A 55,411-nucleotide genomic window follows, 5' to 3' on the forward strand; every position below is an offset into this window, starting at 1 on the left:
GTGAACCGCTTCGACGCCAAAACAGAAGCGGACAGATCATGTGCTACCAAACCGGACAACTTGATTAGCTACCGACACTGGATTCGATGGAGGCTCAATCTTCCAGTGTGCCGGACCTTGCGTCGGCGCTCTTCCTGTCGCCCACCAGTTTCAACAGATCCTCGCCGGCGCGGATGATACGGCGCGAGCGCCGGGTCAGGACGATGCCGGCCTGCGGCGCGAACACCTCGGTGCGGCCATCGGCTTCGCCCGGTGCGTGGACGATGACGGCAAGCCGCGTGTCCTTGGCGACGCGGTCGCCGGGCTCCACGTCATAGAGCACGGCACCCGCCCGGGGCGCCGGCATCATGTCGATGTTTTCGAGCGGCGCGACAACCCCGGTGAAGGCACCGGGTGAGGGCAGGGCCGGGTCGGCGACCACGCCGCGCGCCACCAGCAGCCGGTAGAGCCCCGCGGCGTCCGACGCCGCGAACGCGCCATCGACATCGAGGATGCCGCGATATTCGACCGTCGTGACGACGCGCCGGCCGAGCTTCGCCACATCGGCGGGAACGTTCTGATAGGGCATGATCGAGGCGCCCTCGAAAGTGCCGTCCGTGTCTTCACTCCACAGCACCACCGCCTCGACGCCCATGGCGGCGGCGCAGTCGGCCATTGCCGGCCACAGGCTTGTGTGGACATACAGGTAGGAGAGACCCTCGTCGTCGCAATGCAGGTCGAGCACGATGTCGTGGCCGAGCGAAAGCTGCACCAGTCTCGTCTTCAGCCGCTGGTCGGGCGTGCCATGCGCGGTGTCGGGCAGGAGTGCCGTGTCGGGCGCGGCGAGCAGCGGGAAACCGCGGTTGAAGTTGGTGCGCGTGCCCAGATGAAAACGGCCCTGATGTTCGCCGAAATGATACTGGGCGCGGCCGATCGGATTGGCCCAGGGCACGATGGTGATGTCGCCCTTGATGCGCCCCTCCGCCTCGGCCCTGGCCAGCATCGGCATCAGTGCGTCAATGGCGACGACTCCGGGCAGTTCGCCGGCATGAAGTGCTGCCTGCAGGTAGGCCGAAGGCGCGGATTCGTCGGTTCCAGCGAAGCGAAACAGCGGGAATTCGTAGGAAACCCCTTCGCTGTCGCCGGCTATGCGTTCGATCGATTTCTGCATGGGGTCTTTCTCCGTCGAGAGGCGAGAAGACATGCCTCTTCGACTGTGCGCTTGTCGATTGGTCCAGGCTGTCGCGCTATGGGCGCAAGCAGCTACTGCGCGGCAGGTTGAAGAGTGACGACCGGAGCGCGCTGGTCCAGTGCCCGCGAGGCAACGGCTACGGCGACCGCCAGCAGAGCGAGTGCCGCGCCCACCAGCGGCAGGTTGGCATAGGAAACGCCCCAGGAGAGCGCCACGCCGCCGATCCAGGCGCCGCTGGCGTTGCCGACATTGAAGGCGCCCTGGTTCAGCGTGGCGGCAAGGTTCGGTCCCTCGGAAGCGGCTTCCACGACACGGATCTGCAACGGCGGCACGACGACGAAGACGAGCATGCCCCACAGGAAGACGATGCCTATGGCGACACTGGCGATAGCGCCGAACTGCATGAAGCCGACAAACAGGACCGCCAGCAGCAGCAGCGTGCCGATGACCGTCGGCATCAGCTTCCAGTCGGCCAGCCGGCCGCCGATGATGTTGCCGATGGTCATGCCGGCGCCGAACAGCAAGAGCACCCAGGTGACCGCTGAAGTCGAGAGGCCGGACACGTCGGTGAGATAGGGTTTGATGTAGGTGAAGACGGCAAACAGGCTAGCTGAGGCGAGCGCCGCGATCAGCATGGCCAGCCACACCTGCAGCTTGCCGAGCACGCGCAATTCGCCGCGCAAGCCGTCGCCGCTTGGTTCAGTGACATCCGGCGGCACTAGCCAAGCGATCGCCGCGACCGAGATCAGCCCGATGCCGACCACCGCCAGGAAGGTGGCGCGCCAGCCGAAGGCTTCGCCAAGCGCCGTTCCGGCGGGAACGCCGAGGATGTTAGCCAGCGTCAGGCCGGCGAACATCAGCGCGATGGCGCTGGCACGCTTGTTGCGGGGCACCAGGCTGGCGGCGACGACCGAACCGATGCCGAAGAAGGCGCCGTGGCCGAAGGCGGTGAAGACGCGCGCGCCCATCAGCATCCAGTAATTGGGCGCGATGGCGCAGAGCAGGTTGCCGACGACGAACAGTGCGGCCAGTCCGACCAGCACCGGCTTGCGCGGCAGATGCGCGGTGGCCATCGCCACGATTGGCGCGCCGAAGACCACGCCCAGCGCATAGCCCGTGACCAGCAGCCCGGCCGCGGGAATGGTCACGCTAAGGTCGGCGGCGACCTCCGGCAGCAGACCCATGATGACGAATTCGGTGGTGCCGATGCAGAAGGACGCAATGGCAAGCGCAAGGATCGGCAAAGGCATGGGAGGTCCAGACTGAATCGGTTCAAATGGAAACTGCGCGAGCGCCCCATGGCGCACAAGCGCCATTGCCGCAATGCAGCAATGCAGAAAGCGGAGAGCAAAGAGGCACTGGCAGCGGTGCTTATGCCGTGCTGCCTAAACGACCCTGACCGAACCCGGCCGAGCGGCCGAACCGACCGCTGAAGCCGGAGTTCAGACCAGCGGCTTCAACTCCTGGGCGATGGTTGGCAGCAGTTCCGAGACATTGGGGTGGATGTGCATGGCGCGCGCCAGCGTGTCCACAGGCGCCTTGGCATACATCAGGTCAAGCACGCAATGCACGGCTTCATCGCCGCCGGGGCCAAGCACGCAGCAGCCGAGGATTTCCCTTGTGTCAGCGTCGACGAGGATCTTCATGAAGCCTTGCGTCTCGCCTTTCTCGACGGCGCGGCCGACACGGCTCATCGGCCGCTGGCCGACCAGCGCGCGGCGTCCCGACTTCTTCACTGACGCCTCGGTCATGCCGCAGCGGCCGAGCGGCGGGTCAATGTACAGAGCGTAGGCCTCGATGCGGTCGGTGACCTTGCGCGGATCATTGTCGAGCAAATTGGCCGCAACGATCTCGTAATCGTTGTAGGACGTGTGGGTGAAGGCGCCCTTGCCATTGCAGTCGCCCATCGCCCAGATGCCGGGCACGCTGGTGCGCAACTGGTCGTCGACGGTGATGAAGCCGCGTTTGTCGACCTCGATGCCGGCCTGGTCGAGGCCGAGATCGTCGGTATTGGGCGTTCGCCCCAGAGCCAGGAGCACATGCGAGCCGACGGCCGGCGGCTTGCCGGCGGAGAAGGCAACAGCAATATCCTCGCCCTGCCTGGCGAAGCTTATGGCGTCGGCGCCGAGATGGACCGCGATGCCTTCGTTTTCGAGGATCAACAGGATGGCGTCGGACACATCCTCGTCTTCGCGGCCGATCAGCCGCGAGCCCTTTTCGATAATCGTGACCTCCGCGCCGAAGCGGCGGAACATCTGCGCGAATTCGAGCGAGATGTAGCTGCCGCCGACCACCACGAGGTGGCGCGGCAACACGTCGAGGTCCATCATCGAAGAGTTGGTGAGAAAGTCGATGTCGTGAATGCCGGGCAGATCCGGTAACGATGCGCGGCCGCCGGTGTTGAGAAAGATCTTGCCGGCGGTTAGGAGATCATCGCCGACGCGCACCGTGTTGGCGGATTCGAAACGCGCATGGCCGCGATAGAGCGTGCATTTATCCATGTCGGCGATCCAGGTTTCCAGATTGCCGCGGGCGTCGTTCGACACCTTGTCCTTGCGCGCCTTGACCCTGGCATAGTCGACGCCGACCGGGCCGGAGAGGGTCACGCCATAGTCCGCGGCGCGCCGCGCCAGATGCGCGGCATAGGCGCTGGCGACCATGGCCTTGGTCGGCATGCAGCCGGTGTTGACGCAGGTGCCGCCGACCAGCTTGCGCTCGATCAGCGCCACGCTCATGCCGGCCGCGGTCAGCCGGCCGGCCAGCGGAGGGCCGGCCTGGCCGGCACCGATGACGATGGCATCGAAGGTTTTCGCCGTCATGCCACCGCCGCCACGATCAAGAGGCCGCCGACGATCGCGACCGCGTCCTCGATGAAGGCCGCGGGCTGGTCCTTGCCGAAGGCGGCCGCCAACCGGCCGCGCGCCTCCGCGCCGCCGAGCGTGCCGATGACGGCCCCTATGGCGCCGGCGATCAGGCAGGCGATGGTGGCGCCGCCAGTGGCGCCGATCACGGCGCCGCTGAAGGCACCGAGCAGGATACGGGCGCCGAATTGCTGCGGCACCTTGCGGCTCGGCGTCGACGGCAACTGGTCGGTGACCAGCTCGACGATAGCCAGAATAGTGAAAATGCCGACAGCGGCCCAGTGGCTCATGAAGCTTGCCCAGGTGCCGGCAACCGGCAGCCAGCCGAGCCAGGCGCCCCAGGCGACGGCGGCCGGCGCGGTCATGGCGCGCAGGCCGGCAATGACCCCGATCAGAAGTGCAAGAATGTAAAGCATGTTCATCCCCCTCGATCCCGGGCCGGGACAGCCCTGAAAAGGCAGGCTACCATAGGTCCGGTATTTGGCCAGTACTTGCATAGGCGCTCTCTTACGCCGCAACGGTGCGTGGCAATGATGACGGAGGCACCGCATGGCTGAGAGCGAACGCGCAAAAATGGCGGCGGGCGAGTGGTATACGTGCATGGATGACGAACTGGAGGCGCTGCGCGGCGTGGCTGCGGGCGCCGTATTCGAGCACAATTCGCTTGCGCCCCGTCAGCGCGGCAACATCGGGCCTGCCTTGCGGGATCTGCTCGGCGGCGCGGGCGAGGGCGCCCGCATCGAGGCGCCGGTCCACTGTGCCTATGGCTTCAACATCTTTCTCGGGGACGGCGTCTTTCTCAATGCCGGCTGCATCATTCTCGACACGGCAAGCGTGCGCATCGGCAAGGGAACGCTGCTCGGCCCCAATGTGCAGATCTATTGCGCCGAGCATCACAGGGAGGCCGCGGGGCGACAAGCCGGGCTGGAAATCGCCAGGCCGGTCGAGATCGGTGCCGATGCCTGGATCGGCGGCAGTGCCGTCATCCTCGGCGGCGTCAGCATCGGCGAGGGCGCCATCGTCGGCGCCGGCGCCGTGGTGACGCGCGACGTGCCCGCGAACATGACGGTGGTCGGCAATCCGGCGCGGGCGGTCAAACGCGGTTGAGTGCCCGGCGGTCGCTCAGTGCGAAAGCGCGTGCGGCGACCGGTCGCCCTGGTCGGCCCGCCTGGAAAATTCACGCCGGTATTGCGCCGGTGAGGTCCTGAGACGCGCCGAAAAATGCTGGCGTAGCGAAGCGGCGCTGCCGAAGCCGGCCTCGAAGGCCACGACGTCCATCGATTTTTCCGTCGACTCGAGCAGACGCTGCGCCAGTTCAAGCCGTTGCTCGATCAGCCAATCGCCGAAACTGGTGCCGATCGATTTCTGGAAGCGGCGGGTGAAGGTGCGCCGGGTCAGGCCGGCGGCTTCGGCGACGCGGTCCAGGCTGTGCGCTTCGCCGAGCGTCGCGCGCACGGTGTCGAGTGCTTGTGTGAACCTGTCGGTATCGGCGCTCCTCGCCAGCGGACGCTCGATGAACTGCGCCTGTCCGCCTTGCCGGTGCGGGGAGAGCACGATCTGCCGTGCGAGCCGCAGTGCTGCCTCGGCGCCGTAGCGGGCGCGAACGATATGGAGGCAGCAGTCGAGCCCGGCCGCGACGCCGGCCGACGTCACCACGTCGCCATTGTCGACATAGAGCACCTCGGCGTCCACCGCGATGTCGGGATGAAGCTTCTGAAGCCGCTCGGCATAGGCCCAATGCGTGGCCGCACGCCGACCGCCAAGCAGTCCGGCAGCAGCGACTGCGAATGTTCCCAGGCAAAGGCCGACGATCAGGGCACCACTGCGGTGGGCCCGCCGCAATGCCTGGGTCAGCGGTTCCGGCAGCGGGTCTTCGAGATCCCGCCAACTCGGCACGATGACGATGTCGGCGCCGTCGAGCCCCTCAAGCCCATGCGGCGCGGCGACGCTCAGCCCGGCCTCGGTGTGGACGGGCCCGGCCCCGATCGCGCAGATGCGGAAGTCGAAGCGCGGCAGGCCGAACGATGTGCGATCCTCGCCGAACACCAGGCAAGGGACGGAGAGATGGAACGGGCTGATGCCGTCGAAGGCGAGGACGGCGACGATCGGGTGGGTCATGTCTGTGCCAGGGATTTCTGCGCGGGTTATGGCGGATTGTCCCAATTCTTTCGAATGATGTCAATCGGGCCACTTTCGCCCGATGGTGGCGGACCTATGCTCGGGCATCACATCAAGCCTGAAAGGAATGCATCATATCCGAACCAGCCAGCAAGACGCCGCGCCGCGCGCTCGTCGTCGTGGACGTCCAGAATGACTATGACGGCGGCAATCTCGCCATCCAGTATCCGCCGTTCCGCGACAGCGTCGTCAACGTGGCGCGCGCCATGGACATGGCAGCAGCGGCCGGTATCAAGGTGGTGGTCGTCAAGCAGATGGCGCCGGAGACGTCGCCAATCTTCGCCAAGGGCAGCCATGGCGCGGAATTGCATCCCGAGATATCGAGGCGGCCACGCGACCACTATGTCGAGAAGACGCTGCCTTCCGCCTTCACCGGCACCGATCTCGAAGAGTGGCTGCGCGCCAACGCCATCGATACGATCGTGGTGGTCGGCTACATGACGCATAATTGCGACCTGTCGACCATCATCCACGCCGTGCATATGGGCTTTGCCGTCGAGTTCCTGTCCGATGCGACCGGCTCGGTGCCTTACGCCAACAGCGCCGGCTATGCCTCGGCCGAGGAGATCCACCGCGTGGTGACAATCATCCTGCAGTCGCGCTTCGCCGCGGTGCTCAAGACCGCCGAATGGATCGAATGCCTGAAGACCGGCACCTTGCCGGAACGCGACACGATCTTCGGCTCCAACCAGCGGGCACTGTCGCGCAACGCTGCGTAGGAATTTCCGGAAACAGAAAGGGCGCCGCATCGCTGCGGCGCCCTTAGCACTTTTTGGAATTGAGGATTTCTAGAACAGGCCTTCGATCTGGCCGGCTTCGTTGAGGAAGATCTTTTCCGACGACGGCGCCCTGGGCAGGCCGGGCATGGTCATGACCTCGCCGCAGATGATGACGACGAAACCCGCGCCCGCCGAAAGCCTGACCTCACGCACCGGTACGGTGTGGCCGGTCGGCGCGCCGCGCAGGTTCGGGTCGGTCGAGAAGGAATACTGCGTCTTGGCCATGCAGACCGGCAAGTGGCCGTAGCCGGCCTGCTCCCAGGCGTGCAACTGGTCGCGCACCGACTTGTCGGCGATCGCTTCCGAGCCGCGATAGATGCGCTGGACGATGGTGTTGATCTTCTCGAACAGCGGCATGGCGTCGTGATAGAGCGGCGCGAACTGCGAGGCACCGGATTCGGCCAGCGCCACCACTTTCTTGGCGAGATCCTCGATGCCGGCCGAGCCGTTGGCCCAGTGCTTGCACAGGATCGCCTCTTCGCCCATCGAGGCGACATAATCCTTCATCGCCTGGATTTCGCCATCTGTGTCGGAGTAGAAGTGGTTGATGGCGACTACCGCCGGCACGCCGAACTGCCTGATGTTCTCGATGTGGCGGCCGAGATTGGCGCAGCCCTTCTTCACCGCCTCGATGTTTTCCTTGCCGAGGTCTTCCTTCTTGACGCCGCCATTCATTTTCATGGCGCGTACGGTGGCGACGATGACCGCCGCCGCCGGCTTCAGCCCGGCCTTGCGGCACTTGATGTCGAAGAATTTTTCCGCGCCGAGGTCGGCGCCGAAGCCGGCTTCCGTGACGACGTAGTCGGCAAGCTTGAGCGCCGTCGTGGTGGCGACCACCGAGTTGCAGCCATGCGCGATGTTGGCGAACGGGCCGCCATGCACGAAGGCCGGATTGTTCTCCAGCGTCTGCACCAGATTCGGCTGCATGGCGTCCTTGAGCAGCACGGCCATGGCGCCGTCGGCCTTGAGGTCGCGGGCATAGACCGGCGACTTGTCGCGGCGATAGGCGACGATGATGTCGCCCAGGCGCTTCTCCAGGTCCTTCAGGTCGGTGGCGAGGCACAGGATGGCCATGACCTCCGAAGCGACGGTGATGTCGAACCCGGCCTCGCGCGGATAGCCGTTGGCGACGCCGCCGAGCGAGCAGATGATCTCGCGCAGCGCCCGGTCGTTCATGTCCATGACGCGGCGCCAGGCGACGCGGCGGGTGTCGATGCCGAGCTCATTGCCCCAGTAGATGTGGTTGTCGATCAACGCCGACAGGAGGTTGTGCGCGGTGGTGATGGCATGGAAGTCACCGGTGAAATGGAGATTCATGTCCTCCATCGGCACGACCTGCGCGTAGCCGCCGCCGGCCGCGCCGCCCTTGACGCCGAAATTCGGACCGAGCGAGGCTTCGCGGATGCAGATGATCGCTTTCTTGCCGATGCGGTTCAGGCCGTCGCCGAGGCCGACGGTGGTGGTCGTCTTGCCTTCGCCGGCCGGGGTCGGGTTGATGGCGGTGACCAGGATCAGCTTGCCGTCCTTGTTGCCCTTCACCGATTTGATGAATTCGGCGGAGACCTTCGCCTTGTCATGGCCATAGGGCAAAAGGTGTTCGGTCGGGATGCCGATCTTGGCGCCGATCTCCTGGATCTGTTTTTTCTTCGCACCGCGGGCGATCTCGATGTCGGACTTCACTTCTGCCATGACGGCTTTCCTCTGGATTGGACGGTGGAGGGGACGGGTTGATCACTGGTGCATGTTCGATACGCCGCGCGGGCAAGGGCATGTTCTAGCCCTCTCGCTGCCGTGGCGTCAACTTTCATGCAACTATGTTTCCTATGAAGAAAATTCCTCTGCGGCGGGCCGACCTGCCTCCGGTTCTTTCTGGCTCCGCTTGCCGCGCCGTATAGAAGCCAGAGCGGGGACGCGTCCGCCGTCTCAAAACAGCCGCGCAATGCACGGAATGCGACAGACACGGCGGCGCAAATCCGCCATCGCCGGCCTAAAGCGCATCGCGCTTCAGGCATTTGTTTCCATGCATATCGTTCTTCCCAGGCCGGACCACTTTTGGGTGACATGCATTGGGCCGACCGGCCCTACTGCGTCAGCACGTTGCTGATTTCGACCATGTTGGAACGCACCCTGAGCACATAGAAACCCATGGTCGTCAGATGCGTGGGCAGCAGCCAGCCGTCCTCGCGGCCATTGGCGATGATGAAGGGCTGGATGCGCAGCGCTGAGACGAACTGCGCGTCCATCGTATCCCACAGGCTCTGCAGGTGCTTTTCCTTGATGACGTCCTCGAAGTCGGCCTGCGCGCCCTTCATCAGTCCGTAATAGGCGTAGAGCTGGCCATAGGCGAACCAGTAGCGGTCGTCGGCGCGGAAATCGAACCAGCCATTGTTGTGGTTTTCGGCACGTTCCTTGAGGATGGCCGAGGTTGAGCCGATATCGCTGGCGATACGGTCGATATATTGCTTCAGATTGTCGGCGCGGGCATCGAAGGTGGCCTGGCAGGTGGCGAGGCGGGCGTTGAAGGAGCGCAGCTTGCGCACGGCGTCGCGATAATAGCTCGGGGTCGGCGTCTTCGGGCCGAACGGGCTTACACCGAAATACCAGGTGTACTCGTCGAACTGCAGATTGCCGCGCGCATCCTGCAGGTCGGCGTCGATCTGCGATGTCGTGCGCACACGGCCGAGATTGTCGGCGAGCTCGGTCGCGGTGCGGCGCACCGCCTGGTTGATGCCGCGCTGGAACGAGGCCTTGTTGTCCATCCACGGCGTGTTGTCCCAGCTGATGCCGAACAGGCCGAGCTTGTAGAGGATCATCGACGAGATCCAGGCATTCTGGTTGACGTTGAAGTCGGTCAAATCGGCGGCAATCTGGGCGATGCCGGAGTTGCCGCAGGTCCTGGCAGTGTCGGCACCGGCACCGGCGGCTACCTGTTCGCCCGCCGAGATGTTGCGCTTCTCGAACGTGTAGGTGTCGGGATAGCTCGGGTTGAAATTGTTCCACCACTGTGTGGCGTAGAAGAAATTGGCATAGAGGCCGAGCAGCACGAGCAAGGCGAGGCCGAGCACGGCCTTGAGGATCCAACCGCGCTGCGTATACCAGCGCCCGGCCCAGATGAACGGCCACAAGATGACGCCGATCAGAAGCCCGATGCCGCGGCCGATCCATTGGAAAATCCTGACGAAGAAGTTCACGATCGGATCGAGCATGGCTGTGTCACCCCCTCAAAGCGTAATGTCAAAAAGTTGCGGACTTTTTGGATAACATCATGCGCCAAAACAACAAGTTAGAACGAAATGACGGCCGGTTTCGTTCTAGTCAGTCAGGCCGTAAAGGCGCGTGCGGAACGCCACCTTGTCCTTCAGATATGTGGTTTTCAGAATGTCCACAACATGCGATCGCCAGGCGTCGCTGAAGTCCTCATAGTCCTTGTAGAAGCCCTGCTTGTTGAAGACGTAGCGCGAGACGAAGTCCGACGGCACGAAATCCGAGATCAGCCGGTTGGTCAGCCAGGCGTCGGGATGGTCGGGCTTGGCGCGGACCACCAGGAAGCGCTGCTGCGGGAACACATCCTCGATCTTGAGATGGCCGAGCTGGGCAATCTCGCGCTTGGCGGCGTTGAGGAAGGGGAAATTGCCGTCCCTGGTGATCAGGTCGGCATGACCCTGGATCCAGGTCTGCAGCCAGACCTTGTCGACGTCGGTCAGATTGCGGTTCGGCTCGGCGTCGCGGATCAGCGCACGCACCACCATCTCGGCGCGGTGCTCGAGATAGCCCGAGGCTTCGATCCAGGAGGCGCGCGGCAGTTCGATGCGGCCGGTGGCGGCGAGGAACTTGAACACCTTGTCGGCGTCCTTGATCGAGAGATAGCTTACCTGCCACGGCCGCGAGCGGCGGAAACCGGGGGCCGCCGGATCGCTGATGACGGTCGTCATGTCGGGGTCGACGAACACGTAGAGCCCGCCGAAATGGCTGGTCCAGTAGGCGTTGTGGCGGAAGATTACCTGGTCGGGCACCAGCGCGTTCTCGCGGATGTCGCCGCAGATCTTGGCCAGTTCCACCATGCGGGTGAGCATGGCGTTGTCGCGCCAGGCGTCAGGCTCCTGTTTCAGGCGGTCGACGAGCTTGCCGAGCTCCGCGGCCTTGCCCAGCACATCTTCGGCCGACAGCACCTTGAACTCGACTTGGTTGATCGACAGCAGATCCTCGATATCGTTGACCTTGGGAATGGAATCCTCGATCTCGCCGTAGATGACATCCTTGATGGTCAGCGCGTCGATGGCGCGCTGATTCCTGGACATGAACTCGAACATCAGCTGCGAGGTGTTGGAGAAGGCGGTGTGCACCACCGGCAGGTCGATCTGCGACGGCGTCAGGATGATGAAGCGGCGGTTGACCTCATTGGGATCGAGGTAGCCGTAGTCGCCGCATTCCTCCGCCACTTCCGGCGAAAAACCGGTGCGGTCGATCTGGAAGCTCTTCAGCTTGGTGGGCTCGAGGCCGAAGGCGGCAAGCGCCTTGTTGTAGCGCTCGATGAGATGCGGCTCGTCGACGACGAGCAGCCGGCCGTAAATGAGCTCGTTGTCGCGCAGGAGATCGGGTTTGCGGGCCATTATTCCTTCTCCCACAAGGGGAGAAGGAAAGGCCGGAGCGCATCACGCATTCCACAGCCCCTTTTTCTTCATCTCCTCCATCTCACGCGCTGCCCGTTCGCGCAGCCGCGCGTCACGCAGCAGCTTTTCCACGGCGGAGTCGTCGGACTTGTCGGAGTAGCGGAACTCGCTGTCGGCGTAGCGGTTGATCTCCTGCATGACCATGTCCATCGAGAACGGGCCGCGCAGTTGCTCGATCATCACTTTCTTCTCGTCATAGCTCTTGTGCATGAAAACCTCTGGTTTTTCGAACCAGTCGTCGGGAAGCTCGATGTCCATGGCGCGCATCTTGATGGCGTCGGTGACGTTCTTGATGGCGCGGCCGGTGAAGCGCGGCTCGGCCTGCTTGATCAGGTGCAGATAGGTGCCGATGTCGGCCATGGTCTTGGGCGCGCCATTCTCCTTCATGTAGCGCTCATGGACCCGCATCAGCCCGTCCTCCTGCGGCTTCTCGTGCTCCTCATAGGCTTCGGCCACGGCGCGCTGGATCTCCTGCGCGGCGTAGAGTTCGTGGTCGCCGAGCGGGATCTTGTGGTTCTTGCCGGCGAGCAGCACGAAAATGTCGATGTAATCGTCACGCGTCTGCGGCCCGTCGACCAGCCAGCGGGCGCCGGCGCGCTGGCGCAGCGCATCGTCGACATTTTCGGGATAGTTGGAGAACATGCCGAACGAGCAGTTGCCGCGCACCACTGTGGCGGCACCGGCGAAGGCGTCCATCAGCACGCCGGTGATCTCCTGCTGGCCGGCCGAGGCGCGGTCGTCGGAACGGCGCGCCGCCACCTGGTCGATGTCGTCGATGGTGCCGAAGCCGATGACGCGCGGGTTCAACACATTGTTGATGAACTGGCGGCAGTTCTGGCCGGACTTGCCCTGATAGGACGAGATCTGGTCGACGCCGAAATTCTCGTAGGCGAAGGGATAACCGGCGACCTGGCAGTAACCATTGACGAGACCGGCAATCATCTGGATCAGCGTCGTCTTGCCGGTGCCCGGCGCGCCGTCGCCGATGAAGGTGAACAGGAAGCCGCCGAGCTCGACGAACGGGTTCAGCTCGCGCTCGAAGTCATAGGCCATCAACATCTTGGCGAGCTTGACCGACTGATATTTGGCGATGTGGTTGCCGACGACCTCTTCCGGTTTCTTGAAGGTCATCACCAGCGGCCTGGAACGCTTGCCCGGCGCGACGTCGAAGCCGTCGAGCGTGAAATCGTCGGCATCGATGCGGACATGCGCGTTCTCGAACGGGCCGATGCCGTCGAAGCGGCCTTTTCGTGCCAGGAGGCCGTCGATGGCGACACGGGCGAAGGCGCGCGCCCTGGTCATCAGGTCGGCATCGTCGGATGCGCCCGAAATCGCCTTGTCGAGACCGGCCAGGATCGACTTCACCGCGTCCTGCGGCGTGTCGAAGAGGAAATCCGGCTCGGGAATGTCGTTGGGCGCCTCGCCGTCGCTGTCGATGAGCTGGAACAGATAGGAGGACAGGCTGAAGGCGGCAATGTAAGCCGAGGCCGACAGAAGCTTCTTGAACGTGGCGGCCTCGTCGCCTTCGAGGGGAGCGCGGGTGTTCCTGGCCTGCAGGCTTTCGAGATCCGAGCCTTCGGCGAAAACATCCGATATGGCGAGCGCGAGCGCCGTGCCGCGCCGGGCGCGAAACAAAAGTGTGTGCTGCGGGATGGTCAGCAACTGGTCGTCGGGGTGAACGGCGCCGACGGTCTTCGCCAGCTCGACCTCGCGCGTGCGGCGCACCGAACCGACAGAGACGGTGGAGACGAAGCGGCGATTGGTGCCGGCAAGCGCGGAGCCGGAGGAGCTAGACGGGTCTTCCAGCACGACGATGCGGGTGATGAAGCTTTGCGCGGTGGCGCGGTGCTTCTCGATCGCCGCTTCCGGGATGGTGGTCAGGCCGGTATCCATGAAGGTTGCTCCGTGGTGTGACGGTCAGACGTCCGAGATGACCTGTCCGTTGGACAGGATATGGACCTTGTAGCCGGAAAAGATCTTCTGCGCCTCGCCGGCGGCATAGAGCGCCTGGTAGGCCTCGTGCGGGATCAATGCGTGGTTTTCGTAGCTCGACACGCCCTGGCGCGCGGCCTCGAGGTCGTCGGTGTTGATGAAGAACTCCTGCGTCGTCTTCTCGCTCGAAAACAGCCCCTTGCGGCCGGGCTTCTCGCCCTTGGAATAGACCTCCTGGATGGTCCAGGTCAGCAGCCAGGCGTTCTCCGGCTTGCGCACCTTGGCCAGAACCTCGGTCACCGTAGAATTGTTGTCGGTGATCCCGGCCGAATAGAAGGGGCCGAGCACGACGCGCCGAAGCTGCTTGGGGTGCAGCGGCTCGAAGTCCTTGTCGAGGTTGACGGCGATGGTTGCCGGCGACAGTGTGTAGGCCGAGTTCTTTTCGGTGAAATCGTCGAAGCGATGGGCAAGCTCGGGATTGAGCAGGCCATCGACTGGCAATGGAATGTCGATCTGGTCGTTGAGCTTGCCATTGCGGTCGACGAGCTGGCGGATCATGTCTTCGGAGGAATCTTCCACCGTCACCATGTAGACCAGCGGCAGGTTGGCGCTGCCGTCGAAGGTCGCCCAATGGACGAGGTAGTAGGGCCGCGCCGTCTTCGGATTGACGGAAACCTTGGCCGTCTGCGCCAGGGTGAAGGGGCCGAAGGTCTGCTCGCTCTTGACGTCCTCGAGATAAAGCCTCTCGGCCATCGACTTCTGCAGCGCTTGGGGGAATTCCTTGTGGCGCAGGATGAAGTCGGCCATCTCCTCGCGCAATTCGTCGGCCAGCGGGATGTTGGCGAGCCGCGTGTCAGCCTGGCGGCGGTCATTTTCGAGCTCAAGCAGGTTCTGGAACACCGGGAATCCGCTTTCGGCGCGCGAAATGCGGAACGTGTCCATGAAGCCCAGCCGGTTGCGCCAGCAGGAGAACGACTTGTCGAGCCGGGCGATGTATTCCGCGACGATCTTGGCGACGATGCCGTGCCGGTAGAGCGGCGAGCGATCGTCGCGCATGAACACTTCCAGCCCGCTGAGCGCTGCCGTGATTGCCGAGAAATACCGCGCCGCCGCGTCGTTTTCGGAGATCATGCTACTAGCCTCAAGTCGGTGCCAAGCACCCCCCTCTGTCCTGCCGGACATCTCCCCCTCAAGGGGGGAGATTGGCTGTTGCTTCGTCTCGCATTTTTTTTCGGTGTTGAAGATTGGCGAAAGCCGATGTCACAAGCGATCTCCCCCCTTGAGGGGGAGATGTCCGGCAGGACAGAGGGGGGCGTGACGGAACGCGACATTGGCGAGTGCAGCAATGCAATTACGACTGCACGTAATTGGCCGAATTGTGCTTCTTCAGCACTTCGTCGAAACGGCGGGCGAAGGCGTCGTCGGCCAGTTTCTTGCGGCGCTGGATGTCGGCGGTGGCAACCATGTTCTTCTCGTGCATCTCGAGCAGGTCGCCAATGTGCTTCTGCGAGGCGGCGCCGATGCCGGCCATGGTCTCCTCGGCGGTGTTGTCGACCTGGCTGCCCAGCGTGTTGATCTTGTGGGCCACATCCTGCTGGGCGGCGGTCTTCAGCGAATCCTCCAGTGCCTTGTAGAGGACGATGCGCTGCTCGGTGTCGATGGTCAGCTTGTTGATCAGGGTCGACTGTGCGGCGATCTGGTTGTTGAGCGAATCGACGAAGGTCTGGAACATCGAGGTGTAGCGCTCCAGCGTCTGGCTCTCGGCCAGCAACTCCTGTTCCTTGGCCTGCTTCTCATTGTATTCCGTGGCGAGCTTGGAACGTTCGCCTTCGAGCTGCGTGCGTTCCTTCTGGCTGGTGGAGGCCGCGATCTTGTTTTCGATGTCGAGCAGCATCGGATTGAGCTCCTCGATGCGCTTCTGCACGGTTTCCAGGTTGGACATGGTGGCCTTGCGGCGCTCGATAACCTGCGACAGGCTGGTCTCGGAGGTTTTGTAGCGCTGGTCGAGGACTTCTTTCTGCGCCTTCAATATGCCGACGATGGTGTCGGACTTGGCCAGCAGTTCCTGCAGGTTGCCCGCCAGTGACATGTTGCGGACGCGGTCGGTGCGCAGACGCTGCTTGCGTTGGCTGGAGAAGATGCCGATGAAGTTTTCCCAGCCGGTGTAGTTCTTCATGCTCTCGAACTCGGCGCCGAAAACGTTGGTGGCGTCCTCCAGCCCGATGATCAGGTCGGCAATATTGCCTTCCATCACCTTCTGTTGCTTCAGCACGTCTTCGATGCGGGCGTTCTCGATATCGAAATTGGCGTCGCCGATCTTCTTGTCGGCGGTGGCAAGTTTGTCGAGCACGGCGCCGGACTGGTCTATCTTGGTGCGCATGTCCTGGACGACCTGCTTGGTCCTGGCAATTTCGGCATCGAAATTCTGCAATGTCGCCATAAGGGCCTCCCGCTCCGGCATCAGGTCGCTGATTGCGAACAGCGGCGAATATATGTGGGGCTTCAGGGGATTGAAAGACGTGAAGACAGGGGCGCTTCGAAAACAAAAACCTTGCCCACGCCCTTGAAACGCAATCGATCCGCGATCATGGCGAAAGGATCGTTTGGACTACGCGTGGTTCAACTGTCATTGAACTTCAACGTCGGCGGATGTCGGCCAGGCATTCAGTCCCCCGCTGCCACGAATGCCTGAAATCCGACGGAGCATCGAGCGCGGTGAGGACGGTGGCAGCTCGGCGTCCATCGCGGGGACGGAATAATCCTGGCTCAGGGCTTGGGATCGGCCTTCAGATAAGCGATGACATTGGCGATGTCCTCGTCGTTGTTCAGGCCGGCAAAGGCCATCTTGTTACCGGGCACTTTTTGCCGCGGCGCCTTCAGATACTCGGCGAGGTTGGCCTCGTCCCAGACGAGACCGGCGGCGCCTGCACTCTTCATCGCTTCGGAGTAATGGCCGAGGAAGCTCTCGGCACTGCCGGCGGCGCGGCCGACGACACCCATCAGATGCGGGCCGACCTTGTCGCGGTCGCTCGCTGCTTCATGGCAGGCCATGCATCGGTTGAAGACCCTCTTGCCCAGTGCCGGATCGCCGCCGGCATGGGCGGCAAGGACGCCGGCAAGCAGAAAGGCTGCGGCAGACGAAGCGGCTCGAAACATGGCTATCCCCGACGAGTTCTGGCTGGAACGAGAGGACGCAGAATAGGACCGGGGCCTTAACAAACGCTGCATCGTGGCGGGATCGCGAAAGCCGATCGATGGCGGCAAGTGTGGCGGCCGTGATGCCACAGCCCGGTCAAGGCGCGACAAAGCCGATGAAATCGTCGGGGGCGGCGCGACCCATTTCTTCTTCCCAATGGCGACGGCAGAGCGAGACATAGACGTCCTTGCCGATCGCCACCTGCTCCCCCTGCCGAGCGACCTTGCCGTCGCGGCCGAGGCGCACAACCATCGTGGCCTTGCGGCCGCAGCGGCAGATGGTGCGCACTTCGCGCAGCTCATCGGCTATGGCCAGCAAAGCGCGCGAGCCGGAAAACAGCTTGCCCTGGAAATCCGTGCGCAGGCCATAGCACATGACCGGAATGTCGAGCCGGTCGGCGATCCGGGCGAACTGCCAGACCTGCTCCTCCGCGAGGAACTGCGCCTCGTCGACGAAGACGCAATGCACGGCACCGTGCTGATGATGTTCGGCGACGCGGGCGAACAGGTCGTCGCCGTCACGAAACATCTCGGCTTCCGTTTCCAGTCCGATGCGTGACGAAATCAGGCCGGTGTCGCCCTTGCGGTAGTGGCCGGCGACGAACAGCATCGTCGTCATGCCGCGCTCGCGGTAATTGTACGACGCCTGCAGGAGCATCGTCGTCTTGCCCGCATTCATCGTCGCGTAGTGGAAATACAGTTTGGCCATGGCGCCCTTTTAAGCCCACTTGGCCGGGCCCGGGGAAGGCCCCTGGCAGGCCTTCCACCAAAAAAGCCGGCTCGCATGGAAAAAGCGGCTGACGTGTCGCTGATCGGCCAGCCAGCGCCGTTGATCGTGATTGCCTTAATGCTTGAAACCGCACGAGAATGGTGTTTGGCTGACGAAACAAGGCGGGCACAAAAACCGTGACTTCGCCTCGCCAAAGAATCGAAATGGGAGAAAGTTCATGTCGCCTATGAATTCCTTCGTCGCAGGCCTCGGCCTTGCGGCTTTCTTGTCGACGAGCGCTGCCTTCGCCGGGGATCCGGCTAGCTGCAAGGCGGTACGCCTTTCCGATGTCGGATGGACCGATATCCAGGCGACGACCGGCATCGCCTCGGTGCTGCTCACGGCGCTCGGCTACGAGCCGCAGGTAATCCAACTGTCGGTGCCGGTGACGATGGCGTCGCTGAAGAACAAGGACCTCGATGTCTTCCTGGGCAACTGGATGCCGTCGATGACCAACGACATCAAGGACTACACGGCCGACGGTTCGGTGGAGACCATCAGCACGAACCTGACCGGCGCCGGCTACGGCATCGTCGTGCCGACCTATGTGGCGGATGCCGGCGTCAAGACACTCACCGACCTCGGCAAGTTCAAGGACAAGTTCGACGGCAAGATCTACGGCATCGAGGCCGGCAATGACGGCAACCGCATCATCCTCGACATGATCAAGAACCCGAAGGACAATCTCGAAGGCTTCGAACTGGTCGAATCCTCGGAGGCCGGCATGCTGACGCAGGCCGAGCAGTCGATGAAGAACAATGAGTGGATCGCCTTCCTCGGCTGGACGCCGCACCCGGTGATGGGCGCCATGAAGATCACCTATCTCGACGGCATGGGCGACAGCGGCTTCGGTGCCGCCACCGTCCACACCAATGTGCGCAAGGGCTACACCACCGAGTGCCCGAACGCCGGCAAGCTCATTGCCAACCTCAAGTTCAACCTGGACATGGAAGGCCAGTTGATGGACGCCATCCTCAAGGGCGGCGACGCCCAGACTGTCGCCACCGACTGGCTGAAGAAAAATCCGGATGCCGTGACACCCTGGATCGCCGGCGTGACCACCTTCGACGGCGGCGATGCGGCAGCGGCCATCAAGACCGCACTGGGGAGCTGAGTCGACTGACTTCGGCATGCACGCGTGAGAACAAAAGGGCAGCCACTGGAAAAGGCTGCCCTTTTTCATATGCTGTGAGAAGATGACGTGACGACAGCGGACACCGCGGCAAAGCGATGCCGGTAGGAGAGGGGGCAAGATGGATCCGATTTCCAAATTCCTGGTCAGCTACAAGATTCCCATCGGCCCATGGGGCAAGGCGTTCTTCGGGTTTCTCACCGACAATTTCGACACCGTCTTCAGGGCCTTTTCCAACGGCCTGAACTTCATCCTCGACGGCCTGGTCGACCTCCTGCTGGTGGTGCCGCCGGTGCTGCTGGCGCTCATCATCGCCATCATTGCCTGGCTGCTGCAGCGTTCGCGCCCGCTCGCGATCGGCGTCTTCCTCGGGCTGATCTTCATCATCAACCAGAACCTGTGGAAACAGACGGTGCAGACGCTGGTGCTGGTCGTGGCCGCCGCCGCCATGGCAATGGCCATCGGCGTGCCGCTCGGCATCTGGGCGGCGCACAAGCCGAAGGTCTACCGCTTCATGCTGCCGGTGCTCGACCTGATGCAGACGCTGCCGACCTTCGTCTACCTGATCCCGGTGCTGACCCTGTTCGGCCTTGGCAACGCGCCCGGCCTCATCGTCACCATCATCTTCGTCATCCCGACCGCGGTCCGGCTCACGCATCTCGGCGTCGTCTCCGTGCCCAAGTCGATCATCGAGGCCGGCGAGGCCTTCGGCGCCACCAGGAGCCAGCTGCTGTGGAAGGTCGAACTGCCCTCGGCGCTGCCCACCATCATGGCGGGCCTGACCCAGTCGATCATGCTGTCGCTGTCGATGGTGGTGTTCGCAGCGCTGATCGGCGCCGGCGGGCTCGGCACCGAGATCAACCGCGCGCTCGGTTCGCGCCGCATCGATCTCGGCCTCGAGGCCGGGCTCGCCATTGTCGTGCTCGCCATCGTGCTCGACCGCATGACCCGCATTGGCGTTGGAGGCAAGAAATGACCGTCGCCGTCGATTTCAGGAACGTCGATATCGTCTTCGGCGCCGACCAGGCGGGTTCGCTGGCGCTGATCGACAAGGGTGCGACGCGCGCCGAGATCCTCGAGCAGACCGGCAATGTGCTCGGTTGTGCCGGGGCCAGCCTTACCGTGCATGAGGGCGAGATTTCCGTCCTCATGGGTCTGTCCGGCTCGGGCAAGTCGACACTGCTGAGAGCGGTCAATCGCCTGAACGTCGTCTCGCGCGGCCAGGTTCTGGTCAAGGATGGCGACCGCACCGTCGATGTCGTCACCTGCGACGAGGCTACCTTGCGGCGCCTGCGGCAGAAGCAGGTTGCCATGGTGTTCCAGCAGTTCGGCCTGCTGCCGTGGCGGACGGTGGAAGAGAATGTCGGGCTTGGCCTCGAACTTGCCGGCGTGCCGGACGCCGAGCGCAAGGAGCGCGTGCACAGGCAGCTCAAGCTGGTCAATCTCGAGCAGTGGTCGAAGAAATACGCGCATGAGCTTTCGGGTGGCATGCAGCAGCGCGTCGGGTTGGCGCGCGCCTTCGCCACCGAGGCGCCGATCCTTCTGATGGACGAGCCGTTCTCGGCGCTCGACCCGCTGATCCGCACCAAGCTGCAAGACGAGTTGCTGCAGCTGCAGGCCGAACTGAAGAAGACCATCATCTTCGTCAGCCACGACCTCGAGGAAGCGCTGAAGATCGGCAGCCACATCACAATCATGGAGGGCGGACGCATCGTGCAGACCGGCGCGGCGGAGGACATCGTGCTCAAGCCCGCTAACGATTATGTCCGCGACTTCATCGCCAATGTGAATCCGCTGTCGGTGCTCACCGCCTGGAACGTGATGCGCGACCGCCGCGATCTCGAACAGGGCAAGGACGGCTGGGTGTGGCTCGACCGGCGCAAGACGACGCGCTTCAAGATCGACGACCATGGCCTCGTGGCGGCGGCTGAGCGTGACGGCAAGCCGGCGGTATGGGTGTCCTGCGCCGAGGTCGAAGGCCAGCCCGAGGAAGCGGCCCAGGTGTTCTGGGCCAATCCCGGAACGTCGCTGAAGACCGTGATGCTGGCCATGCACCGGTCGCAGACTGCGCCCGTGGCGCTGTTCGATGACCAGTCGCGCTTCGTCGGCGCGATCGGCATCAGGGACGTGCTGAGCGCGGTGCTGCGGCGGTAATCCCTCAGTCGCGTCTCAAGTCGCCAGCGGCAGACGCAGCTCCGTCAGCAGGCCGCCGTCCGGATGGTTGGACAGGCGGATCTCGCCGCCGGCGGCACGCGCGATGTTGCGGGCGATGGTGAGGCCGAGGCCGAGGCCGCCGGTCTGGCGGTTGCGGGACTGTTCCAGGCGCACGAAAGATCCGAACACGGCGTCGATCTGGGCTTGCGGAATACCCGGCCCTTCGTCGCGTATGGCCAGCGTGATCATGTCGCCCGACCGGTACAGGCTGAGATGCGCCTTCTTGCCGTAGGTGACTGCATTTTGCACAAGATTGGTGACGCAGCGCTTGAGCGCGACCGGCCGCGCCATGCAGATCAGACCGCGCGAGCGCGTATCATCATTGTCGAAGGAGACCTCGGCGTAGCCGTCGGCGATCGATTCCACCAGCGACCAGAAGTCGATGCGCTCGCTCTTTTCCTCGTTCACCTCGAAAGTGGCAAAGTCGATCACCGAGCTGGCGATGCTCTCGACATCGGCGAGATCGTGCGCCAGCGCCTCGCGAACCGCCGACTTGCGCAACAGTTCCAGGCGCAGCCGCATCCTGGTCATCGGCGTGCGCAGGTCGTGCGCCAGCGCGGCGGCCAGGTGCTCACGGTCCTCGACATATTCACGCAGTCTCGCCTGCATGGCGTTGATCGCCTTGGCGGCGGCGCGCACCTCGCGGCTGCCGCTTTCGGCGATCGGCGGGCTCTTGAGGTCATTGCCGATCCGGTTCACGGCGGTTTCCATCATTCGGTAGGGCGCGGTCAGCCGGCGCAGCGACCAGATCGACATGATCACCACCAGCCCCGCTATCAGCGAATAGAGCGGCAGGCTGTCGAAGCTCAGGATCGGGCCGACCGGCGTGATCGGCTCGGTGAAGTTCAGCCATTGGCCGTCGGCGAAGCGCAGCGAGGCGGTCAGCTTGTCACTCTGGGCGAAATTCGCCGCCAGCACCAGGAGATCGCGTTCCACCTGGCCGACGTCCCTGTTCATGACCTCGCCACCGGGGCTGTCGGATTCCTGCGTCGCCGGATCGCGCCGGACGCGCGCGTCGGTGACGCCGAACTTCGACAGCCGTCCAACGAGAATGTCTTCCAGCTCGGCGAGTTCATCGTCGCCGGCGATCGACGAGGTGACCGCGGGGGTGTCTGAAACCGTGAGAGCGTAGGTGGCGTTGAACAGGCCGGATGCGGTCGCCTTGCGCTCCTCGGGCGTGGCGGCATGCATCAGCTGCACCAGCGAATAGGCGCGGTCGTTGAGGCGGTAGAGATCGACCACGTCATTGGCGGCCGCGCGGTCGCGCGACACGATGTAGAGCGTCGCGACCTGACTGATCAACAGGCCGGCAATGACGATCAGCAGCACCCACACAGGCAGGGTCTGCGGCAGGAAACGTCTCATTCGGAAGTCGTTTCGGGGAGGAACTGATAGCCGCCGCTGCGCACCGTCAGGATCAGCTTGGGCGTCTTGGGGTCATCTTCCATCTTGCGCCGCAGCCGGCTGACCAGGATGTCGATGCTGCGGTCGAAGGAATAATCGCTATCGCCGCCGGAGAGTTCGATGAGCTGGTCGCGGGTCAGCACGCGCTGTGCGCTCTTGACGAAGGTCTGCAACAGATTGAACTCCGCCATGGTCAGTTCGACCCTGACATCGTCGGGCGCGGTCAGCCGGCGCCGCGAACAATCCATCGTCCAGCCGGCGAAGCGGTAGATCTGCTTCGATGTGACGCGTTTGGGCTCGGGGGCACCGTTGCGCCGCAGCACGGCGCGTATGCGGGCCAGCAATTCGCGGGGGTCGAAAGGTTTGGGCACATAGTCGTCGGCGCCCATCTCGAGGCCAACCACGCGGTCTGTCGTCTCGGTGACGGCGGTCAACATGATGATCGGCGTCGAATACTGGGCCCGGACGTCACGGCACAGTTCCAGCCCGCTCCTGCCGGGCAGCATGACGTCGAGCACGATGAGATCGACCTGTGCACGGCGCAGGATCGTTTCCATCTCGGTGCCGTCGGCGGCAACCGATGTGTGCAGGCCGCGCTTCTGGAAGAACTCCTGCAGCAGGTCGCGAATGCCCTTGTCGTCGTCGACGATCAGTATGTGTGCGTCGGATTTCACGGGGATCCTGTCTTCGTTGACCTGCCAAGCCGGCAGGCGGCCACCCACACGATAGAATTCGGGCCATATGTTGGCCAGTGCCTTGGATTTCAAGGCAAGGTAAATCTGGCAATCTCCACACCGAATGCGCTGGAGGCCTCCCGCCGGGGCGCACAGACACAATCCAGAAACAAAATTCTATAATCGGGAAAAACTCCTGAAAAACTACGCCGGCATAACGGTGCCGTGGCGGTCAGGTCATTTGGCCGCGACGCAAGTCTCCGGGTTCACGGATTAACCGATGCCAAGGTTGTCGATCAGTTTGTTGGGTGCGTTGATGGGCATTTCGCTCGTCACAGCCGCTGCTGGACAATCGGATGCAAAAGTGACGCCCACCACCCGGACCGAGCGGTGTGCCAATCTCAGCCACCAATTCGATGAAGCCCTCGAAACCCATGCCGCGGCAACGCAGGTCACCGCGGCAAAGGCACTTCAGAGAAAGGGCAACCGGTACTGCGCCGCCAAGAAACAGGCACAGGGTATCCGGATGCTCGCCAACGCTTTGAAGTTGCTGGGGGTGACACCGAACGACCCGGTTCAGTGACACTCGAAACCCGACCCGCATGAAAAGGAAATGAAGCCATGAAAAAGTCCATCCTCTCCGCCACCGGTCTCGCCGTTGCTCTCGCCTTCGCCATGCCGGCTCTCGGCAACGCCGCTGCCACCACGACCGCCGCTCCGGCTGCTTCCTCGACGACCACCGCTCCGGCGACCACGACCGCCAAGCCTCCGGTGAAGAAGGTCGTTGCCAAGAAGCACAAGAAGGCGAAGAAGACTGTCAAGAAGACCGACAAGAAGGTCGCTCCGAAGGCTTAATCCAGGTCGGGCACACTGCCTGCCTTATGACAAGGCCGCTCCAGTCGCGTTTTGCTGGAGCGGCCTTCTTCCTGTCCGAAAAAGCCGAAGGCCGTGTATCGGCAGTGAAGCGAACGGACAGGTCCGAACGATGTGGCCGAAGCCGGCGCCGGCGGCTTTGTCTCGATCGGCCTTAACCCGATTGCAAGGCCGGCGCCGTAGGACAATCCGCATGAAGAGGCGGCTTTCGTCCATTCTGCGCTCGATCGTGTTCGGCAGCCTGGTCGCCACCGGCGCCGCCCGGCTTATGATCCTGTTCACCGCCAGTCCCGTGCCGGATCCGGCCAGCGGCCGCACCGAGCCGTCACTGTTCGCGCCTGTGATTTCCACCGACTGGGATTACATCACGCCCGCGCAGACCTGGCTGCTCATCGCACTTGCCAGCGTGACGCTGATCTGCGTCGTCGCCTGGCCGGTCGCATCCTGGATGGAACGCCGGTCGGATGCTGCCGGAAACTTGCCCTCCCGGCGCGGCTTCGGCCGCCAGGGCCGTTGAACCGCGGGCCGCACTTCCCACATAGCTCTGTGATTGGACGCTCGCTTTCGCCCGTGCGAAAATAGGGGCGTAGCCGAGGCTCGCGCAATTGCCGGTTCCCATGCCTGAAATCACGACAAAACCCCGTACGCAGACCCTACCCAAGACCGAGCGGCCGAAGCTCTACAAGGTCATCCTGCTCAATGACGATTTCACGCCGCGTGAATTCGTGGTGACGGTGCTGAAGGGCGAGTTCAAGCTCAGCGAAGACCAGGCGCATCGGGTGATGATCACGGCGCATCGGCGCGGCGTCTGCGTCGTCGCCGTCTTCACCAAGGACGTCGCCGAGACAAAGGCGACACGGGCCACCGACGCCGGCAAGGCCAAGGGCTATCCGCTGATGTTCACGACGGAGCCGGAAGAGTAGAGCAGGCTTCTTCCCTTCTCCCACAAGGGGAGGAGGGAAAATGCTCCTATCGTCCTTCGCGGTACCACATCGAACCCATCGCCAGCAGCAGCAGGCCGAGGCCGAGGAAGCCGCCGAACAGCGGAACGCGCGAGACCGCCTTGAGCACGCTGTCGTCGGTGGTGCGCAGGCCGATCCAGTCGGCGCCGGACGCTTCTCCCGAGGACCGTACGGGGACGATCGAGGGCAAGGTCACGTCGCCGCCTCCAAGGGTCGATCCCGCAAGCCTGCGAACGCTGCCGCCGGTGGCTTCGGCGGGAGCCTTCAGCCGGTCCTGCGTGGAAACGACGTCGGCGAATTCGGGTGCGTTGACCGGCCCGACATGGGCAAGAGCGGTAAGGTCGCCATTGCCGACCTGGTAAAGGCCGATCTCGGAGGTCTGGGCGCTGCCCAGGAAGACACCGGGTTCGGATTTCTCGAGCTTGACGGTGATGGTCTTGCCGGAGGGCGTGATGATCTGGGCCGGGCCGGGGTCGTCGGCCATGGTCTGGCGGCGAATTTCCAGCACCATGCCGCGCCCGTCGGCGGTCAGCCGTTCCTCCTCGAGTTCTGGCTCCTTCATCAGCCAGTGGGCGATGCGGCGGTAGAGCTGGACATGCGGGCCGCCGCCTTCGAAGCCGCGCGCCCACAGCCAGCCCTGGTCGGACAGAAGCATGCCGACGCGGCCTTCTCCCTTGCGGTCGAGCAGGAGCAGCGGCCGGTTGTCGGCTCCCTTCATCACCACCTCGCCTTCGGGATTCTGCACGCCGATGGTGCGGAACCAGCGGCTCCAGTGCGGCGGCTCGCTGGCAGAGCCGTCGAGACCGCGCGTCACCGGATGGCGCTGGCCGATGTCGGTGAGGCGAGGATAGAACGCCTTGTCGACGACCTCGCCGGTCGGCATCGCCGGCAGCGCCGACATCAGCGGCGTACGCGCGATCGAGCTTTCACCGGCATATTCGGGTCCGGCCGCAATCAGCAGCGCGCCGCCCTTTTCGACATATTCGGAGATGTAGTCGTAATAGAGGATCGGCAGCACGTCGCGGTGCTGGTAGCGGTCGAAGATGATCAGGTCGAAATCCTTGATCTTCTCGACGAACAGTTCCCGCGTCGGGAAGGCGATCAGCGACAATTCGTTGATCGGCGTGCCGTCCTGCTTCTCCGGTGGCCGCAGGATGGTGAAATGGACGAGATCGACCGAGGCGTCGGATTTCAACAGATTGCGCCAGGTGCGCTCGCCCGCATGCGGCTCGCCAGAGACGAGCAGCACGCGCAGGTTCTCGCGAATGCCGTCGACCAGCGCGATGGCGCGGTTGTTGGTGTCGGTGAGCTCGCCCGGCTCGCGATCGATGGCGAGTTCGATGATGTTGCGCCCAGCGCCGGGAATGGTCACGTGCAGCGGCATGGCCTGGCCGACGGTGGCATGCTCGACAGCGACCTGCTCGCCATTGACCGAAACGCGCACATCGACCGGCCCGGTCTCGTTGCTGGTTGAAATGACGCGATAGGTCATATCGAGCGGCTTGCCGACGAGGGCGAAGCGGGGCGCGTTCTCGAAACGTATGCGGCGATCCTTCTCGTGGTCGTTGCCGGTGATCAAGGCGTGCAGCGGGGCATTGAAATCAGGCGCGCCGGCGGGTGCGTCATGCACTTCGCCATCGGTGATCATGACGGCGCCGCCGATGCGCGAGGGCGGCACGTCGCGGAAGGCGTTTTCGAGCGCGCCGAACAGCCGCGTTTCCGTGCGTTCCTCGGCGGCTTCCGACTTGCCGGCCTCGACGACGCGGACGTCGAACTGCTTGAAGCGGCCGAGGCGCTGCTCAAGCCCGGCCAGCGCCTCGTCGGTCTGTTTGGTCCGTTCACCGATGTCCTGGCTCTGGCTGCGGTCGACGATCAGGGCAACCACGCTTTGCTGCGGCTCGCGCTCCTCGTTGAGGAACACCGGATTGAAGAGAGCGGCGGCGAGCGCCAGCAATGCGACGAGGCGCAGGACCGCGCCGCGCTGGCGAAACCACAGGCCCACGGCCGCGAGCAGGGCCAGCGGCACCAGCACAAGGGCCAGCAGCGGCCAGGAGATCAGCGGTTCGAAGGAGATCGACCAGTTCACGTCTTACCCTCCCCCTTGCAGGGAGGGCCGATCCGCGGGGCGGGCGCAAGAAGGAGCGTCATCTTACTGGCCCAACCGTTCAAGCAATATGGGCACGTGCACCTGGTCGGATTTGTAGTTGCCGGTCAGCATGTACATCATGATGTTGACCCCGGCGCGCAACGCATAGATGCGCTGCATCGGGTCGTTGGGCACGGTCGGCAGCAGCGGGTCGCCATTCTCGTCGACGGCCCAGGCGCCAGCAAAATCATTGGCGGTGATCATGATCGGCGAGACGCCGTCACCGGTACGCACCGGCCGGTTTTCGGCATTGCTGGCGTCGAGCGATGCCTCGACCCAGAGCGGGCTGCCGGCGAAGCGGCCAGGGAATTCGGGCAGGATGAAGAAGGATTTGGTCAGAACATGATCCGACGGCACCGGCTCCAGCGGCGGCACGTTGAGGTTGCCGAGGATGTCGCGCAGCCGCTCGGTGGCGGGGCTGGTCGAGTCGGCGCCGATGCCGTTGGCGAACTGGTCGCGCGTGTCGAACAGCACGGTGCCGCCCTGCTGCATATAGGCATCGATACGGGCAATCGCGGCCTGGCTGGGCATGGCTGCGGCCGGATCGATCGGCCAATAGATGAGGGGAAAGAACGAAAGCTCGTCCTTGGAGATGTCGACGCCGGCCGGCGCGCCCGGCTCGAGCGCGGTCTTCTCGATGAGGAAGCGGGTCAGGCCCTCGAGCCCGGCGCGACTGATCGAATCGTCGCCGGGCACGCCAGTCAGCACATAGGCTATCCGGGTCTTGGAGATGTCCTCTATCGCGGCGGTGTCGCCAGGCTTGGCATCGTCGGCGCGCGCGGGGCCGACATGGCCGAACAGCGCGCCGAGCCCGATCAGAATGGCCGCCATGGTGGTTACGGCCGCAGCGCGGCGCGGCCTGCGCGTCAACAGGCCGCCCATCCAGAACACCGCCAGCGTATCGAGCACCATCAGCGCCAGCGCGGCGGCCACCAGCGCGCCCTTCAAATTACGCGATTCGTCAAAGGCATACTGAATTGTGGTGACCGGGACAGTGATTTGCGGGCGCGCCAGCGGCGCAAGCGTGCTTGTCGCATCGAGCAGATTGTGGGCGAAAACGCCGGCCTCCGAGCCATAGAGGCCGGGCGGGTTCTCGAAGGTCACCGGCAGAGCGCCGGCGCCCGGCACCAGCGGGCGCGCATCCGGCGTCGGCGGCACCAGCATTCCGTCGGCCGCTATCATGCGGTAGGGCGCCAGCGAGGTGGCGGCGGCTTCGGCATTGGCGATGGCGGCCCCCTGGTTGCGCGACAGCTGCACGATGCGGCGCAGCATCTCGACGAAGCTGCCGGAGATCGGCAGGTTCGACCAGGTCGCTTCGGGCGTGACGTGGAACAGCACGAGCGTGCCCTTGCCCTTCTTCAGCCCGGTGACCAGCGGCGTACCGTCGGCAAGCGCTGCCCAGGTGCGCTCGACGATATCGGGCGTCGGTTCGGCCAGCACCTGCCTGGAAACGGTCACCTCGGTCGGCGGCGCCAGATCGGCGAAGGGGCCAGCCTTGGGGAATTCGGTGACCGGCTGCGGCGTGGTCCATGACAGTGCGCCGCCGAGCGAGCGTTCGCCGGTGCGCAGACGCACCGGCAGAAGGTCGTCGTCATTGCCGGCGGCGGCCAGCCGCGACCCGGCGAAACGCACCAGCGTGCCGCCCTTTTCAACCCAGTCGACGAGCCTTGGCCTGATCTGTGCGGGAATGGTGCCGATATCGGCCATGACGATCATCGCCGGCTTCTGGTCGAGGATCTGCGGAATGGCGTCGGCCAGGTCGGCGCTGGAAGGTTCGACCAGGTCGGCGAAGGGCTGCAGCGCGCGCCTGATGTAGTAGAGCGGCGACAGCAGCGGCTGCGCCTGGTCGGCCTCGGCCTGCGACAGGAGTCCGACGCGGCGGCGCTTGGAGCTTTCGTCCAGCACGCGCACCGCGCCCGCCTGACGCTCGCCATCGAGCGCGATCGAAGCGAAATCATTGCGCAGCTCGAACGGCACCGCCATGGTGCCGGTGGCGGTGGATTGGCCGGGTGCGAAAGTCAGCGTCGCATCGGCGATGCGGCGGCCCTTGTCGTCGAAGGCGCCGGCGGTGACTTGCGCCGGGGCCGCATCGCCGGGCGGCCGGATGGCGGTGAGGGCAAAACCGTCGACCTCGTTCTCGGCGCCCGTCAGGCCGGTCAGCGGCATCCGGTCGGCGACGGCCCACACGACCCGGGCAGCGTTTTTGGACAGAAGCGTGTTGAAGGCGGCCTCGTCGCCCTTCGCCGCCAGGCCGTCGGCCAGCACGGCGACGCTGGCGCCCGGCAGGCGCTCCAGGGCGGCTGCGACGCGCGCGTAGACCGCCGGTCGGTCGGTCGGGATCGGCCGGGGCTTTGCCGCGCGCAGGCGGTCGAGCGCCGCGGCCGCATCGAAGGGGCCGATCTCGGCATTGGGTTTTTCGGCGGTGAAGGCGATGATGATCGGCACGCCGTTCGAACCGGCGTCGGCGATCAGCCGCTCGGCGGTTGCGATGCGCTTGTTCCAGTCGGCGGCGCTTGCCCAGCCATTGTCGACGACCAGCGCCAGGGCCGCGCCCTCGGCCGGCAGTTTCTCGCGCGGATTGAAGACCGGTTCGGCAAGGGCGGCGACGATGAGCGCCGCCATCAGCAGCCTGAGCAGCGTCAGCCACCAGGGGCTCTGCTGCGGGGTTTCCTCGCGCTTCAGCACGCGCGCCAGGATCTTCAGCGGCGGAAACACCTCGGTCTGCGGCCTGGGCGGGGTCAGCCTGAGCAGCCACCAGATCACCGGCAGCGCCAAAAGACCCCACAGCAGCATGGGCGCGCCAAAGGAAAGCGGCAGCCAGCTCATGCGACGGCCTTTCCTGGCTGATCGCCACTAGCGATCATGCCGCCGCGATCGCCAGCGATCGGCCTGGGCTGATCGCCACCAGCGATCATGCCGGCGCGGCCAACAGCGGTCAGCCCGGGCTGACCGCCATCGGTCATCGCCATGTGCAGGCGTACCAGGGCGTCGGAAGCCAGCCGATCGGTGTGGTTGACGGTGAAGCTCCAGCCGAGCCGCTTGCACCAGCTGGCCAGTTCCTGGCGTCGGGCGCCATAGAGCAGGCGATACTCATCGGCCAGCATCTCGGCGCGGCCGGCGGTCAGCTTCTCGCCGCTCTCCGGGTCGGTGAATTCGGTGCGGCCGGCATAGGGGAATGTCTCCTCGGCCGGGTCGGCGACCTCGATCAGATGCGCGCGCACGCCATGGCGGGCGAGCACGTCGAGCCAGGCCATGGTTTCCTCGACCGGGTCGAGGAAATCACTGGCGATGACGATGTCGCAGAAGCGGCGGATGCCGGAGAGATCGGGCTTGGCCGGCAAGTCGCCGGCATGCATGAGCTGGGCGGCGATGCGCTCGGCGCCGTTGCGGGCGGTGAACGGATCGGTAAGGCCGGGCCAGGCGATGCGCTCACCGCTACGGGACAGCAGCTCGGCCATGGCCAGCGCCAGCACCAGGCCGCGCGATTGCTTGGAAACGGCGGCACCGGTCGATTTGTAGAGCATGGACGGCGAGGGGTCGGCCCACAGCCACACCGTATGGGCCGCTTCCCATTCGCGGTCGCGCACATAGGTGTGGTCGTCGCGGGCCGAGCGGCGCCAGTCGATGCGCGAGGAATCGCCTTCGACATAGGGCCGGAACTGCCAGAAATTCTCGCCGATGCCGCGCTTGCGGCGGCCATGCCAGCCGGCGATCACGGTGTTGACGATGCGGCGCGCCTCGACCAGCAAGTCGGGCACGAGCGAAGCCCGCAACCGGCCGCGGGCGAGCGCGTCGCGCGTCGCTGCCGGAGCCTGGAGCTCGCCGATGCGCGCCATCAAATCCCTTTCACGAGCTTGGCCACCACATCGCGCACGCTGGTGCCTTCGGCGCGGGCGGCGAAGGTCAGCGCCATGCGGTGCTGGAGCACCGGCTCGGCCAGAGCCCGCACATCGTCGACCGACGGCGCCAGCCGCCCATCATAGAGCGCGCGCGCCCTCGTGCACAGCATCAGTGCCTGGCTGGCGCGGGGACCCGGGCCCCAGGCGACATGCCTGTCGGTTTCGGCGTTGCCCTGGCCGGGGCGCGCCGAGCGCACCAGGGCCAGGATTGCCTCGACCACGCTTTCAGGCACCGGCATGCGGCGGATCAGCGTCTGGATATCCCTCAGCCGCGCCGGCTGCAGCACATTCTGTGCCTTCGCGTCCTCGACCCCAGTGGTTTCCAAAAGGATGCGGCGCTCGGCCTCGAGTTCGGGATAGAGGATGTCGACCTGCATCAAAAAACGGTCGAGCTGTGCCTCGGGCAGCGGATAGGTGCCTTCCTGTTCCAGCGGGTTTTGCGTCGCGAGCACATGGAAAGGCGAGGGCAGGTCGTGGCGGGCACCGGCAATGGTGACGTGATACTCCTGCATGGCCTGCAGCAGCGCCGACTGGGTGCGCGGCGAGGCGCGGTTGATCTCGTCGGCCATCAGCAACTGCGCGAAGATCGGCCCGGAAATGAAGCGGAAGGAGCGCTTGCCGAATTCGTCCTGCTCCATCACCTCGGAGCCGAGAATGTCCGAGGGCATCAGGTCGGGGGTGAATTGGATGCGGCGCGAATCGAGGCCGAGCACGATGCCCAGCGTCTCGACCAGCTTGGTCTTGGCGAGGCCCGGCACGCCGACCAGCAGCGCGTGGCCGCCGGCCAGAAGCGCCACCAGAGCGCGTTCGACGACACTTTCCTGGCCGAAGATGATGCGACCGACCCCGTCGCGGACCCTAGAAATGTCGGCCAGCGCCTTCTCGGCCTCGGCGATCATGTCTTTTTCGCTGATCGGGCTTTCCTTGACCATCACGCTCATGCAGCATCGATCCTTGTGGTTGGAAATACCAGCTTGACGCAGAATGCCGCGATTCGGCTCCGTCTGGCGCCTGCCTTCAAATTTAAATCACAGAGTTAGGCTGACAAGCGCAACAACAGTGACTATTTCGTGACGATGGCAGAGGGCTCCGAACAAAGACAGCAAAGCCTGGCGGCCGCGACCGAGGCGCGCGGCCTCGAGGCGCTGATCTCGCGTGCGGCCCGCGCCGGCAAGGGGCCGGCCCCGGTGGAGCGCTGGAATCCCGACTTCTGCGGCGATTTGGATATGGCAATCAAGGCTGACGGCACCTGGTTCTATCTCGGCACGCCGATCGGCCGCATGCCGCTGGTACAGCTTTTTTCCTCGGTGCTGCGCAAGGACGCGGACGGCAGGACCTATCTGGTGACGCCGGTGGAAAAGGTCGGCATCCGCGTCGCCGACGCACCCTTCATCGCCGTCGAGATGGATGTCTCGGGCAGCGGCGAGGGCCAGATCATCACGTTCCGCACCAATGTCGGCGACGTCGTCGAGGCCGGACCGGAGCGGCCGCTGCGCTTCGTCGACGAGCACGAGACCGGCGGGCTGAAGCCTTATGTGCTGGTGCGCGGGCGGCTGGAGGCGCTGGTGGCGCGGCCGGTGATGTACGAACTGGTCGAGCATGGCGAGGAGATCGAGATCGGCGGCAGGTTGATGTTTGCCGTTCGTTCGAAAGGCCAGGCCTATCCGATCATGCCGGCCGACAGGCTGAGGCAGCTGAGCGCGTGACGGACAGTTCATGATGGACCAGGTGACGCCGACGCCCTTTTCCATTGCCGATTTGCGCGCGCGCTTTGCCGCGCAGCCGCAGGCGCATGCCGGCGACGACTATGGCGATCATCGCTTCAATCCAGGCCATCCGCGCCTCCACCGGGCGAAACCGCTGCGCGAAGCGGCGGTGCTGATCCCGATCGTCGATCACCAGGACGATGCCACGGTTCTTTTGACCAAGCGGGCCGAGACGCTGCGCAACCATTCCGGGCAGGTGGCCTTTCCCGGCGGGACGATCGATCCGACCGACGCCAGTCCGGAAGCGGCGGCGCTGCGCGAGGCTTTCGAGGAAATCGGCCTTGGCCGGGACCATATCGAGGTCATCGGCCGCATGCCCGATTATGTCGCGGGCAGCGGTTACAGGATCGCGCCGGTGCTGGGCATCGTGCGGCCGCCTTTCCAGTTGACACTCAATGCCGAGGAGGTCGACTTGGCCTTCGAAGTGCCGCTGCGCTTCCTCATGGATCCGGCCAACCACATCAGGGACAGCCGCATTTGGAACGATCTCGAATGGTTCTTCTACGATATGCCCTATGGCGACCGGCGCATCTGGGGCGTCACCGCCGGCATCATCCGCACGCTCTATGAAAGGCTCTATGGGTGAAGGTCTCGATCGCTGACAGGGCCGACTGGCTCGGCGACAAGCATCTGCAGCGCCTGCTTGCCATTCTGGCGAGCGGCGGCGAGGCAGCGCGGGTCGCCGGCGGCGCGGTGCGTAACACGCTGATCGGCCAGCCCGTCGCCGACATCGACATCGCCACCACCTGCCTACCGCAGGAGACAATCCGCCGCGCCGAGGCGGCGAGGTTCAAGACGGTTCCGACCGGCATCGAGCACGGCACGATCACCGTGATTGCCGGCGGCAAGCCTTATGAAATCACCACGCTGCGCGCGGATATCGAGACCGACGGCCGCCGCGCCAAGGTGTCGTTCGGGCGAGACTGGAAGCTTGATGCCGAACGGCGCGACTTCACCATCAATGCGCTCTACGCGGAAGCCGACGGCACGGTCGTCGATCTGGTCGGCGGCGTCGCCGACATAGAGGGGCGCCGGCTGCGCTTCATCGGCGATCCGGAAGCGCGTATCCGCGAGGACTATCTGCGTATCCTGCGCTTTTTCCGCTTCTTCGCCTGGTATGGCGAAGGCCGGCCGGACGCCGAGGGGCTGAAGGCTTGCGCCCGGCTGAAGGGAGGGCTCGTGCAGCTCTCGGCCGAGCGCGTCTGGTCCGAACTCAAGAAACTGTTGTCGGCGGCCGATCCGTCCCGCGCGCTGTTGTGGATGCGGCAGGCGAGCGTTTTGACCAGCGTGCTGCCGGAAAGCGAGAAATGGGGCATCGACGCGATCCACGGCCTGGCCAGAGCCGAGAAGGATCTGGGCTGGACCGCGGACCCGCTGCTCAGGCTGGAGGCGATCGTGCCGCCGGATGCGGCGCGCATGAAGACGCTGGTCGAGCGGCTGAGACTGTCGACGGCGGAAGCAAACCGTTTGCGCGACTGGGCGCTTACGCCGGGGATCGCGCCGAAAACGACCGAAGGCGAACTGGCCAAGACGCTCTACCGCGGCGACCGGCAGGGGGTCGTCGACCGGCTTCGCCTGTCACTCGCAGCGGCACGGGTGCGCGCGGTGGACCAGACCGATGCGCTCATCGAGGCAGGCGGCTTTTCCCGACTTCTCGCCTTCGCATTGAGATGGGAAAGGCCCGTGTTTCCGCTCAAGGGCGCCGATCTGACGGCGATCGGGGGGATGCCCGGGCCAAAACTCGGCGCGATCCTCAGGAATCTCGAAGCGGAATGGGTCGATGCCGGGTTTGGGCCCGATCGCGACGCGCTGCTCAAGCGCGCCGCGCAGGCCCTGAAGGCCGGATAAAGCATCAGTCAACGCAATCCGGGCGGAAATCGCCGCGATTTCCGGAACTTGCTCCAAATCAGGCGGCGTCGCGGACCTTCTCGATGCGCGAGCGGATCGCTTCGATCATCGTTTCGCGGATGATCGTCTCGCCATGCGTCTCGCGCATATGTTCGACGGCACGGCGCATGACCTCGGCTTCCTCTTCGGCGCGCGTGTGCCATTCACAACCTGGAACGAGCGAGCCGCAGTGGAATTCCTTCATGGGATTTCTCCTTTTCCTCCATGGAGTCCGGTCGACCGCCCTGCAAAAGGCGGCAGGGACTCCGCATCTTCTTGGCGCGTTGTCCGACCTTGAGACTGGTTGGACCACGAGCGGGTGAAACCATAACACAGATGGGGTGGCATTGATTGCCGTCAACGACAAAAAGGCGGAGCAGCGCTGCTCCGCCCTCTTACGCCAGCCCTATGGGCAGGTCATCACTTCATGATCTTGACTGCCTCGGCAACCTTATCCTTGCCGCTCATGTCCCATGAAACTCTGACCTTCTCGCCGACCTTCAGGCCAGGATCCTTGAAGGTCCGGGGAAGCGTAAAAGACGATCCATTGTCGAGAACCAGGCTTTTGGACGCCGTATCAAAGGTCTTGATCGTGCCGGTGGTGTGCTTGACGGCGGCGAATGCCACCGAACCGGAAGCAAGAATGGCAACCGCTGCGGCCGAAACAATGATCTTGCGCATTGCGAAGTACTCCTGGAAAGCGCGGGCACCCTTTTGGCAGAGGTGTCCCGCATCGTCCTGGGCCGTCCGGTTGCGTCGAGTCGCGATCCGCTTCGTTCTGACGCAATTCCGAACGGAGAACCGCTCTGCACTCCTGGAATTGCGCAGGCGAACCGCCGGCGCTTCCCGACCCGTCCCGACAAATAGCCTAGTCTTTTCCGATGCCTATTAGACGAAAAAGAAACTTTGCGACGGCTCCCGCGCCACATTCTGTGCCCATTTCGCAGCGAATGGGACATCAATGCGGCTCACGGCGCGCTCACCATCTTTTTACGGCCAGCGAGCCTCCGGCGGCAGGCTGGAGAGGATCGAGGCGACGTTTCCGCCGGTTTTCAGGCCGAAGATGGTGCCGCGATCGTGAAGCAGGTTGAACTCGACGTAACGGCCGCGACGGATGAGCTGTTCGTCGCGGTCGCCATCGGTCCAGTTCTCGTTAAAATTACCCCGCACCAGATGGCCGTAGACCACGAGAAAAGCGCGCCCGACATCCTGGACGAAGTTGAAATCGGCATTCCAGCCGCCTTTGTCCTCGCCCGAATGCAGCCAGTCGAAAAAGATGCCGCCGGTGCCGCGCGGCTCGTTGCGATGCGGAAGGAAGAAATACTCGTCGCACCAGGCCTTGAATTTCGCATGGTCGGCGATGCCGGCGTTCTTCTCGCAGGCGAACTGCATGGCGCGGTGGAAGGCCATTGTGTCAGGGTCGTCCTGTGTGCGGCGTCGGTCGAGCACCGGGGTGAGGTCGGCGCCGCCGCCGAACCAGTGGCGCGAGGTGACGACCATGCGCGTATTCATGTGCACGGCCGGAACGTTGGGGTTCCAAGGGTGCGCGATCAGCGAAATGCCGGATGCCCAGAAGCGCGGGTCCTCCTCGGCGCCGGGCATCTGCTTCCTGAATTCGGGCGAGAATTCGCCGTAAACCGTCGAGGTGTGGACGCCAACCTTCTCGAAGACTCGGCCGTGCATCATCGACATGGTTCCGCCACCACCCTTGCCGGAATCACGCTCCCACGGCGTCCTTTCGAACCGACCCGGCGACCACGAAGCGAGCGGGCCCTGGAGATCCTGCTCGATCTGCTCGAAAGCACCGCAGATGCGTTCGCGCAATGCCTCGAACCACAGGCGTGCCTTCATTTTCTTTTCTTCGATGTCGGCGGGCAGGCCAGCCGGTATTTCAGGTCGTTCCAAGTGCTGTCTCCGGTTTCGGGGCGGCCGGCCCCTACAAATGACTCGTCTTTTGCCGGCGCGATCCCTAATCTCTTAGGGGAAAGGGTCAAGTCTGATCTGATCGGAGCAAGGAGACCTTCGTGCGCACCCCGGCAAGACCGCCGTTGGATGGCCTGAAGAAAAGGCTCGATCAAAGCCGGGCTGAACGCGCGCGCATGCCGCGCGACGGATTTTTGCGCGAAACCTTCGTCCTGCCGCGTTCAGACGCTCGCCTGAAGGCAAAGGAATGGTTCGAGCGCTTCCCCAAGCAGGCTTACTGGACCGAGATCGAAAGCTGGTTCGAGCGGCCGGGCGATTTGATCGAATTCACCATAAGGCGCCTGCCGGCGGCGGATTAGGATTTCCTCGCCCTGTTTACGGGGACAACCCAATACAGGCGCGGCCCCTTGTATCCGCCTTCACTACGCTCAGGCACCTTCTCTCCGTGAACCGAGAGAAGGAAGAACCAGCCTTCTCGCCCCTGTTCCTTCCCTGGCCAGCCGGTCATCCTTGTTGCGGAGCGGACATTTGTCGATCGACATGCAGCCGCAGCCGATGCAGTCGGTCAGCCCGTCGCGCAATTTCTTCAATTGACCGATCTTGCGGTCGAGCCCGTCGCGCCAGGCGGTCGACAGCAGGCTCCAGTCGTCGCGCGTCGGGGTGCGGCCCTCGGGCAGGGATTGAAGCGCCGTCGCTATCTCGGCCAGCGAAATGCCGACCTCCTGCGCGATCTTGATGATGGCCACGCGCCTTAGCACGTCGCGGCCGTAGCGGCGCTGGTTGCCTGACGTGCGGTGGCTGCGGATCAGGCCGCGAGCTTCGTAGAAATGCAGCGCCGACACCGCGACACCGCTGCGCGCGGCCACTTGGCCAACCGTTAATTCCGCTGCTGGCGCCATCTCGCACTTTTCCGCTTGACCTCAAGTTAAGTTGAGCTTGTAGCGAAGAAGCCATCGACATGCAAACGACAGGAGATGGCGATGTGCGCCTGGGTGAGAATGACGGGCGAGGGCCGTGTCGCGGGCGCCGGCGGGACCGTGGCCGCCGCTTCAGCGGATGGCATTCTGGCCCAGTTGTCGCGTGGCTTCGCCGGCCACCATGGCGGCGGAGAGCGCCACATTGATGCTGCGCGCGCTGGCCTGCATCGGGATCGTCAGCCGCGCGTCCGCCGCCTGATGGACCGGATCCGGCACGCCTGCGGATTCACGGCCGAACAAAAGGATATCGCCAGTGGCGAAGTTGAAGCTGGTGTATGGGGTCGCGGCCTTGGTCGACAGCAGCACCAGCCGGCGCGCGCGGGCCTTGCGCCACTCCTCGAAGGCGTGCCAGTCGACATGCCGGGTCAGGGCAGCCATTTCGAGGTAATCCATGCCGGCGCGCCTGAGCGCTTTATCGGAGAGCGGAAAGCCGGTCGGTTCGATGATGTCGACGCCGATCCCGAGGCAGGCGGCGAAGCGCAGGATTGTGCCGGTGTTGCCGGCGATGTCAGGCTGGTACAGGGCGATGCGGAGACGGTCGTTCATTTCCGCATCCTTCTATTAAGTGGCAAATCGGCCACAGCGGCTTCGCGGTTTTGGAAATTGCTGGACCTGCGGGTGGCCATTTTCTGCGAAGTCGGGTATACAGCGTACATTGTCAACCCGAACCGAAGGAGGGGTAATTCATGATGACCATGCACATCCAGCACCCTCTCCGTGGGCTTACATGCCCGCTGGCGGTTTCGGTACGACGGTTCTCCTGATCTCTTAGACGCTTCCGCACCGATTTCCGCCGAAACCATTCCCTGGTCTTCGAAGGAATCCTGCGATGTTTTTCAAGCTGCCGAAGGGGCCGATGGCCCCGCCCCAACGCGTCTCGACTGATCAGCCGCCGATCCCGCGGCAGGACGTCGAACACCCTTTTTATCTCTATTTTCACACGGAGGACGGACCGATGTTCGATCCCTACAGAATACCGGGCTCGAGGAGCCTGCATATCCACCGGCTGCCGACCTGGGCGCTGCTGATCGGCGAAACGTATTCGTCGGCGGTCCACGCCGAGGTTCGCCGGCGTCCGCATCGCGGCATGCTGCCCGATGTCGATTTCTCGCGCGCGGTTCCCGACCCGAGCCGGCCCTCGTTGGTGCGCCGTATCATCCGGGCGATCCGGCCGGGCGCGAAGATCCGCCTTGTCGACACCGCACCGTCAGGATCAACAAAAGAGCCTGTCGGCGAAAAGCCCGCGAACCCCTATATAGCGCGAAGCAAGGCCGACGGTCCGGATGATTCCGGACCGTCGGCCCTCGGCGCCATGCGGTCCGAGGACTTCGTACGTTCACGCGCCGCGTGAGCGGAAACAGATTTCATGAGCATGACCTATGTTGTTGTTTAGCTGGTTTGAAAAAAGGCTCGATCCGTTCCCGGGCGCGGAGCCGGTCGAGCCGCCCAAGACGCTGGTTGCCTTCTGCCTGCATTACACGCGCGGCGCATGGCCCTATATCCTGGTCGATGCGGTGCTGGTGGCGGCAATCGCCATCGCGGAAGTGTGGATGTTCGGCTTCCTCGGCCGCATCGTCGACTGGCTTTCGGCGCAGAACCGCGAAACCTTCCTGCAGACGGAGGGCTGGAAGCTCGCCAGCATGGCCTTCATCGTGCTGTTCGCGCTGCCTGGCACGGTATGGCTGCATTCGCTGCTCAACCAGCAGACGCTGATGGGCAACTATCCCATGCGTATCCGCTGGCAGGTGCATCGCTATCTGCTCAAGCAGTCGATGAGCTTCTACCAGGACGAATTCGCCGGCCGCATCGCCACCAAGCTGATGCAGACGGCGCTCGCCGTGCGCGAATGCGTGATCAAGGTGATCGACGTCCTGAACTACGTCATCGTCTATTTCCTCGGCATGCTGCTCATCGTCGGCTCGGCCGACTGGCGGCTGGCCGCACCGCTCGGCGTGTGGATGGTCGGCTACATCCTTCTGCTGCGCTATTTCATTCCTCGGCTGGGCAAGGTCGGCGAGGAACAGGCCAATGCGCGCTCGGTCATGACCGGCCGCGTTGTCGACAGCTACTCCAACATCCAGACGGTCAAGCTGTTCAGCCATGCCCGCCGCGAGGCCTCCTTCGCCAAGGAGGGCATGATGGGCTTCCTCGACACGGTCTACCGGTCGATGCGGCTGGTGACGGTGCTGTTCGGCTCGCTCTACATCCTGAATGCGCTTCTCCTGTTCTCGGTTACCGCCATCTCGTTGTGGCTGTGGCTGGGCCAGGCGGTGACGATCGGCGCGGTCGCCGTGGTCATCGGCCTGGTTCTGCGGATGTGGGGCATGTCGCAGTGGATCATGTGGGAAATGTCGGGCCTGTTCGAGAATATCGGCACGGTGCAGGACGGCATCGCCTCGATTTCGCTGCCGCGCCTTGTCGAGGACAGGCCCGGTGCGAAGGAGATCACGGTCTCCAAAGGCGAGATACGCTTCGAGGACATCCGCTTCCACTATGGCAAGCAGAAGGGCGTCATCGAGAACCTGTCGCTGGCGGTGAAGCCGGGCGAGAAGGTTGGCATTGTCGGCCGCTCCGGCGCCGGCAAGTCGACGCTGGTCAATCTTCTGCTGCGGTTCTACGACCTCGAAGCCGGCCGTATCCTGATCGACGGCCAGGAGATCGCAGCGGTGAAACAGGATTCACTGCGCGCCCAGATCGGCATGGTCACGCAGGACACCTCGTTGCTGCATCGTTCGGTGCGCGAAAACATCCTCTATGGCCGGCCCGACGCCAGCGACGACATGCTTGTCGAGGCTGCGCGGCGCGCCGAGGCGCTGGACTTCATCGCCGGGCTTTCGGACCATAGCGGCCGCAAGGGATTCGATGCCTATGTCGGCGACCGCGGCGTCAAACTGTCCGGCGGCCAGCGGCAACGCATCGCCATCGCTCGCGTTATGTTGAAGGACGCGCCCATACTTATCCTTGACGAGGCGACGTCGGCGCTGGATTCCGAGGCGGAAGCGGCCATCCAGGAGAACCTCTACAAGCTCATGCAAGGCAAGACCGTCATCGCCATCGCCCACCGGCTGTCGACCATCGCGGCGATGGACAGGCTTGTGGTGATGGACCAGGGCCGCGTCATCGAGGAAGGTTCGCACGAGGAATTGGTGGCCAAGGGCGGGCTCTACGCGCAGCTCTGGCAGCGCCAGTCGGGCGGTTTCCTGCTGGATGACGGCCCGATCGGTGTCGCAAGCGACGTTGTTGCCAATGACGTTGGCGCAAAGGGACAAGCCGCTGAATGATGGCCGCCGCCGCATGATGACAGCCGTCTATCGCTGGTTCGAGAACTGGGTCTATCCGTTCAGGGAGCCCACGAATCTTCGGCCGCCGTCCGGCGTCGCCGGTTTTCTCTGGCACTATGTCGGCCAGGCCAAGTTCGCCTTCTTCGCCATGCTGGTCATCGGCGGCATCGCGCCGCTGGTCGAGGCCGGGCTGTTCTACTTTGTCGGGCGGCTGGTCGACATCCTTGACCAGCTTCCCGGCGAACGCAGCTGGCATGCGCTGTGGACGGCCGCCGGGCCGGAACTTGTGTTCATGATCGTCGTGGTGCTGGTCGTCCGCACCATCGTCGTCGGCCTGTCGGCCCTGGTCGACGAGCAGACGATCACGCCTGGCTTCTACAATCTGGTGCGTTGGCAGGCGCACCGGCACGTGTCGCGCCAGTCCTACTCCTTCTTCCAGAACGATTTCGCCGGCCGCATCGCGACAAAAGTCTGGCAGGCTGGGCAAGCGACCGGCGACCTGATGGAAAGCTTCATCGAGGTCGTCTGGTTCATGATCGTCTATACGGTGACGACGCTGGCGCTGGTCGCGGGGCTCGATATCAGGCTCGCAGTGCTGGTGGTGATCTGGATCGCGGCCTTCGCCTGGCTGGCCAGGCTCTATCTGCCGGCAATCCGCAAACATGCCGAGGCGACCGCCGAGGCGGGGTCGATGATCACCGGCCGCATCGTCGATTCCTACTCCAACGTACAGACGCTGAAACTGTTCTCCGCCGATGGCGACGACCGCTACATCAGGAGCGGCTTCGACATCTATCTCGACGCGTTGCGCCCGTTCACGCGCCGGCTGACCGGCGTGCGCATGGCGCTGACGACGCTGTCGGGCATCATGATCACGGCGATCGGCTGCTTTGCCGTCTATCTCTGGGTCGAGGGCTCGATTACCGTCGGCGCGGTCGCCTTCACGCTATCGCTGGTGCTGCGGCTCAACATGCTGCTTGGCCGGCTGATGATGCAGCTCAACAGCATCCTGCGCAATCTCGGCGTGCTGGAGAATTCCAAGGCGCTGATCTCGCAGCCGCTCGGTTTGGTCGACGCACCCGACGCCCGGGAACTGGTCGTGGCCGGCGGGCGCATCGAGGTGAAGAATGTCGAGTTCCACTACGGCAAGGGGTTCGGCGTGCTCAACGGCATCGATCTCGTGGTGCGGCCGGGCGAGAAGGTCGGGCTGGTCGGGCCGTCCGGCGCCGGCAAGACCACGCTCGCCAACCTTATCCTGCGGCTGTACGAACTCGAAGGCGGAAAGATCGCCATCGACGGCCAGGATGTCTCGCAGGTGACGCAAAATTCGCTGCGCGCCAATATCGGCGTCGTCAGTCAGGACACAGCGCTTTTCCACCGTTCGCTGCGCGACAATATCAAACTCGGCATGCCCGACGCCACCGACGCGCAGGTGATCGCGGCGGCCAGGAAAGCCGAGGCGCATGATTTCATCCTGACCTTGCGCGACAATCGCGACCGACAGGGCTACGAGGCCTATGTCGGCGAGCGCGGCGTCAAACTGTCGGGCGGCCAGCGCCAGCGCGTGGCGATCGCGCGTGTCTTCCTCAAGGATGCGCCGATCCTGATATTGGACGAGGCGACCTCGGCACTTGATTCCGACATCGAGGCGGCAATCCAGGAAAACCTGGCGCGGCTGATGGAAGGCAAGACGGTCATAGCCATCGCCCACCGGCTGTCGACGATCGCCGCGCTTGACCGCCTCGTCGTGCTCGACGGCGGCCGCATTGTCGAACAAGGCACGCATGATGAACTGGTGGCGCTCGACGGGCTCTACGCGCGGCTGTGGAAGCGTCAGTCCGGCGGCTTCCTCTATCATGAGGAAGCCGTGCTGGAAGAGACGCGGCCGGCGGAGTAGCGGCATGGGCGCGACGCATGAGACCGACTATCTGCTGAAACGGCTGCGGCCGACGACACCGGCCTTCGATGCGCTGATGGAAGAGAGCCGGCGGGAAGGCTACTGGATGCTGGTGCGGCTTCGCGACGGCTGGACAAGCGGCCGCAACAAGTTCCTGAAACACGGCGAGGCACTGTTCGGAGCATGGCACGGCGGCGAACTCGCCGGCGTGTGCGGGCTGAACATCGATCCCTATTTCGAGGGCAGGAACCATGGCCGGGTCCGGCATTTGTTCGTCGGCGCGCGCCATCGGCGCACGGGCCTTGGCCGCATGCTGGTCGAGACCGTTGTCGACAGGGCACGCCACTATTTCGCCGTGCTCAACACCCGTGCGCCGCAGGAAGCCTTCGGCTTCTATGAGCGGCTTGGCTTCGCGCCGGTGGCGGGCGAAGAATTCGTCACGCACCGGATGATCTTCGAGAAAGGAGGTTGAAAATGTCCCTGCGCCCGCCGTCCCGTCTGACCAGCGCCTCGGCCGCCGAAGCCGCCTTCGACGCGCTCGGCCATGAAGTCCTTGCCGAGAAGGCGGCGGCACTCGGCCGCGCCGGACAACGCGTCGAAGAAACGCTGGCCCGACTGCGCAACAATGGCGACGAGCAGTTGCGTCCCCGGCTGCTCAAGGAGGCGGCGGTGGCGGTGCATGGTTACTTCATCCAGCGCGAACTGTGCGGTCTTCGAAAGCACGATGCCGTCATCCGCGAATACAACATCCCGAAGGCGGTGCTGGTCAGGCTCGGCGCCATGTAGGGTTGGCGCTTGCCGCGCCGATTTCCCTGTGGAATCTCGCCAGGCGGCTGGCGAGCGCTTCGGGGTTCTCATCGGGGACGAAGTGCCCGCTGTCGGCAATGATGTCGCCCTCGACATTCGAAAGCCCGGCGGCCCTAAGGCCCTCGACATAGTCGCCGATATCGCCGGACTCGGCCGAGCCCCTGAGATACAGCACCGGAATCGCTGTAGGCGTCGCGGGCCGTGCAGCATTGGCTTTGGCATCTTCGGGGAAGGCGCGATACCAATCGAAACCGGCCTGGAGGCTTTCAGGCCGGGAATAGGCTCTCGCATAGATTTCCCTGGCCTGCGCCGGGATCGATGTCCGATCCTTCGAAAGCACATTGAAGAAGAAGTCGAAATAGGTGCTTTGGTGGCCGCTCACCAGCGTTTCCGGTAGCGCCGGGACGGCATGGAAGGCAAAGTGCCAGATCCGCGGATTGCGAATGACCTCTTCCCATGGCCCGACACCTGGAACAGCGACATTCATGATCGCCGCGCCGGAAAGGATCTCGGGATGGTCGCGCAGCAGGGCGAACACGATCTGGCCGCCGACATCGTGACCGGCCGCCACGAGGTGCCGCAGCCCGCAGGCCTCGGCAACGCCTCTCATCAGCCTCGCCAGGGTTCTCTTGTCGCCCGCCTCAGGCATGCCTTGCGAGCCGCCGATGCAGGGCAGGTCGGGTGCGACGACCCGGTAGTCGGCAGTCAGCCGGCCGATCACCCCTTCGAACGCATAGGAGCTTTGCGGCCACCCATGCAGCAGCAGGAATGCAGGCGCTTCAGCCGGGCCTGCCTCACGGATCGCTATGCTCAGCCCTTCGATTTCGATGTTCGAGGTTTGCATGTCCTGACCCTGCCGGCTGCCTATGCCATAGATCTAGGCGGCGATCGGAAAACCGACAGGGCTGGATTGTTTTTGACGCGGTTGCGGACGGAAACCGTTTCATACTTTTCCAGGAACCACCTGGGCCTGGATCACTCCAGCCACTGGGTAATGAAAGTGCCGTTCTCGTGGATGTCGGTCGTCTCCAGCGGGCCGGGGCCGAGATTGGTGAATTTGTGCGACGTGCCGGGCGGCACGATGACGATCTGGCCGGCAGAGGCCTCGATCTCCTCACCGCCGACCGTGAACAGGCCGATGCCCTGGCGGATGATGAAGATCTCGGCGTAGGGATGGGAATGCAGGCGCGGTCCGCCGCCGGTCTCCGGCAGGTAGTTGAAGATCAGGCAGGAGTTGGAACCGTAGGGGGCACATTGCAACTCGCCCTTCCAGCGGTCGGGGCGAACAGCCCATTCCTCGCGGTCTATGACATGCGACATGGGGGCAGGATAGACCCCCCGGAGCCAGGTGTCGAGGCGAAGGTGGCCCCCGGATTCGCTACTGTTTCCCGGCTGTTTGGCGGTGTTTCACGGTCATCCGCCGTCTTGTCGCGCGGTGCCGGATTTCGTCCCCGCGACAATCTGCCCTTGTGCCTTCACCCGTCTGGACAAAAACGGGCTTCACGCATAAACCGAAGTCCAAATGCCGGAGGAGTTCGCTAGCCTGTTCGCCATGCGCTGTCGGGTTGGCGTGAATGAGCGGGGAACAAGGCTCGCTCACCGGCACGGAAGAGGCGAAAGGATCAGGCACCCGTGAGCGCAACCGACACCCAGGATCCCAACCGTCGAGATTTTCTCTACGTCGCCACCGGCATGGCCGCCGTGGTCGGCGCGGGCGCCGTCGCGTGGCCGTTCATCGACCAGATGCGCCCCGATGCCTCGACGCTGGCGCTCGCCTCGGTCGAGGTCGACGTCTCCTCGCTGACGCCGGGCATGTCGCTGATCGTCAAGTGGCGCGGCAAGCCGGTCGTGGTGCGCAACCGCACCGAGAAGGAGATGAAGGACGGCGAGGCCGTCAATCTCGCCGATCTCAAGGATCCGATCGCCCGCAACGCCAACCTGCCGGCCGACGCGCCGGCGACCGACGCCAACCGCACCACGCCCGGCAAGGAAGCCTGGATGGTGATGGTTCAGGTCTGCACGCATCTGGGCTGCATTCCGCTCGGCCAGGAAGGCGATTTCGGCGGCTGGTTCTGCCCGTGCCACGGTTCGCAATACGATACCGCCGGCCGCATCCGCAAAGGCCCGGCGCCCGAGAACATGGCTGTGCCGGTATTCAAGTTCATTTCCGATACCAAGATCCTTATCGGTTGAGGCAGGGGATATTTCGATGAGCGAGGGACACTCGACCTACACGCCCAAGACCGGTATCGAGCGCTGGTTCGATGCGCGCATGCCTCTGCCGCGGCTGATCTATGACAGCTTCGTCGCCTATCCGGTGCCGCGCAACCTCAACTATGCCTGGACCTTCGGCGGCATCCTGTCGATCATGCTGGTGGCGCAGATCCTGACCGGCATCGTGCTGGCCATGCACTACACGTCCGACACAAATCTGGCTTTCGATTCAGTCGAAAAGATCATGCGCGACGTGAATTCCGGCTGGCTGCTGCGCTACATGCATGCCAACGGCGCGTCGTTCTTCTTCGTCGCGGTCTACATCCATATCTTCCGCGGCCTCTATTACGGCTCCTACAAGGCGCCGCGCGAGCTGCTGTGGATCCTCGGCTGCATCATCTATCTCCTGATGATGGCGACCGGCTTCATGGGCTACGTGCTGCCGTGGGGCCAGATGAGCTTCTGGGGCGCCACCGTCATCACCGGCTTCTTCAGCGCCATTCCACTGGTCGGCGACTGGATCCAGCAGCTTCTGCTCGGCGGTTTCGCGGTCGACAATCCGACCCTTAATCGCTTCTTCGCGCTGCATTACCTGCTGCCGTTCATGATCGCCGGCGTGGTCGTGCTGCACATCTGGGCGCTGCATGTCGTGGGCCAGTCGAACCCGACCGGCATCGAGGTGAAGTCGAAGACCGACACCGTCGCCTTCACCCCTTACGCGACCATCAAGGACGCGTTCGGCATGATCGTGTTCCTGTTCTTCTTCGCCTATTTCGTCTTCTACCTACCGAACTATCTCGGCCACCCCGACAACTACACGGTCGCCAACCCGCTGAAGACGCCGGCCCACATCGTTCCGGAATGGTACTTCCTGCCGTTCTACGCGATCCTGCGCGCCATTACCTTCAACATCGGGCCGATCAACTCCAAGCTCGGCGGCGTGCTGTGCATGTTCGGCGCCATCGCCATGCTGTTCCTGGTGCCGTGGCTAGACACCTCCAAGGTGCGCTCGGCGGTCTACCGGCCCTGGTACAAGCTGTTCTTCTGGCTGTTCGTGGCCGATGCCATCCTGCTTGGCTGGCTGGGCTCGCAGCCGGCGGAAGGCAGCTACGTGTTCATGGCGCAGATGGCGACGCTGTTCTACTTCGCCTTCTTCCTGATCATCATGCCGGTGCTCGGCCTGATCGAGACGCCACGCAGGCTGCCGAACTCGATCACCGAGGCGGTGCTCGAGAAGAACAAGGGCGGCAGCGGGCATCCGGCGGGCGCCACGGCCGCACCTGAGACCAAGGGCTGAGCGGTAGAGAATCTAAGGGGATTTGGCATGAAAAAGATTCTCACCTCGCTTGCGCTGATCGGCCTTGTGGCCGCCGGCCTTGGGGCTACGGGCACCTGGGCGACCGCGGCCGAAGAGGCGCATAACGCGGCGGCGCCGACGCATTTCCCGATCAACGAACCGAAGGAAATGGACTGGAGCTTCACCGGCCCGTTCGGCACCTATGACAAGGCGCAGCTGCAGCGCGGCCTCAAGGTCTACAAGGAAGTCTGCTCGGCCTGCCATTCGATGAACCTGGTGGCATTCCGCACGCTTTCGGACCTCGGCTATTCCGACGCACAGATCAAGACGCTGGCGGCCGAGTACACCATCCATGACGGCCCCAACGACGCCGGCGACATGTTCGACCGTCCCGGCAAGCCGTCGGACCATTTCCCGGCGCCGTTCGCCAATGAGGAAGCCGCGGCAGCCTCGAATGGCGGCGCAGCCCCGCCCGACATGTCGCTGCTGGCCAAGGCGCGGGGCGTGGAGCGCGGCTTTCCGCAGTTCGTCTTCGACATCTTCACCCAGTATGATGCCGGCGGCCCTGACTACATCCACTCGCTGCTGACCGGCTACGACCAGACGCCTCCGGCTGGAATGGTCATCCCGGAAGGCACGCACTACAATCCGTACTTCATGTCCGGCGTGTCGCTGAAGATGCCCAAGCCGCTTTCCGACGGCCAGGTGACTTATGACGACGGCGCGCCGCAGACCGTCGACCAGTACTCCCGCGACGTCGCCGCTTTCCTGGCGTGGGCGGCTGAACCGCATATGGAAGCCCGCAAGAAAACCGGCTTCCGGGTGCTGGTGTTCCTGCTCCTGTTCGGCGCACTGGTCTACATGACCAAGCGCAAGGTTTGGGAAGCAGTCGCGCACTAAGCCGCGCGGCCGGAGATTGAAGAAAGGGCGCCCGCGAAGCGCCCTTTTTGCTTGCCGAAGAGGCTGGCGCGTGAGGTGATCGCTTTGTTGTCGAACAAGCCGGTTGGCAGCGCGGCAGGCGATTGCTATTCGACGCCCCGACGGCGGCGAAGGCTTTGCCGCCTATAGGGCGTTTGGGGTTCCATGATGCGGCTCAGCGACTGCCACAACTTCTCCGATTTCCGCCGCATGGCGCAGCGGCGGCTGCCGGGGCCGATCTTCAACTACATCGACGGCGCGGCGGACGACGAGGTCACCTATCGCCGCAACACCGAGAGCTTCGAAACCTGCGATCTCGTTCCCAACGTGCTGCGCGGGGTGAGCGAGGTCGACATGTCGGTGACCGTCATGGGCCAGAAGCTGGCGATGCCGTTCTACTGTTCGCCGACCGCTCTCCAGCGGCTGTTCCACCATCACGGCGAACGGGCGGTCGCCAGGGCCGCTGCAAAATACGGCACCATGTTCGGAGTTTCCTCGCTCGGCACGGTCAGCCTCGAGGAAGTCCGAAAAATCAGCAGCGGCCCGCAGGTCTATCAGTTCTACTTCCATCGCGATCGCGGCCTCAACCGGGCGATGATGCAGCGGGCGCGGGAGATCGGCGTCGAAGTGATGATGCTGACCGTCGACAGCATCACCGGGGGAAACCGCGAGCGCGACAAGCGCACCGGTTTTGCGATTCCCTTCAAGCTCAACCTGGCGGGAATGGCGCAGTTCGCGATGAAGCCTGCCTGGGCGATCAACTATTTCACGCATGAGGCGTTCAAGCTGCCGCAGCTGGACGAGCATATCGACATGGGCGGCGGCACGATGTCGATCAGCCGCTACTTCACCGAAATGCTCGATCCGTCGATGACGTGGGACGACGTCGCCGAGATGGTGAGGCTTTGGCCGGGACCGTTCTGCCTCAAGGGCGTCATGTCGGTGGAGGATGCCAGACGCGCCGTCGAGATCGGCTGCAAGGGCATCGTGCTGTCGAACCATGGCGGCCGGCAACTGGACGGTTCGCGCGCGGCTTTCGACCAGCTCGCCGAGATCGTCGATGCGGTCGGCGACCAGATCGACGTCATCATGGATGGCGGCGTGCAGCGCGGCACGCATGTGCTAAAGGCGCTGTCGCTCGGCGCCAAGGCCGTCGGCGTCGGACGCTACTATCTGTTTCCGCTGGCGGCGGCGGGCCAGCCTGGCGTCGAACGCGCACTCGAACAGATGCGCATCGAGATCGAACGCGGCATGAAGCTGATGGGGTGCAGCTCGATCGAACAGTTGACCCGCCAGAATTTGCGTTTTCGGTGATGGCCATTGCTTCGATGCGAAAGATCGCAGCGCCGGCAGAGGCAAGCCCTTGGACGTATGTGCTCCTTTCGCCGGATGCGCTTGTCTCGGCCGCCACATCGCGCTAGCCGTTGTCGGTCGCGCCGGGATAGGATTTGGCGCTGCGCCATTTCACGCCCTTCCGCCGAAACTGGACCACCCGGAGCCGCCTCATGAAACCTTCGCTCGAAGACACGCTGCTGGCGGCGATCCGCACCATCCCGGACTATCCCAAGCCCGGCATATTGTTCCGCGACATCACCACGCTGCTTGGCAACGCGCGCGCTTTCCGCCGCGCGATCGATGAGCTGGTGCATCCCTATGCCGGCGAGAAGATCGACAAGATCGCCGGCATCGAAGCGCGCGGCTTCATCCTCGGCGGCGCCGTCGCCCATCAGCTCTCCGCCGGCTTCGTGCCGATCCGCAAGAAAGGCAAGCTGCCTTATGAGACAGTGCGCGTCGCCTACAGCCTGGAATACGGGCTGGACGAGATGGAGATGCACAAGGACGGCGTGTCGCCGGGCGAGAAAGTGATCCTGGTCGACGATCTGATCGCCACCGGCGGCACGGCGGAAGCGGCGGTGAATCTCCTGCGCCAGATCGGCGCCGATATCCTTGCCGCCTGCTTCGTCATCGACCTGCCGGATCTCGGCGGCCGCGCCAAGCTGGAAGCGCTCGGCGTGCCGGTGCGGACGCTGATCGGGTTCGAGGGGCATTGAGAGAGCAGTTCCTCCTTCTCTCCCTGGGAGAAGGAAGAGGCGCCATTACTCCACCTTGACCAGCACGGCGCTTTCGAACTCCAGTACCTTGTCGCCGGTCGAATCGAAGGCTTCCGAGCGCAAGGTCAGCACCCGCCAGCCCGGACGTGAGGCGATCGGGCGGTGGGAAAGGGCGGTGCGGGTGAAGGTCACGGTCTGCCCGGCATAGACCGGCTTCAGCCATTTCAGGTTCTTGAAGCCGGGCGAGGGGCCAAATTCGGGCGTCGGGCCAGGGCCGCTCCACTCGGCGTCCATGCGGGTTTCGAGGTTGAGTTTCATCCAGGTGGCGGCGGTATGCCAGCCGGACGCACACAGCCCGCCCAGCACGCTCTTCTTCGCGGCATCCTCATCGATGTGGAAGACCTGGGGGTCGTATTTGCGGGCGAAGGCCTTGATCGCCTCGGCTTCGAACGTATGAGAGCCCAGCGTGACGGTGGTGCCGACGCGGAAGAATTCGTCGAGCATCATGCAAGGCTCCCCGCGGCATTGCGCGTGAGGAACATGACGGAATTCTCGAGCTCGAAGACGCTTTCGCCGCGTTGGTTGACCAGCTCGCTGCGCATGGTCACGAAGCCGAGCTGCGGCTTCGATTTCGAAGGACGCTTGGCCAGGACGACGAGGCTGCCCTTGAGCGTGTCGCCGGCCAGCACCGGCTTCTTCCATTTGACCTGATCGACGCCGGGCGCGCCCTGGCAGGTCGAGTCCAGCAGGAAGGCATCGCATAGCATGCGCATGAACATGGCGCAGGTATGCCAGCCCGAGGCCGAGAGGCCGCCCAGGATGCTTGCCTTGCCGGCCTCCTCGTCGAGATGCATCGGCTGGGCATCGAATTCGCTGGCGAACTCGATGATCTCGGCCGCGCTCACCTGTTTGGTGCCGAGGTCGAACGAGGCTCCTTCGACGAAGTCCTCATAGGCCCATGTCTTTCCAGTCATGGCGTGGAATCCGGTTGCCGAACGCGCGATCCACATGGATCGGCAACCCGGATGCAGGCCGGACGGCGTTTGGTCAAGCCCTTTCTGGTGAGCCAGCCGCGGGCGCCCGGCCGGCCGTTGCGTCATAACCAGCCGCGGCGGCGGAAATACCAGAAGGGCAGGATCGCCGACAGAACCATCATGGCGATTGCGAACGGATAGCCGAGCTCCCATTTGAGCTCGGGGATAACGTCGAAATTCATGCCGTAGATCGAGGCGACCAGCGTCGGCGGCAGAAAGATGACGGCGGCGACCGAGAAGATCTTGATGATGGCGTTCTGCTCGATCGAGATCATGCCGAGCGTGGCGTCGAGCAGGAAGGAGATCTTCTGCGACAGGAAGGTGGCGTGGTCGGCAAGAGAAAGCACGTCGCGCGACAAGGTCTTGATGCGGGCGCGGACGTCCTTGCTCATCTTGGCCTGGGTCGCGACATGGGCGAGGAAGCCGGCCAGCCGCTGCAAGGAGATCAGGCTGTCGCGCACGGAGGAAGCGATGTCCTCCTTGCGGCCGATGCCCTTCAAGAGTTCCTGGAAATCACGGTTGCGCTTCGACACCTTGGTCGATCGCGCCTCGAAAATGTCGCGCGAGATCGCTTCGACGTCGCGGCCGGCGCGCTCGAGGATGTCGGCGAGCCGGTCGACGATCGCTTCCAGCAGGCCGATCAGGATGGTGTCGCCGCTGGTGCAGCCGGTCGCCACCTTCTCGGCGCGCAAAGGGAAGGTCTTGAACGCTTTCGGTTCGTGATAGCGCACGGTGACCAGCCTATTGCCGGCGAGCGCGAAGGTGACCGGCGAGATCAGGGGATCGTCGACGTCGGTCTGGGCGGGCAAGGTGGCGGTCATGAAGTAGGCGCCGTCCTCGATATAGAGGCGGCTGGAAATCTCGATCTCCTCCATCTCCTCGCGGGTCGGAACGGCGATGCCGAGCCAATTCTCGATTGTTGCCTCTTCGTCCTTGGTCGGATTGAAGAGATCGGCCCAGACGACCTTGTCGCCATTGGCCAGGAGATCGTCCGTGAGACGCAGGCGATCATTGTCCACGACGAAAGCCTTGATCATCGCCAGATCTCCCTGCCGGAAAGCGCGTTCGGATTGCTGCGTCGTATCGGATCGCACTAGCCTTCGTGCGCCGAGCCTGTGCCCGCCGCTTAGACTTGCGGCATGACAAAATCAAGACAAGCCGGACTTGGGGCCGACACCAGGGGCGCTCAGAAAATTCGTCGAGCAGCCGGCAGCATGAAAGCTTCGACGGGTCGGGTCATCGACCGCGCTTCGGGCTTATCGTGGAGAGCTGGCCGGACCCGCGGGGGCCGGCCTGCGAATCCCCTATCGGGCGCTCGGCAGGATCTGGTGCAGCACGATGGCCCAGACGGCGCCAAAGGCGATGGACGAGCCCAGAATGTACTGCACGATATCGGGAAGCGTCTTGACGAAATCCGGCGGCGCAAGCGTAGCAAACAGGGCCATCAGGATCGGCAGGCCGACGACCAGCATGTTCCTTTCCGTCAGCGGCGTGCCGCGCACGACGCGGAACCCGTTCATGGCGATGACGACGCAGAGCACGCCGAACACGCCGCCGATGACCGGGCCCGGGATCGAGGCGATCACCGCCGACAGTTTGCCGATCAGTCCGAACAGGACCAGGAAGATGCCTGCCGCGGCGAAAGCGGCGCGGCTGGCGATGCCGGTGATGGCGATGATGCCGGCATTCGACGAATAGCCGGTGACCGGCGTGCTGCAAAGCAGTGCGCTGACCAGGCAGCCGAGGCCTTCGCCGGTGGCGCCCCTGTCGAGCTGTTCATTCGACAGCGGCTTGTCGATAACGGCGCCGACCGCGAACCAGGTGCCGGTGGTTTCGGCGAGGACCACGATATAGACGATGAGCATCGTGAGCGTCGCCGAGAGCGAGAACGTCACGTCGAGGTTGAGGAAGGCGACGCGCGGCATCGAAAACCAGGTCGCCTCGGAGACCGCTCCCATGTTGAGTTGGCTCATGGAGGCGGCGGCCACGCAGCCGGCCACAAGTGCGATGATTACGGAGAGCAGGCGCAGCCAGGCGCCCTTTGCGCCGAGCGCCATGCCGGTCAGCATACAGCCGACGAGCACCGCCGCCGCAACAAAGGCAAGGATGATATTGCCGCCGACGGTGGCAGTGCCGTGGACCGCGAACACGCTTTCGCGGAGTGCGACCGGCATCAGCGCGATGCCGACGACGATGATGATGGCGCCGCCGACGATGGGCGGGACAAAGCGGTCTACCAAGCGATGGAAGATTCCCGTGGGCGAACCGAGCAGCATGACCAGTATGGCGCCGGGAATGAGCGCTCCGATCACCGCGGAAAGACCGGCAATGCCGCCGCCGGCGCCGAAGGCGATAGCCAGCACCGCGCCGATCGGCACAAAGGACGGCCCCTGCACCACCGGCAGGCGCATCAGAAGCTGCGACTGGATCAGGGTGGCGATGCCCGCCGCGACGAAAGCCGACTGGATGAAGGCGCCGGCATCGCCCGCGCTGAAGGCCAGGACCGATGCGATGATGAACGGCACGATGTAAACATCCATCGCCAGCACGTGCTGGAGGCCGAGCAGGGCGGCCTTGCCCAGTGGCAGCGGATCGTCCGGCTGAGCAATCAAAGTGATTTCCGGTGCAGTGCGTTCCATGATGTCCCCTCTGGAATTTCCCGGCCGATCATGGGATCAGTCGGCGCCAAAGGACAGCGGCGCAAAGGTTTGCCAACTGTTTTCTTGCGCGCCATGCAATAACGGCCACACGCGCCAGCGCAACCGGAGCGATCCATGACAAGAGAGGCCTTCACGCTGCTTGGCACCGCCTTCCACACGCCGGAGCGCGGCCGGCTGGAGGTGCTGAAGGACCATCTGTTCAGCATCGATGCACAGGGACGGATCGCGGAGATTGTCGCACCCGGCCATCCCGAATACGCGGCGAGGAAGAGCGATGCCCGCCAGGCGGGCAGCCTAGTGGAGCTCGGCGAAGGCCAGTTCCTGCTGCCCGGCCTGATCGACCTGCACATCCACGCGCCGCAATGGCCGCAAATGGGCAAGGCACTGGACGTGCCGCTCGAGGTCTGGCTGCAAAAATATACGTTTCCGCTCGAGGCGCGCTATGCCGACACCGGCTACGCCCGCGAGGTCTATGCCGACCTGGTCGACAATCTTCTCGCCAACGGCACCACCACGGCGCTCTATTTTGCCACCGTCCATGTCGAGGCCAGCTTGGCGCTTGCCGAGATATGCCTCGAAAAGGGCCAGCGCGCTTTGGTCGGCAAGGTGGCGATGGACGATCCCGAGCAGTGCCCGTCTTTCTATCGCGATGCCGACGCGGCAAGCGCCATTTCCGACACCAGACGCTTCATCGAGGCGGTCAGATCGTTGGATACCGGCGAAAGACCGCTGGTCCGGCCGGTGATCACGCCGCGCTTCATCCCCAGCTGCACGGATGCGGCGCTGCAAGGCCTGGGCGAACTCGCTTCCGAGTTCGGCTGCCACGTGCAGACACATTGCTCAGAGAGCGATTGGGCGAAAGAATTCGTCGAGACGCGCTTCGGCCGCACCGACGCGGTTAGCCTGGACGATTTCGGCCTGCTGACGCGCCGCACCATTCTGGCGCATTCAAACTTCATCGACGGGCAGGATATGGACCTCATCAAGGGGAAGGGGGCTGGCGTCGCGCATTGCCCGCTGTCCAATTTCTATTTCGCCAATGCGGTGTTTCCGCTGCGCGACGCGCTGGACCGGCACATGCATGTCGGGCTCGGGACGGACATTTCCGGCGGCTACAGCCCGTCGCTCTTCGACGGCTGCCGGCATGCGCTGTCAGCCTCGAGGACGCTGCAGAGCGGTGTCCATCCCGGCATGGACGCAGCGCAGCGCGGCGCGCCCGGCGCGCCGATCACGCATCAGGAGGCGTTCTGGCTGGCCACCGCCGGCGGTGCCGAAGCGCTCGACCTGCCGACGGGCAGCTTTCGCGTCGGCCATGAATTCGATGCGCTGCTGATCGACACGACGGCGAAGGCCTCGAACATTCATGTCAGCATGGCGGACGACACGCTCGACGATGTCTTCCAGAAGATCGTGCTCAACGCGGCACGCGCCAACATCGCCGCTGTCTGGGTGAGTGGACGGGCGGTGGTGGGGCAGTAGCCACGTCGCAGTCTCAGATCGGGCCCTATGCGCGCGATGGTTCCTCGGTAAGAGGTTGTTTTTGCGCCTTCAGCAACACGTCCTTGGCGGCGATCACCGCGCCGACCGTGATCAGGACGCAAGCGAGCGCAACAGACCAGTGGAAGAGGCCGAACCCGGCCAGCAGCAGCACGATCACCGAGAACAGCGGCGCGGCATAGGAAAGCGCGCCCAGGATCATGATGTCTCCACGCTTGCAGCCATGGTCCCATGCGTAGAAGCCGGCGCCGAGCGGTATCACGCCTAGAATGACGATAGCGCTCCATTGCGTCATTGTCTGCGGCCAGACAGTGATCTCGAGCGCGAGATGGAGAGTGAAGGC

Annotated in this window: 56 protein-coding genes (1 of these 56 cut by a window edge); 25 read left to right on the forward strand and 31 right to left on the reverse strand. The window is 64.1% G+C overall.

Translation table 11 applies throughout. From position 1 onward, the window contains the following. Positions 1-94: 94 nt before the first annotated feature. The 4 genes from FJ443_RS22525 to FJ443_RS22540 all read right to left on the reverse strand — a co-directional run bounded on the left by FJ443_RS22525 (position 95) and on the right by FJ443_RS22540 (position 4,448). Positions 95-1,150: a succinylglutamate desuccinylase/aspartoacylase family protein gene (locus tag FJ443_RS22525; RefSeq protein ID WP_140524933.1), complete on the reverse strand. Its 1,056-nt coding sequence runs from the start codon at positions 1,148-1,150 to the stop codon at positions 95-97. Between the two features lie 92 nt (positions 1,151-1,242). Beyond that, positions 1,243-2,421, reverse strand: a complete 1,179-nt coding sequence (locus FJ443_RS22530) for an MFS transporter (RefSeq protein WP_140582186.1) — start codon at positions 2,419-2,421, stop codon at positions 1,243-1,245. 192 nt (positions 2,422-2,613) lie between these two features. Then, positions 2,614-3,990: an FAD-containing oxidoreductase gene (locus tag FJ443_RS22535; protein WP_140666036.1), complete on the reverse strand. Its 1,377-nt coding sequence runs from the start codon at positions 3,988-3,990 to the stop codon at positions 2,614-2,616. Next, complete coding sequence (locus tag FJ443_RS22540) at positions 3,987-4,448, reverse strand: DUF4126 domain-containing protein (RefSeq protein WP_140666039.1); 462 nt, start codon at positions 4,446-4,448, stop codon at positions 3,987-3,989. Before FJ443_RS22540 ends, FJ443_RS22535 begins: the two co-directional genes overlap by 4 nt. Before the next feature lie 133 nt (positions 4,449-4,581). On the opposite strand from FJ443_RS22540, the gene FJ443_RS22545 reads away from it, so the two are divergent. Then, positions 4,582-5,139 carry a sugar O-acetyltransferase gene (locus FJ443_RS22545; RefSeq protein ID WP_140624194.1) on the forward strand — a complete coding sequence of 186 codons (558 nt, stop codon included), beginning with the start codon at positions 4,582-4,584 and terminating at the stop codon, positions 5,137-5,139. Positions 5,140-5,154: 15 nt separating this feature from the next. On the opposite strand, the gene FJ443_RS22550 is transcribed toward FJ443_RS22545, so the two are convergent. Continuing rightward, entirely contained in the window at positions 5,155-6,150 is a 996-nt protein-coding gene (locus tag FJ443_RS22550; protein ID WP_140666042.1) for a helix-turn-helix domain-containing protein, read from the reverse strand. 134 nt (positions 6,151-6,284) lie between these two features. Here FJ443_RS22550 and FJ443_RS22555 point away from each other — a divergent pair, with 134 nt between their 5' ends. After that, positions 6,285-6,929: a cysteine hydrolase family protein gene (locus FJ443_RS22555; RefSeq protein WP_140666044.1), complete on the forward strand. Its 645-nt coding sequence runs from the start codon at positions 6,285-6,287 to the stop codon at positions 6,927-6,929. Positions 6,930-6,998: 69 nt separating this feature from the next. On the opposite strand, the gene FJ443_RS22560 is transcribed toward FJ443_RS22555, so the two are convergent. The 8 genes from FJ443_RS22560 to FJ443_RS22600 all read right to left on the reverse strand — a co-directional run bounded on the left by FJ443_RS22560 (position 6,999) and on the right by FJ443_RS22600 (position 17,495). After that, entirely contained in the window at positions 6,999-8,678 is a 1,680-nt protein-coding gene (locus FJ443_RS22560) for a formate--tetrahydrofolate ligase (RefSeq protein ID WP_140666046.1), read from the reverse strand. A gap of 392 nt (positions 8,679-9,070) precedes the next feature. Next, entirely contained in the window at positions 9,071-10,195 is a 1,125-nt protein-coding gene (locus FJ443_RS22565; RefSeq protein ID WP_140666048.1) for a DUF2333 family protein, read from the reverse strand. A gap of 105 nt (positions 10,196-10,300) precedes the next feature. Continuing rightward, positions 10,301-11,599: a DUF6638 family protein gene (locus FJ443_RS22570; RefSeq protein WP_140666050.1), complete on the reverse strand. Its 1,299-nt coding sequence runs from the start codon at positions 11,597-11,599 to the stop codon at positions 10,301-10,303. A gap of 42 nt (positions 11,600-11,641) precedes the next feature. Further along, positions 11,642-13,552, reverse strand: a complete 1,911-nt coding sequence (locus FJ443_RS22575) for an ATP-binding protein (protein ID WP_140666052.1) — start codon at positions 13,550-13,552, stop codon at positions 11,642-11,644. A 24-nt stretch (positions 13,553-13,576) separates the two neighbouring features. Next, a complete protein-coding gene (locus FJ443_RS22580; RefSeq protein WP_140666054.1) occupies positions 13,577-14,722 on the reverse strand; it encodes a hypothetical protein in 1,146 nt (381 codons plus the stop codon). Positions 14,723-14,942: 220 nt separating this feature from the next. Beyond that, the gene (locus tag FJ443_RS22590) at positions 14,943-16,031 is read right to left on the reverse strand and encodes a hypothetical protein (protein ID WP_140496064.1); all 1,089 of its coding nucleotides are present in this window, start codon (positions 16,029-16,031) and stop codon (positions 14,943-14,945) included. 326 nt (positions 16,032-16,357) lie between these two features. Next, positions 16,358-16,747 carry a cytochrome c family protein gene (locus FJ443_RS22595; RefSeq protein WP_140496063.1) on the reverse strand — a complete coding sequence of 130 codons (390 nt, stop codon included), beginning with the start codon at positions 16,745-16,747 and terminating at the stop codon, positions 16,358-16,360. Positions 16,748-16,883: 136 nt separating this feature from the next. Beyond that, positions 16,884-17,495, reverse strand: coding sequence for a thymidine kinase (locus FJ443_RS22600; protein WP_140496062.1), 612 nt, complete (start codon positions 17,493-17,495; stop codon positions 16,884-16,886). A 75-nt stretch (positions 17,496-17,570) separates the two neighbouring features. On the opposite strand from FJ443_RS22600, the gene FJ443_RS31975 reads away from it, so the two are divergent. The 4 genes from FJ443_RS31975 to choV all read left to right on the forward strand — a co-directional run bounded on the left by FJ443_RS31975 (position 17,571) and on the right by choV (position 20,841). After that, positions 17,571-17,696 carry a hypothetical protein gene (locus tag FJ443_RS31975; protein ID WP_263483040.1) on the forward strand — a complete coding sequence of 42 codons (126 nt, stop codon included), beginning with the start codon at positions 17,571-17,573 and terminating at the stop codon, positions 17,694-17,696. A gap of 37 nt (positions 17,697-17,733) precedes the next feature. Continuing rightward, positions 17,734-18,669, forward strand: coding sequence for a choline ABC transporter substrate-binding protein (locus tag FJ443_RS22605; protein WP_140666056.1), 936 nt, complete (start codon positions 17,734-17,736; stop codon positions 18,667-18,669). Positions 18,670-18,808: 139 nt separating this feature from the next. Next, positions 18,809-19,663 carry a choline ABC transporter permease subunit gene (choW, locus tag FJ443_RS22610; RefSeq protein WP_140496060.1) on the forward strand — a complete coding sequence of 285 codons (855 nt, stop codon included), beginning with the start codon at positions 18,809-18,811 and terminating at the stop codon, positions 19,661-19,663. After that, a complete protein-coding gene (choV, locus tag FJ443_RS22615; protein WP_140496059.1) occupies positions 19,660-20,841 on the forward strand; it encodes a choline ABC transporter ATP-binding protein in 1,182 nt (393 codons plus the stop codon). The genes choW and choV overlap by 4 nt, the downstream gene beginning before the upstream one ends. Positions 20,842-20,856: 15 nt before the next feature. Here the strand turns inward: choV and FJ443_RS22620 are convergent, their stop codons facing one another. Both FJ443_RS22620 and FJ443_RS22625 read right to left on the reverse strand, forming a co-directional pair. Then, the gene (locus FJ443_RS22620; protein WP_140496058.1) at positions 20,857-22,266 is read right to left on the reverse strand and encodes an ATP-binding protein; all 1,410 of its coding nucleotides are present in this window, start codon (positions 22,264-22,266) and stop codon (positions 20,857-20,859) included. Further along, a complete protein-coding gene (locus FJ443_RS22625; RefSeq protein WP_140496057.1) occupies positions 22,263-22,979 on the reverse strand; it encodes a response regulator transcription factor in 717 nt (238 codons plus the stop codon). The genes FJ443_RS22620 and FJ443_RS22625 overlap by 4 nt, the downstream gene beginning before the upstream one ends. Before the next feature lie 280 nt (positions 22,980-23,259). Between FJ443_RS22625 and FJ443_RS22630 the strand changes: the two genes are divergently transcribed. From FJ443_RS22630 to clpS, 4 genes are all read left to right on the forward strand, one after another. Next, entirely contained in the window at positions 23,260-23,562 is a 303-nt protein-coding gene (locus tag FJ443_RS22630) for a hypothetical protein (protein WP_140496056.1), read from the forward strand. A 38-nt stretch (positions 23,563-23,600) separates the two neighbouring features. After that, positions 23,601-23,834 carry a hypothetical protein gene (locus FJ443_RS22635; RefSeq protein WP_140496055.1) on the forward strand — a complete coding sequence of 78 codons (234 nt, stop codon included), beginning with the start codon at positions 23,601-23,603 and terminating at the stop codon, positions 23,832-23,834. A 211-nt stretch (positions 23,835-24,045) separates the two neighbouring features. Continuing rightward, positions 24,046-24,369 carry a hypothetical protein gene (locus FJ443_RS22640; RefSeq protein WP_140666058.1) on the forward strand — a complete coding sequence of 108 codons (324 nt, stop codon included), beginning with the start codon at positions 24,046-24,048 and terminating at the stop codon, positions 24,367-24,369. A 100-nt stretch (positions 24,370-24,469) separates the two neighbouring features. After that, positions 24,470-24,775 carry an ATP-dependent Clp protease adapter ClpS gene (gene clpS, locus FJ443_RS22645; protein WP_140496053.1) on the forward strand — a complete coding sequence of 102 codons (306 nt, stop codon included), beginning with the start codon at positions 24,470-24,472 and terminating at the stop codon, positions 24,773-24,775. 46 nt (positions 24,776-24,821) lie between these two features. On the opposite strand, the gene FJ443_RS22650 is transcribed toward clpS, so the two are convergent. From FJ443_RS22650 to FJ443_RS22665, 4 genes are all read right to left on the reverse strand, one after another. Continuing rightward, positions 24,822-26,900 (reverse strand): hypothetical protein, encoded by a 2,079-nt coding sequence (locus FJ443_RS22650; RefSeq protein WP_140496052.1) that lies wholly within the window; start codon positions 26,898-26,900, stop codon positions 24,822-24,824. A 63-nt stretch (positions 26,901-26,963) separates the two neighbouring features. Then, positions 26,964-29,786 carry a DUF4159 domain-containing protein gene (locus tag FJ443_RS22655; protein ID WP_140666060.1) on the reverse strand — a complete coding sequence of 941 codons (2,823 nt, stop codon included), beginning with the start codon at positions 29,784-29,786 and terminating at the stop codon, positions 26,964-26,966. Beyond that, positions 29,783-30,796, reverse strand: a complete 1,014-nt coding sequence (locus FJ443_RS22660) for a DUF58 domain-containing protein (protein WP_140524921.1) — start codon at positions 30,794-30,796, stop codon at positions 29,783-29,785. The genes FJ443_RS22655 and FJ443_RS22660 overlap by 4 nt, the downstream gene beginning before the upstream one ends. Next, complete coding sequence (locus FJ443_RS22665; RefSeq protein WP_140496049.1) at positions 30,796-31,800, reverse strand: MoxR family ATPase; 1,005 nt, start codon at positions 31,798-31,800, stop codon at positions 30,796-30,798. Before FJ443_RS22665 ends, FJ443_RS22660 begins: the two co-directional genes overlap by 1 nt. A gap of 135 nt (positions 31,801-31,935) precedes the next feature. Between FJ443_RS22665 and FJ443_RS22670 the strand changes: the two genes are divergently transcribed. Genes FJ443_RS22670 through FJ443_RS22680 form a run of 3 tightly spaced genes read left to right on the forward strand, consistent with a single transcriptional unit; the run spans position 31,936 to position 34,473 of the window. After that, on the forward strand, positions 31,936-32,565 hold the full coding sequence (locus FJ443_RS22670; protein WP_140666155.1) for a DUF1285 domain-containing protein: 630 nt from the start codon (positions 31,936-31,938) through the stop codon (positions 32,563-32,565). 13 nt (positions 32,566-32,578) lie between these two features. Next, positions 32,579-33,211, forward strand: a complete 633-nt coding sequence (locus FJ443_RS22675) for a CoA pyrophosphatase (protein WP_140524963.1) — start codon at positions 32,579-32,581, stop codon at positions 33,209-33,211. After that, the gene (locus tag FJ443_RS22680; protein WP_140567097.1) at positions 33,208-34,473 is read left to right on the forward strand and encodes a CCA tRNA nucleotidyltransferase; all 1,266 of its coding nucleotides are present in this window, start codon (positions 33,208-33,210) and stop codon (positions 34,471-34,473) included. The genes FJ443_RS22675 and FJ443_RS22680 overlap by 4 nt, the downstream gene beginning before the upstream one ends. A 58-nt stretch (positions 34,474-34,531) precedes the next feature. Here FJ443_RS22680 and FJ443_RS22685 read toward each other — a convergent pair whose 3' ends face one another. From FJ443_RS22685 to hemF, 3 genes are all read right to left on the reverse strand, one after another. Beyond that, positions 34,532-34,717: a DUF1059 domain-containing protein gene (locus FJ443_RS22685; RefSeq protein WP_140496047.1), complete on the reverse strand. Its 186-nt coding sequence runs from the start codon at positions 34,715-34,717 to the stop codon at positions 34,532-34,534. A 215-nt stretch (positions 34,718-34,932) separates the two neighbouring features. Then, complete coding sequence (locus FJ443_RS22690; RefSeq protein ID WP_140524919.1) at positions 34,933-35,193, reverse strand: DUF1344 domain-containing protein; 261 nt, start codon at positions 35,191-35,193, stop codon at positions 34,933-34,935. Positions 35,194-35,502: 309 nt separating this feature from the next. Beyond that, complete coding sequence (hemF, locus tag FJ443_RS22695) at positions 35,503-36,417, reverse strand: oxygen-dependent coproporphyrinogen oxidase (protein WP_140524918.1); 915 nt, start codon at positions 36,415-36,417, stop codon at positions 35,503-35,505. 119 nt (positions 36,418-36,536) lie between these two features. Between hemF and FJ443_RS22700 the strand changes: the two genes are divergently transcribed. Then, on the forward strand, positions 36,537-36,794 hold the full coding sequence (locus tag FJ443_RS22700) for a hypothetical protein (RefSeq protein ID WP_023770299.1): 258 nt from the start codon (positions 36,537-36,539) through the stop codon (positions 36,792-36,794). A gap of 69 nt (positions 36,795-36,863) precedes the next feature. Here FJ443_RS22700 and soxR read toward each other — a convergent pair whose 3' ends face one another. Further along, positions 36,864-37,334 carry a redox-sensitive transcriptional activator SoxR gene (gene soxR / locus FJ443_RS22705; RefSeq protein WP_140496043.1) on the reverse strand — a complete coding sequence of 157 codons (471 nt, stop codon included), beginning with the start codon at positions 37,332-37,334 and terminating at the stop codon, positions 36,864-36,866. A 150-nt stretch (positions 37,335-37,484) separates the two neighbouring features. Next, on the reverse strand, positions 37,485-37,958 hold the full coding sequence (locus FJ443_RS22710) for a tRNA (cytidine(34)-2'-O)-methyltransferase (RefSeq protein ID WP_140582161.1): 474 nt from the start codon (positions 37,956-37,958) through the stop codon (positions 37,485-37,487). Between the two features lie 283 nt (positions 37,959-38,241). On the opposite strand from FJ443_RS22710, the gene FJ443_RS22715 reads away from it, so the two are divergent. From FJ443_RS22715 to FJ443_RS22735, 5 genes are read left to right on the forward strand one after another with little or no spacing between them, the layout of a single operon-like run. Continuing rightward, positions 38,242-38,763, forward strand: coding sequence for a hypothetical protein (locus FJ443_RS22715; RefSeq protein ID WP_181168391.1), 522 nt, complete (start codon positions 38,242-38,244; stop codon positions 38,761-38,763). Between the two features lie 28 nt (positions 38,764-38,791). Beyond that, positions 38,792-40,693 carry an ABC transporter ATP-binding protein gene (locus FJ443_RS22720; protein ID WP_140524917.1) on the forward strand — a complete coding sequence of 634 codons (1,902 nt, stop codon included), beginning with the start codon at positions 38,792-38,794 and terminating at the stop codon, positions 40,691-40,693. A 13-nt stretch (positions 40,694-40,706) separates the two neighbouring features. Further along, positions 40,707-42,590, forward strand: a complete 1,884-nt coding sequence (locus tag FJ443_RS22725) for an ABC transporter ATP-binding protein (RefSeq protein ID WP_140666157.1) — start codon at positions 40,707-40,709, stop codon at positions 42,588-42,590. Between the two features lie 4 nt (positions 42,591-42,594). After that, a complete protein-coding gene (locus FJ443_RS22730) occupies positions 42,595-43,062 on the forward strand; it encodes a GNAT family N-acetyltransferase (RefSeq protein WP_140666062.1) in 468 nt (155 codons plus the stop codon). A 2-nt stretch (positions 43,063-43,064) separates the two neighbouring features. Further along, the gene (locus tag FJ443_RS22735; protein ID WP_140496039.1) at positions 43,065-43,376 is read left to right on the forward strand and encodes a DUF6665 family protein; all 312 of its coding nucleotides are present in this window, start codon (positions 43,065-43,067) and stop codon (positions 43,374-43,376) included. Here the strand turns inward: FJ443_RS22735 and FJ443_RS22740 are convergent. Next, positions 43,357-44,241: an alpha/beta hydrolase gene (locus FJ443_RS22740; protein ID WP_140666064.1), complete on the reverse strand. Its 885-nt coding sequence runs from the start codon at positions 44,239-44,241 to the stop codon at positions 43,357-43,359. The two genes, FJ443_RS22735 and FJ443_RS22740, sit on opposite strands and share 20 nt — an antisense overlap. 131 nt (positions 44,242-44,372) lie before the next feature. Continuing rightward, positions 44,373-44,717, reverse strand: coding sequence for a cupin domain-containing protein (locus tag FJ443_RS22745; RefSeq protein WP_140666066.1), 345 nt, complete (start codon positions 44,715-44,717; stop codon positions 44,373-44,375). Between the two features lie 312 nt (positions 44,718-45,029). On the opposite strand from FJ443_RS22745, the gene petA reads away from it, so the two are divergent. The 5 genes from petA to FJ443_RS22770 all read left to right on the forward strand — a co-directional run bounded on the left by petA (position 45,030) and on the right by FJ443_RS22770 (position 49,877). Further along, positions 45,030-45,590, forward strand: a complete 561-nt coding sequence (petA, locus tag FJ443_RS22750) for a ubiquinol-cytochrome c reductase iron-sulfur subunit (RefSeq protein WP_140496036.1) — start codon at positions 45,030-45,032, stop codon at positions 45,588-45,590. Between the two features lie 16 nt (positions 45,591-45,606). Beyond that, positions 45,607-46,908, forward strand: a complete 1,302-nt coding sequence (locus FJ443_RS22755; protein WP_140496035.1) for a cytochrome b N-terminal domain-containing protein — start codon at positions 45,607-45,609, stop codon at positions 46,906-46,908. Positions 46,909-46,935: 27 nt separating this feature from the next. Then, positions 46,936-47,808 (forward strand): cytochrome c1, encoded by an 873-nt coding sequence (locus tag FJ443_RS22760; protein WP_140524913.1) that lies wholly within the window; start codon positions 46,936-46,938, stop codon positions 47,806-47,808. 186 nt (positions 47,809-47,994) lie between these two features. Then, on the forward strand, positions 47,995-49,140 hold the full coding sequence (locus FJ443_RS22765; protein ID WP_140496428.1) for an alpha-hydroxy acid oxidase: 1,146 nt from the start codon (positions 47,995-47,997) through the stop codon (positions 49,138-49,140). Between the two features lie 191 nt (positions 49,141-49,331). Continuing rightward, entirely contained in the window at positions 49,332-49,877 is a 546-nt protein-coding gene (locus FJ443_RS22770) for an adenine phosphoribosyltransferase (protein WP_140496033.1), read from the forward strand. A gap of 45 nt (positions 49,878-49,922) precedes the next feature. Here FJ443_RS22770 and FJ443_RS22775 read toward each other — a convergent pair whose 3' ends face one another. From FJ443_RS22775 to FJ443_RS22790, 4 genes are all read right to left on the reverse strand, one after another. Continuing rightward, the gene (locus tag FJ443_RS22775; RefSeq protein WP_140582151.1) at positions 49,923-50,384 is read right to left on the reverse strand and encodes a MaoC family dehydratase; all 462 of its coding nucleotides are present in this window, start codon (positions 50,382-50,384) and stop codon (positions 49,923-49,925) included. Then, positions 50,381-50,851 (reverse strand): MaoC family dehydratase, encoded by a 471-nt coding sequence (locus FJ443_RS22780; protein ID WP_140496031.1) that lies wholly within the window; start codon positions 50,849-50,851, stop codon positions 50,381-50,383. Before FJ443_RS22780 ends, FJ443_RS22775 begins: the two co-directional genes overlap by 4 nt. A gap of 122 nt (positions 50,852-50,973) precedes the next feature. Then, positions 50,974-51,948 carry a magnesium/cobalt transporter CorA gene (corA, locus tag FJ443_RS22785; RefSeq protein ID WP_140631822.1) on the reverse strand — a complete coding sequence of 325 codons (975 nt, stop codon included), beginning with the start codon at positions 51,946-51,948 and terminating at the stop codon, positions 50,974-50,976. Positions 51,949-52,215: 267 nt separating this feature from the next. Beyond that, positions 52,216-53,550 (reverse strand): solute carrier family 23 protein, encoded by a 1,335-nt coding sequence (locus FJ443_RS22790; RefSeq protein ID WP_140556094.1) that lies wholly within the window; start codon positions 53,548-53,550, stop codon positions 52,216-52,218. Between the two features lie 135 nt (positions 53,551-53,685). Between FJ443_RS22790 and guaD the strand changes: the two genes are divergently transcribed. Then, the gene (gene guaD / locus FJ443_RS22795; RefSeq protein WP_140666068.1) at positions 53,686-55,050 is read left to right on the forward strand and encodes a guanine deaminase; all 1,365 of its coding nucleotides are present in this window, start codon (positions 53,686-53,688) and stop codon (positions 55,048-55,050) included. 25 nt (positions 55,051-55,075) lie between these two features. Here the strand turns inward: guaD and FJ443_RS22800 are convergent, their stop codons facing one another. Beyond that, positions 55,076-55,411, reverse strand: the 3' end of a protein-coding gene (locus tag FJ443_RS22800) for an EamA family transporter (protein ID WP_140496426.1). Its footprint extends 570 nt past the window's final position; the window shows 336 of its 906 coding nt (coding positions 571-906); its start codon lies off the right edge, out of view — the gene reads right to left on this strand; the stop codon is at positions 55,076-55,078.

It is taken from the genome of Mesorhizobium sp. B2-6-1, from assembly GCF_006440475.1.
Lineage (GTDB): Bacteria > Pseudomonadota > Alphaproteobacteria > Rhizobiales > Rhizobiaceae > Mesorhizobium.

What these genes read in the sequence shown, in the direction of transcription:
- FJ443_RS22590 (WP_140496064.1), bottom strand. Translation starts at nt 16,031, where the DNA reads ATGGCGACATTGCAGAATTTCGATGCCGAAATTGCCAGGACCAAGCAG.
- FJ443_RS22740 (WP_140666064.1), bottom strand. Translation starts at nt 44,241, where the DNA reads ATGCAAACCTCGAACATCGAAATCGAAGGGCTGAGCATAGCGATCCGT.
- FJ443_RS22545 (WP_140624194.1), top strand. Translation starts at nt 4,582, where the DNA reads ATGGCTGAGAGCGAACGCGCAAAAATGGCGGCGGGCGAGTGGTATACG.
- FJ443_RS22550 (WP_140666042.1), bottom strand. Translation starts at nt 6,150, where the DNA reads ATGACCCACCCGATCGTCGCCGTCCTCGCCTTCGACGGCATCAGCCCG.
- FJ443_RS22715 (WP_181168391.1), top strand. Translation starts at nt 38,242, where the DNA reads ATGTTTTTCAAGCTGCCGAAGGGGCCGATGGCCCCGCCCCAACGCGTC.
- FJ443_RS22690 (WP_140524919.1), bottom strand. Translation starts at nt 35,193, where the DNA reads ATGCGCAAGATCATTGTTTCGGCCGCAGCGGTTGCCATTCTTGCTTCC.
- FJ443_RS22640 (WP_140666058.1), top strand. Translation starts at nt 24,046, where the DNA reads ATGAAGAGGCGGCTTTCGTCCATTCTGCGCTCGATCGTGTTCGGCAGC.
- FJ443_RS22675 (WP_140524963.1), top strand. Translation starts at nt 32,579, where the DNA reads ATGGACCAGGTGACGCCGACGCCCTTTTCCATTGCCGATTTGCGCGCG.
- FJ443_RS22665 (WP_140496049.1), bottom strand. Translation starts at nt 31,800, where the DNA reads ATGAGCGTGATGGTCAAGGAAAGCCCGATCAGCGAAAAAGACATGATC.
- FJ443_RS22595 (WP_140496063.1), bottom strand. Translation starts at nt 16,747, where the DNA reads ATGTTTCGAGCCGCTTCGTCTGCCGCAGCCTTTCTGCTTGCCGGCGTC.
- FJ443_RS22780 (WP_140496031.1), bottom strand. Translation starts at nt 50,851, where the DNA reads ATGACTGGAAAGACATGGGCCTATGAGGACTTCGTCGAAGGAGCCTCG.
- FJ443_RS22620 (WP_140496058.1), bottom strand. Translation starts at nt 22,266, where the DNA reads ATGAGACGTTTCCTGCCGCAGACCCTGCCTGTGTGGGTGCTGCTGATC.
- FJ443_RS22670 (WP_140666155.1), top strand. Translation starts at nt 31,936, where the DNA reads ATGGCAGAGGGCTCCGAACAAAGACAGCAAAGCCTGGCGGCCGCGACC.
- FJ443_RS22600 (WP_140496062.1), bottom strand. Translation starts at nt 17,495, where the DNA reads ATGGCCAAACTGTATTTCCACTACGCGACGATGAATGCGGGCAAGACG.
- FJ443_RS22655 (WP_140666060.1), bottom strand. Translation starts at nt 29,786, where the DNA reads ATGAGCTGGCTGCCGCTTTCCTTTGGCGCGCCCATGCTGCTGTGGGGT.
- soxR (WP_140496043.1), bottom strand. Translation starts at nt 37,334, where the DNA reads ATGGCGCCAGCAGCGGAATTAACGGTTGGCCAAGTGGCCGCGCGCAGC.
- FJ443_RS22685 (WP_140496047.1), bottom strand. Translation starts at nt 34,717, where the DNA reads ATGAAGGAATTCCACTGCGGCTCGCTCGTTCCAGGTTGTGAATGGCAC.
- FJ443_RS22745 (WP_140666066.1), bottom strand. Translation starts at nt 44,717, where the DNA reads ATGTCGCATGTCATAGACCGCGAGGAATGGGCTGTTCGCCCCGACCGC.
- FJ443_RS22570 (WP_140666050.1), bottom strand. Translation starts at nt 11,599, where the DNA reads ATGGCCCGCAAACCCGATCTCCTGCGCGACAACGAGCTCATTTACGGC.
- FJ443_RS22540 (WP_140666039.1), bottom strand. Translation starts at nt 4,448, where the DNA reads ATGCTTTACATTCTTGCACTTCTGATCGGGGTCATTGCCGGCCTGCGC.
- FJ443_RS22525 (WP_140524933.1), bottom strand. Translation starts at nt 1,150, where the DNA reads ATGCAGAAATCGATCGAACGCATAGCCGGCGACAGCGAAGGGGTTTCC.
- FJ443_RS22755 (WP_140496035.1), top strand. Translation starts at nt 45,607, where the DNA reads ATGAGCGAGGGACACTCGACCTACACGCCCAAGACCGGTATCGAGCGC.
- choW (WP_140496060.1), top strand. Translation starts at nt 18,809, where the DNA reads ATGGATCCGATTTCCAAATTCCTGGTCAGCTACAAGATTCCCATCGGC.
- FJ443_RS22720 (WP_140524917.1), top strand. Translation starts at nt 38,792, where the DNA reads ATGTTGTTGTTTAGCTGGTTTGAAAAAAGGCTCGATCCGTTCCCGGGC.
- FJ443_RS22735 (WP_140496039.1), top strand. Translation starts at nt 43,065, where the DNA reads ATGTCCCTGCGCCCGCCGTCCCGTCTGACCAGCGCCTCGGCCGCCGAA.
- choV (WP_140496059.1), top strand. Translation starts at nt 19,660, where the DNA reads ATGACCGTCGCCGTCGATTTCAGGAACGTCGATATCGTCTTCGGCGCC.
- guaD (WP_140666068.1), top strand. Translation starts at nt 53,686, where the DNA reads ATGACAAGAGAGGCCTTCACGCTGCTTGGCACCGCCTTCCACACGCCG.
- clpS (WP_140496053.1), top strand. Translation starts at nt 24,470, where the DNA reads ATGCCTGAAATCACGACAAAACCCCGTACGCAGACCCTACCCAAGACC.
- FJ443_RS22535 (WP_140666036.1), bottom strand. Translation starts at nt 3,990, where the DNA reads ATGACGGCGAAAACCTTCGATGCCATCGTCATCGGTGCCGGCCAGGCC.
- FJ443_RS22580 (WP_140666054.1), bottom strand. Translation starts at nt 14,722, where the DNA reads ATGATCTCCGAAAACGACGCGGCGGCGCGGTATTTCTCGGCAATCACG.
- FJ443_RS22560 (WP_140666046.1), bottom strand. Translation starts at nt 8,678, where the DNA reads ATGGCAGAAGTGAAGTCCGACATCGAGATCGCCCGCGGTGCGAAGAAA.
- corA (WP_140631822.1), bottom strand. Translation starts at nt 51,948, where the DNA reads ATGATCAAGGCTTTCGTCGTGGACAATGATCGCCTGCGTCTCACGGAC.
- FJ443_RS22770 (WP_140496033.1), top strand. Translation starts at nt 49,332, where the DNA reads ATGAAACCTTCGCTCGAAGACACGCTGCTGGCGGCGATCCGCACCATC.
- FJ443_RS22630 (WP_140496056.1), top strand. Translation starts at nt 23,260, where the DNA reads ATGCCAAGGTTGTCGATCAGTTTGTTGGGTGCGTTGATGGGCATTTCG.
- FJ443_RS22530 (WP_140582186.1), bottom strand. Translation starts at nt 2,421, where the DNA reads ATGCCTTTGCCGATCCTTGCGCTTGCCATTGCGTCCTTCTGCATCGGC.
- FJ443_RS22725 (WP_140666157.1), top strand. Translation starts at nt 40,707, where the DNA reads ATGATGACAGCCGTCTATCGCTGGTTCGAGAACTGGGTCTATCCGTTC.
- FJ443_RS22605 (WP_140666056.1), top strand. Translation starts at nt 17,734, where the DNA reads ATGTCGCCTATGAATTCCTTCGTCGCAGGCCTCGGCCTTGCGGCTTTC.
- FJ443_RS22710 (WP_140582161.1), bottom strand. Translation starts at nt 37,958, where the DNA reads ATGAACGACCGTCTCCGCATCGCCCTGTACCAGCCTGACATCGCCGGC.
- FJ443_RS22765 (WP_140496428.1), top strand. Translation starts at nt 47,995, where the DNA reads ATGCGGCTCAGCGACTGCCACAACTTCTCCGATTTCCGCCGCATGGCG.
- FJ443_RS31975 (WP_263483040.1), top strand. Translation starts at nt 17,571, where the DNA reads ATGGAAAAAGCGGCTGACGTGTCGCTGATCGGCCAGCCAGCGCCGTTG.
- FJ443_RS22635 (WP_140496055.1), top strand. Translation starts at nt 23,601, where the DNA reads ATGAAAAAGTCCATCCTCTCCGCCACCGGTCTCGCCGTTGCTCTCGCC.
- FJ443_RS22790 (WP_140556094.1), bottom strand. Translation starts at nt 53,550, where the DNA reads ATGGAACGCACTGCACCGGAAATCACTTTGATTGCTCAGCCGGACGAT.
- FJ443_RS22760 (WP_140524913.1), top strand. Translation starts at nt 46,936, where the DNA reads ATGAAAAAGATTCTCACCTCGCTTGCGCTGATCGGCCTTGTGGCCGCC.
- FJ443_RS22660 (WP_140524921.1), bottom strand. Translation starts at nt 30,796, where the DNA reads ATGGCGCGCATCGGCGAGCTCCAGGCTCCGGCAGCGACGCGCGACGCG.
- FJ443_RS22565 (WP_140666048.1), bottom strand. Translation starts at nt 10,195, where the DNA reads ATGCTCGATCCGATCGTGAACTTCTTCGTCAGGATTTTCCAATGGATC.
- FJ443_RS22575 (WP_140666052.1), bottom strand. Translation starts at nt 13,552, where the DNA reads ATGGATACCGGCCTGACCACCATCCCGGAAGCGGCGATCGAGAAGCAC.
- FJ443_RS22775 (WP_140582151.1), bottom strand. Translation starts at nt 50,384, where the DNA reads ATGATGCTCGACGAATTCTTCCGCGTCGGCACCACCGTCACGCTGGGC.
- FJ443_RS22730 (WP_140666062.1), top strand. Translation starts at nt 42,595, where the DNA reads ATGGGCGCGACGCATGAGACCGACTATCTGCTGAAACGGCTGCGGCCG.